Origin of the sequence: Microbacterium sp. MMO-56 (assembly GCF_037146215.1) — a bacterium.
GTDB lineage: Bacteria > Actinomycetota > Actinomycetes > Actinomycetales > Microbacteriaceae > Microbacterium.
Map to the genome: position 1 here is coordinate 1 of NZ_JBBCVW010000010.1, position 55,941 is coordinate 55,941.

55 protein-coding genes (1 of these 55 only partly in view) are annotated in these 55,941 nt (G+C 71.9%); 20 read left to right on the forward strand and 35 right to left on the reverse strand.

Going from position 1 to position 55,941, the window contains the following annotated elements; translation table 11 throughout:
- Positions 1-246: 246 nt before the first annotated feature.
- Positions 247-675 (reverse strand): hypothetical protein, encoded by a 429-nt coding sequence (locus tag WFI00_RS10265; RefSeq protein ID WP_336632211.1) that lies wholly within the window; start codon positions 673-675, stop codon positions 247-249.
- Here WFI00_RS10265 and WFI00_RS10270 point away from each other — a divergent pair.
- Positions 662-1,345: a hypothetical protein gene (locus tag WFI00_RS10270; RefSeq protein ID WP_336632212.1), complete on the forward strand. Its 684-nt coding sequence runs from the start codon at positions 662-664 to the stop codon at positions 1,343-1,345. The two genes, WFI00_RS10265 and WFI00_RS10270, sit on opposite strands and share 14 nt — an antisense overlap.
- Before the next feature lie 251 nt (positions 1,346-1,596).
- Here WFI00_RS10270 and WFI00_RS10275 read toward each other — a convergent pair whose 3' ends face one another.
- Positions 1,597-2,652 carry a S66 family peptidase gene (locus tag WFI00_RS10275; RefSeq protein WP_336632213.1) on the reverse strand — a complete coding sequence of 352 codons (1,056 nt, stop codon included), beginning with the start codon at positions 2,650-2,652 and terminating at the stop codon, positions 1,597-1,599.
- Between the two features lie 381 nt (positions 2,653-3,033).
- On the opposite strand from WFI00_RS10275, the gene WFI00_RS10280 reads away from it, so the two are divergent.
- Entirely contained in the window at positions 3,034-3,600 is a 567-nt protein-coding gene (locus tag WFI00_RS10280) for an NADPH-dependent FMN reductase (RefSeq protein ID WP_336632214.1), read from the forward strand.
- An 83-nt stretch (positions 3,601-3,683) separates the two neighbouring features.
- Here WFI00_RS10280 and WFI00_RS10285 read toward each other — a convergent pair whose 3' ends face one another.
- The 7 genes from WFI00_RS10285 to WFI00_RS10315 are packed head-to-tail and all read right to left on the reverse strand — an operon-like array spanning position 3,684 to position 11,085.
- Positions 3,684-5,462, reverse strand: coding sequence for an ABC transporter ATP-binding protein (locus WFI00_RS10285; RefSeq protein WP_336632215.1), 1,779 nt, complete (start codon positions 5,460-5,462; stop codon positions 3,684-3,686).
- On the reverse strand, positions 5,459-5,617 hold the full coding sequence (locus WFI00_RS10290; RefSeq protein ID WP_336632216.1) for a hypothetical protein: 159 nt from the start codon (positions 5,615-5,617) through the stop codon (positions 5,459-5,461). The genes WFI00_RS10285 and WFI00_RS10290 overlap by 4 nt, the downstream gene beginning before the upstream one ends.
- Positions 5,618-5,630: 13 nt before the next feature.
- Entirely contained in the window at positions 5,631-7,094 is a 1,464-nt protein-coding gene (locus WFI00_RS10295) for an ABC transporter ATP-binding protein (protein WP_336632217.1), read from the reverse strand.
- Complete coding sequence (locus tag WFI00_RS10300) at positions 7,091-7,897, reverse strand: ABC transporter ATP-binding protein (RefSeq protein ID WP_336632218.1); 807 nt, start codon at positions 7,895-7,897, stop codon at positions 7,091-7,093. The genes WFI00_RS10295 and WFI00_RS10300 overlap by 4 nt, the downstream gene beginning before the upstream one ends.
- A complete protein-coding gene (locus tag WFI00_RS10305; protein ID WP_336632219.1) occupies positions 7,894-8,964 on the reverse strand; it encodes a FecCD family ABC transporter permease in 1,071 nt (356 codons plus the stop codon). Before WFI00_RS10305 ends, WFI00_RS10300 begins: the two co-directional genes overlap by 4 nt.
- A complete protein-coding gene (locus tag WFI00_RS10310; protein ID WP_336632220.1) occupies positions 8,961-10,007 on the reverse strand; it encodes a FecCD family ABC transporter permease in 1,047 nt (348 codons plus the stop codon). The genes WFI00_RS10305 and WFI00_RS10310 overlap by 4 nt, the downstream gene beginning before the upstream one ends.
- 7 nt (positions 10,008-10,014) lie before the next feature.
- Positions 10,015-11,085: an iron-siderophore ABC transporter substrate-binding protein gene (locus tag WFI00_RS10315; RefSeq protein WP_336632221.1), complete on the reverse strand. Its 1,071-nt coding sequence runs from the start codon at positions 11,083-11,085 to the stop codon at positions 10,015-10,017.
- Between the two features lie 86 nt (positions 11,086-11,171).
- On the opposite strand from WFI00_RS10315, the gene WFI00_RS10320 reads away from it, so the two are divergent.
- Positions 11,172-11,996, forward strand: coding sequence for a helix-turn-helix domain-containing protein (locus WFI00_RS10320; protein WP_336632222.1), 825 nt, complete (start codon positions 11,172-11,174; stop codon positions 11,994-11,996).
- A gap of 42 nt (positions 11,997-12,038) precedes the next feature.
- On the opposite strand, the gene WFI00_RS10325 is transcribed toward WFI00_RS10320, so the two are convergent.
- On the reverse strand, positions 12,039-13,640 hold the full coding sequence (locus WFI00_RS10325) for an AMP-binding protein (RefSeq protein WP_336632223.1): 1,602 nt from the start codon (positions 13,638-13,640) through the stop codon (positions 12,039-12,041).
- A gap of 110 nt (positions 13,641-13,750) precedes the next feature.
- Positions 13,751-14,824: a Glu/Leu/Phe/Val dehydrogenase family protein gene (locus WFI00_RS10330; protein ID WP_336632224.1), complete on the reverse strand. Its 1,074-nt coding sequence runs from the start codon at positions 14,822-14,824 to the stop codon at positions 13,751-13,753.
- 901 nt (positions 14,825-15,725) lie between these two features.
- On the opposite strand from WFI00_RS10330, the gene WFI00_RS10335 reads away from it, so the two are divergent.
- Both WFI00_RS10335 and WFI00_RS10340 read left to right on the forward strand, forming a co-directional pair.
- Positions 15,726-16,244: an endonuclease domain-containing protein gene (locus tag WFI00_RS10335; RefSeq protein ID WP_336632225.1), complete on the forward strand. Its 519-nt coding sequence runs from the start codon at positions 15,726-15,728 to the stop codon at positions 16,242-16,244.
- Between the two features lie 461 nt (positions 16,245-16,705).
- The gene (locus tag WFI00_RS10340) at positions 16,706-17,182 is read left to right on the forward strand and encodes a YbaK/EbsC family protein (RefSeq protein ID WP_336632226.1); all 477 of its coding nucleotides are present in this window, start codon (positions 16,706-16,708) and stop codon (positions 17,180-17,182) included.
- On the opposite strand, the gene WFI00_RS10345 is transcribed toward WFI00_RS10340, so the two are convergent.
- The 4 genes from WFI00_RS10345 to WFI00_RS10360 are packed head-to-tail and all read right to left on the reverse strand — an operon-like array spanning position 17,131 to position 22,391.
- Positions 17,131-19,089 carry a glycogen debranching N-terminal domain-containing protein gene (locus tag WFI00_RS10345; RefSeq protein WP_336632227.1) on the reverse strand — a complete coding sequence of 653 codons (1,959 nt, stop codon included), beginning with the start codon at positions 19,087-19,089 and terminating at the stop codon, positions 17,131-17,133. The two genes, WFI00_RS10340 and WFI00_RS10345, sit on opposite strands and share 52 nt — an antisense overlap.
- Entirely contained in the window at positions 19,086-19,994 is a 909-nt protein-coding gene (locus tag WFI00_RS10350; RefSeq protein WP_442928320.1) for a carbohydrate ABC transporter permease, read from the reverse strand. Before WFI00_RS10350 ends, WFI00_RS10345 begins: the two co-directional genes overlap by 4 nt.
- Positions 19,991-21,133: a carbohydrate ABC transporter permease gene (locus WFI00_RS10355; protein WP_336632228.1), complete on the reverse strand. Its 1,143-nt coding sequence runs from the start codon at positions 21,131-21,133 to the stop codon at positions 19,991-19,993. The genes WFI00_RS10350 and WFI00_RS10355 overlap by 4 nt, the downstream gene beginning before the upstream one ends.
- Positions 21,134-21,137: 4 nt before the next feature.
- Complete coding sequence (locus tag WFI00_RS10360; protein ID WP_336632229.1) at positions 21,138-22,391, reverse strand: sugar ABC transporter substrate-binding protein; 1,254 nt, start codon at positions 22,389-22,391, stop codon at positions 21,138-21,140.
- A 178-nt stretch (positions 22,392-22,569) separates the two neighbouring features.
- Here WFI00_RS10360 and WFI00_RS10365 point away from each other — a divergent pair, with 178 nt between their 5' ends.
- On the forward strand, positions 22,570-23,571 hold the full coding sequence (locus WFI00_RS10365; RefSeq protein ID WP_336632230.1) for a LacI family DNA-binding transcriptional regulator: 1,002 nt from the start codon (positions 22,570-22,572) through the stop codon (positions 23,569-23,571).
- Positions 23,572-23,650: 79 nt separating this feature from the next.
- Here the strand turns inward: WFI00_RS10365 and WFI00_RS10370 are convergent, their stop codons facing one another.
- The gene (locus WFI00_RS10370) at positions 23,651-24,433 is read right to left on the reverse strand and encodes an IclR family transcriptional regulator (protein ID WP_336632231.1); all 783 of its coding nucleotides are present in this window, start codon (positions 24,431-24,433) and stop codon (positions 23,651-23,653) included.
- A gap of 52 nt (positions 24,434-24,485) precedes the next feature.
- Between WFI00_RS10370 and hutH the strand changes: the two genes are divergently transcribed.
- From hutH to hutI, 3 genes are all read left to right on the forward strand, one after another.
- A complete protein-coding gene (hutH, locus tag WFI00_RS10375) occupies positions 24,486-26,045 on the forward strand; it encodes a histidine ammonia-lyase (protein WP_336632232.1) in 1,560 nt (519 codons plus the stop codon).
- 91 nt (positions 26,046-26,136) lie between these two features.
- A complete protein-coding gene (locus tag WFI00_RS10380; RefSeq protein ID WP_336632233.1) occupies positions 26,137-27,885 on the forward strand; it encodes a urocanate hydratase in 1,749 nt (582 codons plus the stop codon).
- Positions 27,882-29,171 carry an imidazolonepropionase gene (hutI, locus tag WFI00_RS10385; RefSeq protein ID WP_336632234.1) on the forward strand — a complete coding sequence of 430 codons (1,290 nt, stop codon included), beginning with the start codon at positions 27,882-27,884 and terminating at the stop codon, positions 29,169-29,171. Before WFI00_RS10380 ends, hutI begins: the two co-directional genes overlap by 4 nt.
- Positions 29,172-29,250: 79 nt before the next feature.
- On the opposite strand, the gene WFI00_RS10390 is transcribed toward hutI, so the two are convergent.
- From WFI00_RS10390 to WFI00_RS10405, 4 genes are read right to left on the reverse strand one after another with little or no spacing between them, the layout of a single operon-like run.
- A complete protein-coding gene (locus WFI00_RS10390; RefSeq protein WP_336632235.1) occupies positions 29,251-29,721 on the reverse strand; it encodes a SixA phosphatase family protein in 471 nt (156 codons plus the stop codon).
- Positions 29,718-30,665: an arginase family protein gene (locus tag WFI00_RS10395; RefSeq protein WP_336632236.1), complete on the reverse strand. Its 948-nt coding sequence runs from the start codon at positions 30,663-30,665 to the stop codon at positions 29,718-29,720. The genes WFI00_RS10390 and WFI00_RS10395 overlap by 4 nt, the downstream gene beginning before the upstream one ends.
- The gene (locus WFI00_RS10400; RefSeq protein ID WP_336632237.1) at positions 30,662-31,009 is read right to left on the reverse strand and encodes a gamma-glutamylcyclotransferase family protein; all 348 of its coding nucleotides are present in this window, start codon (positions 31,007-31,009) and stop codon (positions 30,662-30,664) included. The genes WFI00_RS10395 and WFI00_RS10400 overlap by 4 nt, the downstream gene beginning before the upstream one ends.
- A gap of 48 nt (positions 31,010-31,057) precedes the next feature.
- Complete coding sequence (locus tag WFI00_RS10405; RefSeq protein ID WP_336632238.1) at positions 31,058-32,329, reverse strand: DUF445 domain-containing protein; 1,272 nt, start codon at positions 32,327-32,329, stop codon at positions 31,058-31,060.
- A gap of 47 nt (positions 32,330-32,376) precedes the next feature.
- Between WFI00_RS10405 and WFI00_RS10410 the strand changes: the two genes are divergently transcribed.
- Entirely contained in the window at positions 32,377-32,649 is a 273-nt protein-coding gene (locus WFI00_RS10410; protein ID WP_336632239.1) for a metal-sensitive transcriptional regulator, read from the forward strand.
- 84 nt (positions 32,650-32,733) lie between these two features.
- On the opposite strand, the gene WFI00_RS10415 is transcribed toward WFI00_RS10410, so the two are convergent.
- Genes WFI00_RS10415 through WFI00_RS10430 form a run of 4 tightly spaced genes read right to left on the reverse strand, consistent with a single transcriptional unit; the run spans position 32,734 to position 35,710 of the window.
- Positions 32,734-32,865, reverse strand: a complete 132-nt coding sequence (locus WFI00_RS10415) for a hypothetical protein (protein WP_336632240.1) — start codon at positions 32,863-32,865, stop codon at positions 32,734-32,736.
- Positions 32,859-33,938 (reverse strand): CU044_5270 family protein, encoded by a 1,080-nt coding sequence (locus WFI00_RS10420; protein WP_336632241.1) that lies wholly within the window; start codon positions 33,936-33,938, stop codon positions 32,859-32,861. The genes WFI00_RS10415 and WFI00_RS10420 overlap by 7 nt, the downstream gene beginning before the upstream one ends.
- Positions 33,904-34,497: an RNA polymerase sigma factor gene (locus WFI00_RS10425; RefSeq protein WP_336632242.1), complete on the reverse strand. Its 594-nt coding sequence runs from the start codon at positions 34,495-34,497 to the stop codon at positions 33,904-33,906. The genes WFI00_RS10420 and WFI00_RS10425 overlap by 35 nt, the downstream gene beginning before the upstream one ends.
- A 52-nt stretch (positions 34,498-34,549) precedes the next feature.
- Positions 34,550-35,710, reverse strand: a complete 1,161-nt coding sequence (locus tag WFI00_RS10430) for an acyl-CoA dehydrogenase family protein (RefSeq protein ID WP_336632243.1) — start codon at positions 35,708-35,710, stop codon at positions 34,550-34,552.
- A 78-nt stretch (positions 35,711-35,788) separates the two neighbouring features.
- On the opposite strand from WFI00_RS10430, the gene WFI00_RS10435 reads away from it, so the two are divergent.
- Positions 35,789-36,193 (forward strand): pilus assembly protein CpaE, encoded by a 405-nt coding sequence (locus WFI00_RS10435; RefSeq protein ID WP_336632244.1) that lies wholly within the window; start codon positions 35,789-35,791, stop codon positions 36,191-36,193.
- 9 nt (positions 36,194-36,202) lie between these two features.
- Here WFI00_RS10435 and WFI00_RS10440 read toward each other — a convergent pair whose 3' ends face one another.
- Together WFI00_RS10440 and WFI00_RS10445 are read right to left on the reverse strand one after the other, a co-directional pair.
- Positions 36,203-36,958: an alpha/beta fold hydrolase gene (locus WFI00_RS10440; protein ID WP_336632245.1), complete on the reverse strand. Its 756-nt coding sequence runs from the start codon at positions 36,956-36,958 to the stop codon at positions 36,203-36,205.
- A 69-nt stretch (positions 36,959-37,027) separates the two neighbouring features.
- Positions 37,028-38,251, reverse strand: a complete 1,224-nt coding sequence (locus tag WFI00_RS10445) for an MFS transporter (protein WP_336632246.1) — start codon at positions 38,249-38,251, stop codon at positions 37,028-37,030.
- 384 nt (positions 38,252-38,635) lie between these two features.
- On the opposite strand from WFI00_RS10445, the gene nrdH reads away from it, so the two are divergent.
- From nrdH to nrdF, 4 genes are read left to right on the forward strand one after another with little or no spacing between them, the layout of a single operon-like run.
- Positions 38,636-38,869 (forward strand): glutaredoxin-like protein NrdH, encoded by a 234-nt coding sequence (gene nrdH, locus WFI00_RS10450; RefSeq protein ID WP_005052310.1) that lies wholly within the window; start codon positions 38,636-38,638, stop codon positions 38,867-38,869.
- A gap of 4 nt (positions 38,870-38,873) precedes the next feature.
- A complete protein-coding gene (nrdI, locus tag WFI00_RS10455; protein WP_336632247.1) occupies positions 38,874-39,311 on the forward strand; it encodes a class Ib ribonucleoside-diphosphate reductase assembly flavoprotein NrdI in 438 nt (145 codons plus the stop codon).
- Positions 39,293-41,449, forward strand: coding sequence for a class 1b ribonucleoside-diphosphate reductase subunit alpha (gene nrdE / locus WFI00_RS10460; RefSeq protein WP_336632248.1), 2,157 nt, complete (start codon positions 39,293-39,295; stop codon positions 41,447-41,449). The genes nrdI and nrdE overlap by 19 nt, the downstream gene beginning before the upstream one ends.
- 30 nt (positions 41,450-41,479) lie before the next feature.
- On the forward strand, positions 41,480-42,460 hold the full coding sequence (gene nrdF / locus WFI00_RS10465) for a class 1b ribonucleoside-diphosphate reductase subunit beta (protein WP_336632249.1): 981 nt from the start codon (positions 41,480-41,482) through the stop codon (positions 42,458-42,460).
- A 10-nt stretch (positions 42,461-42,470) separates the two neighbouring features.
- Here nrdF and WFI00_RS10470 read toward each other — a convergent pair whose 3' ends face one another.
- Both WFI00_RS10470 and WFI00_RS10475 read right to left on the reverse strand, forming a co-directional pair.
- Positions 42,471-42,968 carry an ImmA/IrrE family metallo-endopeptidase gene (locus WFI00_RS10470; RefSeq protein ID WP_336642359.1) on the reverse strand — a complete coding sequence of 166 codons (498 nt, stop codon included), beginning with the start codon at positions 42,966-42,968 and terminating at the stop codon, positions 42,471-42,473.
- Positions 42,965-43,330 carry a hypothetical protein gene (locus WFI00_RS10475; RefSeq protein WP_336632251.1) on the reverse strand — a complete coding sequence of 122 codons (366 nt, stop codon included), beginning with the start codon at positions 43,328-43,330 and terminating at the stop codon, positions 42,965-42,967. Before WFI00_RS10475 ends, WFI00_RS10470 begins: the two co-directional genes overlap by 4 nt.
- 121 nt (positions 43,331-43,451) lie before the next feature.
- Here WFI00_RS10475 and WFI00_RS10480 point away from each other — a divergent pair, with 121 nt between their 5' ends.
- The 3 genes from WFI00_RS10480 (at position 43,452) to WFI00_RS10490 (ending at position 44,951) form a co-directional block, all read left to right on the forward strand.
- The gene (locus WFI00_RS10480) at positions 43,452-43,760 is read left to right on the forward strand and encodes a helix-turn-helix domain-containing protein (RefSeq protein WP_336632252.1); all 309 of its coding nucleotides are present in this window, start codon (positions 43,452-43,454) and stop codon (positions 43,758-43,760) included.
- Between the two features lie 190 nt (positions 43,761-43,950).
- Positions 43,951-44,424: a DUF3817 domain-containing protein gene (locus WFI00_RS10485; RefSeq protein ID WP_336632253.1), complete on the forward strand. Its 474-nt coding sequence runs from the start codon at positions 43,951-43,953 to the stop codon at positions 44,422-44,424.
- 116 nt (positions 44,425-44,540) lie between these two features.
- On the forward strand, positions 44,541-44,951 hold the full coding sequence (locus WFI00_RS10490) for a MarR family winged helix-turn-helix transcriptional regulator (protein ID WP_336632254.1): 411 nt from the start codon (positions 44,541-44,543) through the stop codon (positions 44,949-44,951).
- Between the two features lie 45 nt (positions 44,952-44,996).
- On the opposite strand, the gene WFI00_RS10495 is transcribed toward WFI00_RS10490, so the two are convergent.
- The 4 genes from WFI00_RS10495 to WFI00_RS10510 form a co-directional block, all read right to left on the reverse strand.
- Positions 44,997-46,160 (reverse strand): class I SAM-dependent methyltransferase, encoded by a 1,164-nt coding sequence (locus WFI00_RS10495; RefSeq protein ID WP_336632255.1) that lies wholly within the window; start codon positions 46,158-46,160, stop codon positions 44,997-44,999.
- On the reverse strand, positions 46,157-47,470 hold the full coding sequence (locus tag WFI00_RS10500) for a DUF4921 family protein (protein WP_336632256.1): 1,314 nt from the start codon (positions 47,468-47,470) through the stop codon (positions 46,157-46,159). The genes WFI00_RS10495 and WFI00_RS10500 overlap by 4 nt, the downstream gene beginning before the upstream one ends.
- Before the next feature lie 67 nt (positions 47,471-47,537).
- Complete coding sequence (locus tag WFI00_RS10505; RefSeq protein WP_336632257.1) at positions 47,538-48,188, reverse strand: response regulator; 651 nt, start codon at positions 48,186-48,188, stop codon at positions 47,538-47,540.
- On the reverse strand, positions 48,185-49,885 hold the full coding sequence (locus tag WFI00_RS10510) for a sensor histidine kinase (RefSeq protein WP_336632258.1): 1,701 nt from the start codon (positions 49,883-49,885) through the stop codon (positions 48,185-48,187). The genes WFI00_RS10505 and WFI00_RS10510 overlap by 4 nt, the downstream gene beginning before the upstream one ends.
- A 177-nt stretch (positions 49,886-50,062) precedes the next feature.
- On the opposite strand from WFI00_RS10510, the gene WFI00_RS10515 reads away from it, so the two are divergent.
- On the forward strand, positions 50,063-51,595 hold the full coding sequence (locus WFI00_RS10515; RefSeq protein ID WP_336632259.1) for a CitMHS family transporter: 1,533 nt from the start codon (positions 50,063-50,065) through the stop codon (positions 51,593-51,595).
- 78 nt (positions 51,596-51,673) lie between these two features.
- Here the strand turns inward: WFI00_RS10515 and WFI00_RS10520 are convergent, their stop codons facing one another.
- Positions 51,674-52,558, reverse strand: coding sequence for an NYN domain-containing protein (locus tag WFI00_RS10520; protein WP_336632260.1), 885 nt, complete (start codon positions 52,556-52,558; stop codon positions 51,674-51,676).
- Between the two features lies 1 nt (position 52,559).
- Positions 52,560-53,558 (reverse strand): Gfo/Idh/MocA family protein, encoded by a 999-nt coding sequence (locus WFI00_RS10525; protein WP_336632261.1) that lies wholly within the window; start codon positions 53,556-53,558, stop codon positions 52,560-52,562.
- An 84-nt stretch (positions 53,559-53,642) separates the two neighbouring features.
- Here WFI00_RS10525 and WFI00_RS10530 point away from each other — a divergent pair, with 84 nt between their 5' ends.
- Positions 53,643-54,983 carry a M20/M25/M40 family metallo-hydrolase gene (locus WFI00_RS10530; protein ID WP_336632262.1) on the forward strand — a complete coding sequence of 447 codons (1,341 nt, stop codon included), beginning with the start codon at positions 53,643-53,645 and terminating at the stop codon, positions 54,981-54,983.
- A 38-nt stretch (positions 54,984-55,021) separates the two neighbouring features.
- Here the strand turns inward: WFI00_RS10530 and WFI00_RS10535 are convergent, their stop codons facing one another.
- Positions 55,022-55,941 carry the 3' portion of a quinone oxidoreductase family protein gene (locus WFI00_RS10535; protein WP_336632263.1) on the reverse strand. It continues 22 nt past the right edge of the window, so 920 of the gene's 942 nt are visible here — the last part of the coding sequence; the start codon falls outside the window, past its right edge — the gene reads right to left on this strand; its stop codon occupies positions 55,022-55,024.

Sequence of the window (55,941 nt, forward strand, 5' to 3'; positions counted from 1 at the left end):
GCCCGCCGGATCGCCCGCGGCTTCACCAACTACGACAACTACCGGCTCCGCATGCTCCTGATCGCCGGCGGACTTGACCCCCTCACCCCCACCTAGAATGCGCAGAGCCGCATTCTCCGGTGTCGTCTTCTGGCACTACATGAGGAGTGCTCGGATCGGCCGACGTCTTTTCTTGCTGGTGATCTTTGCTCTTGCGGGGGCGTCCTGGTGGTTGCCTGTTTTCATGCTTAGGGACGGACTGGCGTCCTACGGAGCATCGAGTTGTGCGGTCTCGGACAGCGGCTTGTTCGGCTGGTTCCAGGGCGCGATGTGGTCGGTCGTCATCGTGTCGTGGCTCGGCCTCCTCGGATACGTGGTCTTTGGGCCGTTGCCACCCGTTGAAACCCGGTCGGACGAATGATCGACGTTCGCGAGGCTTCTGGCGACATCGGGTGCTCCGCGAACGCGGTGGCATCGGAGCAGCAGGCGCTCGTAGCTGCCACGTGGGCGTAGCTGAAACCCGTCCGTGATGAGTCGCTGTCGGGCATTGTCGTCACCGGTGTCGAGGCGGCTTGTAGTGGCGGTGATGGCGCGGCCCTGCTCGTACAGCTTTAGTGCGATTTCCTCCTGATCGACGGTGCGTTGGCGGGGGTGCGGCGGGCGATCTGCGAGACTCAGGGGAATGAGGGAACGCATGGGGTCGAGAAAGCGGCCGTCGAGAATGTCGATCGCCCTTGCGGCTGGCGGGGTCGTCCTGTTCGTCGCCGTCTCCCTGCGGCTCGTCGTACTACTCTCGTCGGCCGACGATCTGAGCGACTCGCTGGGGCCCGAAGCCACCCTGTGGGTGGTGCTCGTGACGGTGGTCTTCGGCCTTGCGGTGTCGCTGCTCTTGGTGGCGATGGCGATGGCGAGGCTGAGGCGCAGCCTTCGCGTCCTACGCACACGGTTCCCCGCGGCTCTGGTGCAGACGGTGACGGTACGAGTCGAGCACCTCGACGCTGTGCGGGCATGGGGCGTCCGTCACGGAGCACGGATTCCGACCGCAAACGGTCTCGTCGCACAGCTCGTCGTGACGGTCGGCGCCGCCGCGCTCTACTCCGGTCGGCGCCCCCGGCTCGTGGTGCAACTGGCGGGCGACGGGCTCTCCTTCTCGATCGGCTCCACCACGACCATTGCCGGCACGTTCGAGCACCTCGAGATCGCCGACAAGGGCGGGCCGCTTCCGCCGGTCGTGATGTTCCCGGTAGACCCACACGTCGTAGTCTGGCCACGACGGCTGCGTGGGGCGGAGCTAGCAGACTTCTGCGCGCGCGCGACAGACGCTCTCTCGGGGTCCCCGCACCACCGACCGATTCCCCTGGACTAGACGGGCGCTCAGCTGTTTCCGGGAGCGCTTGCGTCGTCGGAGCAAACGCCGAACAGCTCATGGAGATCGGATCCGATCCGGTTCGAGGATCCACCCCTCGCCGGGCTGCCCGCCAGCGAGACGACCAAGGCCGACGCCGTCACGAAAGCGACCTCGTCCCGGTGTCGATGATCGAGCGCGCCGCCGGATTCGCCGCCGACGAACTGCGGGCAGACGACTACCTGCGCGGTATGTTGCAGGAAGCGGATTGCTCAGTGTTCATAGTCTGCTGTCACGATGCGGTGTGCTCCGTCGAGCGCGATGGTGCCGCCATGCGGGACGATCCACTGCGGGCGAGTGTGTCCGAACGGCACCCCGACACAGATCACAGCATTGGGGTTGTACGCGGTGACCTGCTCGATGATCGCGTCCCGTTGTGCCGTGCGCAGGCGTGCTCGTTCTCGCGCGGGCGGCACGGGTGAGTGCAGGTTGCTGACCGGTGGCCGGGCGACGAGCACACCGGCAACGGCGCTGAGGGTGCCGCGTTCACCCAGCGCGCGCACCCAACGCTTGACCTCGTCCGCGGACGGCGTCTCCTCACTGGTTTCCAGCATGAGGATCGCACCCTCGAGGTCGGCGTTGTCGGGCATTCGTCCAGCGATGGCGATCTGGTCGATGACCTCGATGCAACCGCCCCAGGTGGGGCCTGACACAGGCTTGTCCGGCCCGCCCCAGGTCCACGGCTCAGTGGTCTCGCGGTTGCCGAACTCCGTCAAGGATCGCGGATCGTCCCACGGCCATCCGAAGTCCTCAGACTCACCGGGTTCGGTGAGTCTGAGGGTGCCGCCGTCGAGCAGGGCCGCCCGCAGCGATCGCACATGGATGTCATCGAGGTGCGCGCCGGGCCCGAGGTGTACCTGGGTCGAACCGCCGTAGAAGCTTGGTACGCCGAGGTTCCACAGCAGGTTGTGCAGGTTCGTGTTGTCGCTGTAGCCGAGGAATGGCTTCGGGTTCGTTGCGAGCACGGCGGTATCGATGTGCGGGATGACGGTCAGTTGGTCGTCGCCGCCGATCGTGGCAAGCACGGCGCGGATGCTCGAGTCCGCGAATGCCGCGGTGACGTCGGCGGCACGTGCTTCCGCGCTTGCGCCGAGCTGCCGCGTGGTCGGGTACTCAACCGGGATCAGGCCCGTGGCTTCGGTCAACCGCCGCATCGCTTGCTCGTGCAGCGTGCGCGAGACCGCCGGCGCGGCAAACGCTGGAGAGATCACTGCAACCCGATCACCTGGACGAGCTTTCGGAGTTGCCTCAAACGACTTCGGGGCCATACACCGACTAGAACAGAAGCCCGCAGCGCACAAATCGATCGGTCAGCCTGCCGGCGCGGCCCGCCGCTTCCCGGCTTTCTCAGGGGCGCTTGAGCGAACGCGCAAGCGTGCGGATCTGCGAGAACGCCGAGTCGACATCCAACACTGTGCCCGGCGAGCAGGCCGCCGTCCCGCTGTCCCCCAAGGCCCCCGACCTCGAGCGCAGACCGTTCTCGCGGCGGATAGCGTGCGTGCCCTTCGCGCGGACTTCAGCCCCACTGGCCGCGCCCGCGGGAATTCACCGGCGGGTCACCGTGGTTTCACTCCACGGCACTGCCTCAGTGCGTCGCCGTGCGGTATTGTGTATGCATCTGAATTGATTTCTCGAAAGGCTCGTCCTCCATGACCACGTACAACGTCGGCCTCATCATCGGCTCCATCGCGACCGAGTCGATCAACCGTCGCCTCGCGAACGCCCTCGTCCGCCTCGCTCCGCAGGCCGACCTGAACCTCACCGAGATCCCCATCAAGAACCTGCCGTTCTACTCGTACGACAGCGACGGCGCCATCCCCGCCGAGGCCGCCGAGTTCAAGTCCGCGATCGAGGGCTCCGACGCCGTCGTCATCGTGACCCCCGAGTACAACCGCTCGGTCCCCGGCGTCCTGAAGAACGCGCTCGACACCGCGAGCCGCCCGTGGGGCCAGAACAGCTTCGCCGGCAAGCCCTCCGCCGTCATCGGCGCCTCGATCGGCGCGATCGGCACGGCCGTCGCCCAGCAGCACCTGCGCTCGATCCTCTCCTTCCTCGCCTCGCCCGAGCTGTCGCAGCCCGAGGCGTACATCCACCTCCGCGACGGCCTCATCGCCGACGACGGCGAGGTCACCGACGAGTCGGCGGCCGAGTTCCTGCTGTCGTGGCTGAAGGCCGTCCACACGCACGTCGCGAAGAGCCTCAGCCCCGTCGAGTGATCGACTGACGCACAGACGACACAGGCCCCGCCTCCTCTCGGAGACGGGGCCTGTGTCGTGCTCGGGATGCCTCGCGGTGCGGCTCACGCGCCCGCGTCGCCCGGTGCGGCCCGCCACGCCTCCCACAGCCGCGCGTAGCGCCCGCCCCGTGCGACGAGCTCGGCGTGGGAGCCCGCCTCGACCACGCGCCCGGCATCCATCAGCACGACGCGGTCCGCCCGAGCGGCCTGGCTCAGCCGATGCGCGATCACGAGCGCCGTCCGCCCGCGGACGGCGGCATCCGCGGCGGCGTCCAGCACTCCGGCATCCGCCGACCCCGCCTCGGCGGTGGCCTCATCGAGCACGACCGCGCCCGGGTCCTTCAGCAGCACACGGGCGAGCGCGACCTGCTGCGCCTCGGCGGCGAGGAGCACGGTGCCCGACGCGCCGACCGGCTCGGCGAGGCCTTCCGGCAGGCGTGCGAGGATTCCGTCGCCCCCCACAGCCTCCAGCGCGGCCCGCAGCGCGACATCGTCGGCGTCGGGTGCTGCGAGCGTCAGGTTCTCGCGCAGCGAGCCGTCGAACACATGCACCTCCTGCGTGACGAGCGCGACGGCGGGGGGACGGGCGACGTCGCCGCGGGAGGGGTGATGGATGCCCGCGGCGATCGCCGCGAGCGTCGACTTGCCGGCTCCGGAGGCGCCGACGAGAGCGACCGTCTCGCCCGGCGCGACCTCGAGCGTGACGTCCCGCACGACCTCGGGGCCGTCCGCGTACGCGTACGACACTCCGGTCATCCGCCAGCCGTCCGTATCGACGGTGCCGTCTCCCGCCGGCGCGGCCGTGCCACCCTCCGACGGCGCCGCCGACACCGTCGGCTCCGGAGCGTCGGCGGCGGCGTCGATGACCCCGATCATCCGACCGAGCGACGCCAGCGCCGACTGCAGGTCGTCGACCACGAAGAGGAGCTGGTTGATCGGGCCGAACAGCCGGATGAACAGCAGGATCGCCGCCGTCGCCCCGCCGAGCGTGCCGAGCCCCGTCGAGACGAGCACGAAGCCCGTGACGAGGAGGGCGGCCATGCCCGCGTACTCCGCGCCGTTCAGGCGCGCGAAGAACACGTTCTGGATGCCCCGTGCCCGCATCGTCCAGCGCACGACCTGCCACGAGGCCTTCGCGACGCGTGCGCCGAGGGGTCCCTGAAGGCCGTAGGCGCGAACCGTGCCGATGCCGCGCAGCGCCTCGAGGAGGTGCTGCGCACGCTCCGACATCGCGGCGCGCTCGGCGGCGTAGACCTGAGGGGCGGTGCGCAGGTAGCGACGGACGGCGAACACGTGGAGGGGCACGATGACGAGGGTCGCCAGGCCGTACCAGGGGTCGATCGCGGTCATCCCCACGACGGTGACGACGATCGTGAACAGGGCGCCCACGAGGGCGGGCACGACGCGCGGAACGGCGTCGGAGACCTCCGCCACGTCGTCACCGGCGCGCGCGACGAGGTCGCCCGTGCCGGCGGCCTCGACGCGCTCCTGCGGGAGGGCGAAAGCCGCCTCGACCATCCGCTCGCGGATGACGGCCAGGGTCCGCTCGCACAGCGCCGACGAGGCGACCACGCCGACCGCGCCGAGCACGGCGCCGACGACGACGGCCGCCGCCATCACGGCGCCGAGGATCCAGACGAGACGCGCGTCCGCGGCGACGTCGCTCGCGCGGGCGCGATCGACGACCGCGCCGATCGCGAGCGGCCCCACGACGCCGGCTGCCGCGGCGGCGAGCAGGACGGCGATGAGCGCGGGCACCCGCCACCATTCCAGATCTGCGGAGCGACGGAGGGTGCGCAGGACGACGCGCAGCGGCGCGACCGGGAGCGGGCCGGGCATCATGCGTCCCCCTCCCGCACGACGCGGTCCGCCACGGCGACGAACGCGGGAGAGCGCGACACGACGATCGTGCGTCGACCGGCGCGGGCGCGGCGGAGCCGGCTCGCGATCAGAGCCTCGGTGACGGCGTCCACGGCGGTCGTCGGCTCGTGGAGCACCAGGAGGTCGGGGTCACGGGCCAGTGCCCGGGCGAGGGCGACGCTCTCGCTGACCGCCGGAGAGGGCCGATCCGCCCTCGCCCACCGGGCTGTCGAAGCCCCGGGGGAGTGCCGCCTCGACGTCGTCGCACGCCGCCCACACGGCCGCAGCGGCGATGCGCGTGCGGTCGAGGCCGCCGCCTAGGGCGATGTTCTCGTGCACCGACCCCGAGAACAGGTGCGCTCCGTGCGGCACGTGGAGCGCGTCCGGATGCCGCTCCGGGAGGCGGGCGAGGACCGCCTCGGCGGCCGGGCCGCCGACCTCGGCGACGACGAGGGCGCCGGGCGGCACGTCGGAGAGAGCGCTCAGCAGGCGGGAGACGCCGGGGTCGGGGTCCGTGTCGACGCTCGCGTCGAGGCTCCCGCCCGCCCCTTCGGATTCGCGCGCAGCCGACGCCCGCTCGCTGTCGCGCAGCAGGTCGAGCACGCGAGACGCGGATGCCGTCGCCGAGGCCCACCACGACCCCGTGGACAGGGCCAGGCTCGCGAGCGGATCGATGAGGAACTGGGTGAGGCCGACCACGGCGACGAACGCGCCGAGGCCGATCGCTCCGTGCGCCGCGAGAAGGCCGGCCCAGACCGCGATCGCCGTCAGATAGAGACCCGTGACGGCGCTCATCGTGCCGCCGAAGGCGCCCTCGGCGCGGCGTGCGCGCAGCGTGTCGTGCAGGGCCGCCCGGCTGGCGCGCCGGTAGCGGCGGGTCGCCTCGTCCTCGGCGCCGATCCCGCGGACGACCCGGTAGCCCGCCAGGAGGTCCGCCGCCCGGCCCGCCGCGGTCGCGGCGGCCTCCTGCTCCACGCCGCTGCGGTCGCGGAGTGTCCGCCCCGCGCGCTCGGTGACCCACAGCAGCACGGGCACGCCGACGAGCACCGCGACCCCGAGCGGCCACGCGACCGACAGCAGGACGGCGCCTCCGAAGAGGACCGCGGCGAGCTGGCCGAGCGGATAGACGGCGATCTCGACGGCCTCGGAGAGCCGATTGACGTCCGAGGTGCCGATCGACACCGCGACGCCCGGCTGTTCGGACGGGCGCCCGGCCCGGGGTGCGCGACGCAGCAGGTGCCCGACGACCCGCTCCCTCAGCGCGTGCTGCACCGTGAGCATCCCGAGTTCCGCGAGGCGGGAGCCGAAGCGCCACGAGAACGACAGCATCAGGACGTCCGCCGCCAGCACCGCCAGCCAGAGGAGAAGCTGCCCGAGGTCGCCGGTGGAGACGGCCCGCTCGATCGTGACCCCGACCAGCACGGGCACGAGGGCCTCGCCGATCTGATGCGTGACCGAGAGCGCCGCCGCGGGCACGGTGAACCGCGGCGCCCCGGCCATCACGCGCAGCGTCAATCGCGTCGGGGTGGTCGCCGCGTCGATCCGGATCTCGCGCGCCCGCAGCGGCTCGGGAGGCGCCTGCAGCAGCATCGGCAGGGGACGGGGTGCTCTCACGGCGCGCTCCGCTCGCGGTGCCGGCCGAGCGGGGAGACCGCGGGCGTCCCCGTCACGGGGTCGGGGGCCACGACGCAGGGCAGCCCGAAGACGTGCTCCACCATCTCGGCGGTCACCACCTCCGCCGGCGCGCCCTCCGCGACGATCTCCCCGTCCTTCACCGCGATCAGGTGCGTGCCGTAGCGGGCCGCCTGGTTGAGGTCGTGCAGGACGGCGACGAGCGTCGTGCCGCCGCGGTTCAGGTCGGTGAGCAGCTCCATCAGCTCGATCTGGTGCGCGATGTCGAGGAACGTCGTCGGCTCGTCGAGGAGGAGGATCTCGGTCTGCTGCGCGAGCGCCATGGCGATCCACACCCGCTGCCGCTGCCCGCCGGAGAGCTCGGCGACGGGACGCTCGGCGAGATCGTCGGTGCCCGTCACTCCCAGGGCGGTGCCGACGGCATCCTCGTCGGTGGGCGTCCACTGCTGCAGGAACGTCTGGTGCGGATGCCGCCCGCGCGCCACGAGGTCGCGCACGCGGATGCCGTCCGGCGCGAGCGAGGTCTGGGGGAGGAGCCCGACGGTCCGCGCGAACTCCTTCGACCGGTACGTGCGCAGCTCGCGTCCGTCCAGGTGGACCGCTCCCGCCGTGGGCGTGAGCAGGCGCGACAGGGCGCGCAGCAGGGTCGACTTGCCGCTGGCGTTGGCTCCGACGATCACCGTGAAGGAGCCGTCCGGGATGTCGACGGACAGGTCGCGGGAGATGACGCGGCGGTCGTAGCCGATCGTGACGTCGTGGGCGGAGAGGCGGGCGGGAGGGGTCATGGACGTCTCCGGTTTTCGTGGACGAGCAGCCAGATCAGGTACGCGCCGCCCACCACGACCGTCACGATGCCGACGGGGAGTCGGGCGGGGAGCGCGTGCTGGGCGACGAGGTCGGAGGCCAGCAGCACGAGGGCTCCGGCCAGGGCGGAGGGAACCAGCGCGGTGCCGGGCGACCGGGTGATGCGCCGGGCGATCTGCGGGGCTGCGAGGGCCACGAAGGCGATCGGCCCCGCGCACGCCGTGACGACCGCGGTGAGCGCGACTCCGCACACCACGAGGGCGAGCCGCGCGCGTTCGACCCGCGATCCGAGGGCCTTCGCTGCGTCGTCGCCCAGTTCGAGCTGACGCAGCGACGATCCGATCCCGATGAGGACGGCGAACACGACGGCGATCGTGATCGCCCCCGTCGTGAACTGGCCCCATCCCACGGAGGAGAGCGAACCTGCGCCCCACACCGACGCGATCATGGCGACCTCGAGCTTCGCGCGCAGCAGCAGGTAGGTGCTGGTCGCCTGGAGCATTGCGGCGACGCCGATCCCGATGATGATCAGCCGGAAGCCCTGGATGCCGCGCCGGTACGACAGTGCGTAGACGACCGCCGCGGTGGCGAGACCCCCGACGACCGCGCCCGCGGAGACGGGCAGCGAGCCCGCGGCCGCTCCGAACACGATGATGACGATCAGACCGCCCGCGTACGACCCCGCCGAGAGGCCGATGATGTCGGGGCTTGCGAGCGGGTTGCGCGTGAGCGACTGGAAGATCGCCCCCGATGCGCCGAGCGCGGCGCCGAAGACCACCGCGGCGAGGACGTGCGGCAGGCGCCACTCGAGGACGACCGTGGCGGCGATGCCGTTCCCGTTCCCGGTGAGCGCGGCGAGGACGTCGCCGGGAGCGAGCGGCAGGTCGCCCAGGCAGAGGGCGGCCAACGCAAGGGCTGCGAGCAGGAGGGCGGCGACGACGCAGAGGACGAGGGTGCGTCGGTGCACGCGCGCCGAGACGAAGCGGGTGCGCACGACGAGCGCGGCGTCTCGCGGCGGCGCCGGACGGACGGCGGGTGCGGCGCTCACAGGGTGCTCGCGTTCGCGCGGCGGACGAGGTGGATCAGCACGGGCGCCCCGACGAACGCCGTCACGATCCCGACGGGGACCTCGCTCGGCCACAGCACGACGCGCCCGATCGTGTCGGCGGCGAGGAGCACGATGGGGGCGATCACCATCGACAGCGGCAGGATGCGGCGCTGGTCGGGCCCGACGATCCAGCGTGCGACGTGCGGGGCCATGAGGCCGACGAACGCGATCGGGCCCGCGATGGCCGTCGCCGACCCGGCGAGGAGGGTGACGGCGATCACGGTGAGCACGCGGGTGCGCACGATCCGGGCGCCGAGCGCGCTGGCGAGGTCGTCGCCGAGGCCCAGCGCGTTGAGGGCCGGGCCGCAGGCGAGGGCGAGCACGAGCCCCGCGAGGACGAACGGCACGGCAGGCAGGAGGACGTCGTAGCCCCGGTCGACGAAGGAGCCCGCGTTCCACGCGCGCAGCCGAGCGAAGGTGACCGGATCCAGGAGCATCATGGCCGAGGTCATCCCGACGAGGACCGCGCTCAGGGCGACACCCGCGAGAGTGAGCCCGACGGGATCGGCGCGGCGGCCCACCGCGCCGATCGCGGTGACCGCGGCGGTCGCGACGAGCGCGCCGCCGAACGCCCACGGCAGGTACTGCGCCGGAGCGGAGGCGCCGACGGCGACGCCGATCGCGACGAAGAACGCCGCCCCCGCGTCCACCCCGAGGATCCCGGGGTCGCCGAGCGGGTTGCGGGTGAGCGCCTGGATCAGCGCGCCCGAGAGCCCCAGGCACACTCCCGCCACGAGCGCGGCGAGCGTCCGCGGGATGCGCAGATCCAGGACAGTGCGGTCGGCCGTCGTGCCGTCGGGGCTCGTCAGCGCATGCCAGATCTCCGCGAGGCTCAGGGAGCTCGAGCCCACGCAGATGCTGATCGCGATCGCGAGGGCGAGCGCGAGGGCGACGGCTGCCCCACCGACGAGGCGGCGCGACCGCGGAGACGGCGCGTGGTCGCCCCGCGGTGCGCGGGCCCCGACCGCGATCGGTGCGGCCACCGGAGCCTCAGCCTTCGACGGTCTGCGGAGACGTGCCCGCGACGGCCTTCTCGAGGCGCGGCAGGAGCTTCTCCAGGACGTACTTCTGGCTGAGCGGCGTCAGGAAGTAGATCGCACCGGCGAGTTCGCCGTCCGTGTAGACGGTGTGGCCGCCCGAGACCGCGCGCAGCGACGAGGTCGTGCCGAACTGGAGGAGCGTGGCCACATCCTCGGACTTCTCGGTGGCGAACACGAGGACATCCGCGTCGATGAGCGACATGTTCTCGCCCGAGATGAGGGCCTGCTGGCCCGGCTGAGCTGCGTACTTCTCGAGGCCCGGCGTGATGACGAAGCCGAGGTCGGTGAGGAAGTCGGTGTTCAGGCCATCCGGGTAGACGTAGATGTTGCCGTCGTACGGTCCGCCCTGCGAGAAGTTCGCGGTGAGTCCGGCGAACTCCGGGTGCGCCTCGCGCGCCGCCGTGTACGCCTTCTCGACGCCGTCGATGAGCTCCTCGCCCGCGGCGCTGCGGCCGACCGCCTGGGCGACCAGGCGCGTCTGGTCCTGCCACGACGTGAAGTAGGGGCGCGACGGGTCGTCGTTCGTGATGGTGGGGGCGATCGCCGAGAGCTTGGTGTAGTCCTCCTGGCTCATCCCGGCATTGGTGCCGACGATCAGGTCGGGGGACAGCGACGCGATCTTCTCGAACTCGAAGCCGTCGCCCGTCTGCAGCACGGTCGGCTCCGCGCCGTGGAGCAGGTCCGTCGCCCACGGCCAGACCGCGTAGGGCTGCTCGCCGTACCACTCGGTGGTCGCGATCGGGGGGACGCCGAGCTCGAGCAGGATGTCCTGCTCGGTGATGCCGACCACGACGACACGCTGCGGTTCGCTCGGGATGACGGTCTCGCCGAACTGGTGGGTGACCGTCACGGGGAAGGTGTCGGTGGCCGTCGTCGTGTACGTCGCGTTGCGCTCGGCGGCGGGAGCGGCGGCCGCGCCGCATCCGGTCAGCAGTGCCGCGACGGCGGCGAGGGCGGCGCCGACGGCGGCGATGCGGAGGGAGCCGCGGGAGCGGCGTGCAGGGGCGTGCGGGACGGTCATGGAGGCCTCGTTCTTCGGGAAGGGAATCGGCGCTAGGTTAGCCTTGCCTAATCAGTCGCGCCATCACGCCGAGGAGTCAGCCATTGTTGTCATCGGACACCGCTCTGTCCGCCGATCGATATCGGCTTCCCCGTGATCGGGAGCGCGAGATCCCGAGCGTCGATCAGCGGACATCCGGGCGCCTCGTCGTCGAGTCGTATGTCGTCGCACCCGAGGAGGGGTTCGAGCTCCACCACCACGACCAGGATCAGCTCGCGTGGATGCGGCGGGGCGCGATGGAGCTCAGCGTCGGTGGTCAGCGGTGGCACCTGCGCGGCGAGCACGCGGCGTGGATCCCGGCGGGAGCTCCGCACGCGATGCTGTTCCGCGAGCACGGCGATCTGATCAGCGTCTATACCGATCCGGGTATGCTCCGCGACGACCCCGCCGAGGGGGCGCGCCTGCTCGACATCGATCGCCTCGCCGCGGGCGTGCTCGATCACCTGGCGACGGGGGATCGGCGCTCGCGTCGGTGGCGGCTGTGCGCTGCGCTCCTCGACGACGTCGTGCGCGATGCGCGCTCGTCGCGTCAGGTGATCGCGCTGCCGGTCGATCCGCGGGCGCGCGCCGTGGCGGATGCGCTCCTCGCCGACCCGGCCGACCCCCGCGACCTGGCGGAGTGGGCGTCGTCGCTCGGCGTCAGCACCAAGACGATCGCGCGCGCCTTCGTCGCCGACACCGGGTGCACGTTCCGGGAGTGGCGCGTGCGTGCGCGACTGCAGGTCGCGGTCGGGCTGCTCCTCACCGGCGAATCCGTGCAGGGGACCGCGCTCGCGGTCGGCTACGACGCGGCGAGCAGCTTCATCGCCGCCTTCCGGGAGCGGTTCGGACTCACGCCCGCCGCCTACGCGGCGCACACCCGCGGCGGCTGAACCGCGGCGACCGAGCGGCGATCGGGTGGCGATCGCCGGCGATCAGGCGGCGCCCTCCCGTGCGCGCAGATCCTTGCGCAGGATCTTGCCCGAGGCCGATTTCGGGATGGCGTCGACGAACTCGACGCGCCGCACCTTCTTGTACGGCGCCACCTGCCCGGCGACGAAGGCCATGACCTCGTCCGCGGTGAGGCCGGAGTCGGCGGCGGCCACGACGAACGCCTTCGGGATCTCCTCCCGCTCCTCGTCGAGGATGCCGATGACCGCGGCATCCATCACCTGCGGATGGCTGAGCAGGAGGGCCTCCAGCTCGGCTGGGGCGATCTGGTAGCCGTGGTACTTGATGAGCTCCTTCACCCGGTCGACGATCGAGAAGTAACCGCCCTCGTGATAGACGGCGACGTCTCCGGTGTGCAGGAACCCGTCGGCATCCAGCGTCTCCGCGGTCGCATCGGGGCGCCCGAGGTAGCCCAGCATGACGTTCGGCCCCCGCACCCACAGCTCTCCCGGGCGGGTCACGCCGTCCTCGCCGACCTCCGTGATCTCCTCGCCGGTCTCGGTGTCGACGAGCCTGTTCTGCGTGTTCGGGACCATGACGCCGACCGAGCTCACCGGGATGTCGTCCCGGCCGTACGGCATCGCGTGCGAGACGGGGCTCAGCTCGCTCATCCCGTACCCCTGCATCATCCGGGCGCCGAGGCGGCGGCCCGCGAGCTCCGCCGTCTCGCCGTCGAGCGGAGCCGCGCCGGAGAACACGGTGTGGACCGTCGAGGTGTCGTACCGGTCGACGAGGGGATGCTTCGCGAGGGCGACGGCGATGGGCGGGGCGATGTAGAGGTACGTGCAGCGGAAGCTCTGGATGTTCTCGAGAAACTGCGCGAGGTCGAAGCGCGGCATCGTCACGAGGGCGGCGCGCTGCTTCAGAGCCAGGTTCAGCAGCACCGTCATCCCGTAGATGTGGAAGAACGGCAGGACGGCGAGCACCCGATCCGTCGGGGACAGGTCGATCGCCGCGCGGCACTGCGCGACGTTCGCGACGAGGTTCCGATGGCTGAGCATGACGCCCTTGGGCACCCCGGTCGTGCCCGACGAGTAGGGGAGCACCGCGACGTGCGTCGCCGGGTCGAGGTGCACCTCCGGCGCGGGTGCGCCCTCCGAGAGGAGCTCGCGCAGGGTGGGGCTGCCGGGTGCGGTGTCGGGGGAGCCGTCCAGGACGATGAGGTGGGCCGCGTCGATGCCGACGGCATCCGCGGCCGCCCGCGCCTGCTCGAGCAGCGGCGTCACCGTGACGAGCCACGTGGCGCCGGCATCCGACAGCTGCTTCTGGATCTCGCCCGCCGTGTAGAGGGAGTTGATGGTCGTGACGGTGGCGCCCGCGCGGAGGATCCCGTGGAAGACCGTCGCGAACGCCGGGACGTTCGGGCAGAGGAGCCCGAGGACCGTCCCGCTCCCGACGCCGCGCGCGGCCAGCGCTCCCGCGAACGCGTCGATCTGGGCCTTCAGGGCGCCGTACGTGGTCTCCGCGCCCGTCGCCGGGTCGATCAGGGCGACGCGCCCGGCGTCCTCGGCGGTCAGGTCGCCGAAGAGGTCGTCGTAGATACTCGCCTCGGGGATCTCGACATCGGGCAACGGGCTCTCGAACACGGGCGGTCTCCTTCGACGGCGCGGGGCCGGCAGCGTCGCCGGTTCCCGCCATTGTGGCATCCCTCCGTACTCGGTACCAGCATTCGTGAGACCGAGTACGGAGGGTGCGCTTAGACGGCGACGACGGGGGAGGCCGCCGCGCGCAGCCTGGCAGCGGCTCGGTGCTCGGCGGCCTCGAGGGGCGTGACGCCGCGGGCATCGGCGTCGGCGAACAGGGCGCGCAGCGACCCGCCGATGCCGGCGACGCGGTCCATGATCTCGCCGCGCGACCCGATCCCCTTCGCCTCCAGGTCGAGGTACACCACGCCTCCGGCATTGACCACGAAGTCGGGCGCGTACAGGATGCCGCGGGCGGCGAGGCGATCGGCTCCGGAGCGGTGCGCGAGCGGGTTGTTCGCCGGACCGCACACGGCGCGGGCGGCCAGGGCGTCGATGACGGCGTCGTCGAGCAGTCCGCCGATGCCGGCCGGGACGAACACGTCCGCCTCGACGAGGTGCTCTGTTCCGGGGTCGACCCACGCCGCATCCAGATCGTTCGCGAGCGAGCTCTTGCGCGGGTCGACATCGGTCACGGTGAGCACCGCGCCCTCGGCGGCGAGACGCACGGCGAGGCGCCCGCCGACCTGACCGAGGCCCGAGATCGTGATGCGGCGGCCCGCGACGTCGGGCGACCCGGTGACCCGTTCCAGGGTGGCGCGCAGCGACTCGTAGACGCCGAGGCTCGTGGGCCCCGCCGGCTCGCCCGATCCGCCGACGGCGTCGGGGAGGCCCACGACGTGCGCGGTGCGCTCGCTCACGGTCAGCATGTCCTCGGTGGTCGAGCCGACGTCCTCGGCGGTGCGGTACAGGCCGTCGAACCGCTCGACGGCGTCGCCCAGGTCGAGGAAGGCGGCCCGGCGGCGCTCGGCGTCGAGCACGGCCCCGGGCGGCAGGCAGATGACGGACTTGCCGCCCCCGGCGTCGAGCCCCGCCGCGGCGTTCTTGAGCGTCATCGCCGCGGAGAGGCGCAGGGCGTCGCCGACGGCGTCGCTCCAGTGCGGGTAGGCCCACAGGCGGGCGCCGCCCAAGGCGGATCCGAGCGCCGAGGAGTGGAGGGCGACGGTGATCATCAGGCCGCTGCGCGGGCCCGTGGTCACCTCCACGCGTTCGTGGGTGAAGTCGGGCAGGGGCAGGGTGTGCGTCATCGCATCTTCTTTCGGCCGGCCTTGTGGGCTGTGCTCTGCGGGCGCTGCGGCTGTGCGGCGTCCCCGTCCATTGTGCCCCGTCCCCCGGCGGTTCGGGGGTGAGGTGTCGGGTGGGGTGTCTGTGGGTGAGCCGGGGGCCGGGTGAGGCCTCTGGTGGGGTGGAGTCGGTCGACGCCTCGGGGTTTCGTGCCGAAAGCAGGCTGGATCGGCGCTGGCGCGGGTGGCGGGGCTCGACACGCCGGGTCCGGCCTGCCGGCCGAACGGGGTCGCCGATTCCCGGCGGCGGTTCGGCGCCGGCGCGGATGGCGGGGCCTCGGGCGGGCTGAAGTCGAGGTGGGGTGCCGGGGTTTCGTGCCGAAAGCAGGCTCGATCGTTGCTGGCGCGGGTGGCCGGGCTCGACACGCCGGGTCGGGCCTGCCGGTCGAACGGGGGCGCCGATCGGAGGTCGTGGGACGGAGGGGCTGGGCGGGAGTCGGCAAGTGCGGCGGTCCCCTCCCCAGTCGGGCATCGGGGTGATTCGTCCACATCTGGGACGGAAGGGCGACAAGGTCCACGGCGGACGGCGCAGGGTATCGGCATGTCTGTTCCCACCGCCGTCCCTCGCCTGTGGCGCACGCGAGCGCTCCGACGCGCGGGGCTCACGGCGCGGCAGATCGCAGACGGGGTCCGAGACGGACGACTTCTGCGCCCTCGACGGGGCGCATACTGCGGGGCGGACACGGATCCGGATTGTGTCCGGGCGGCGCAGCTGCGCGGCCGGCTCACGTGCGTGTCGGAGTTGCGTCGTCGCGGCGTGTTCGTGCTGGTTCGAGGCGACCTGCACGTCCACATCGACCGCACGGCCGCGCGGTTGGACACGAATCCGCCCGGAGTCCTGGTGCATCGCCGGAGGCTCCGTCGTGTGCCCGCGCACGACGGGCTGTGCGTCGAGCCCGTGGACGCCGTCATCGACGCGGTCCGGTGTCAGGATCCGCGCTCCGCCATCGCCACACTCGACTCGGCCCTGCACCTCGGCGTGCTCCACGACGACGATCTCGACGAGGTGTTCGATGCGCTGCCGCGGCGGTTCCGCAGGTTGAGGCCGCTTCTCGACGCCCGCGCCGAGTCGGGTCCGGAATCGCTGATGCGGCTGCTGCTGCGAGCGATCGGCCGACCCTTCGAGGTGCAGGTCCGCATCGACGGTGTGGGGCGCGTCGACTTCCTGGTCGATGGATGGCTCATCGTCGAGTGCGACAGTCGGGAGTTCCATTCCTCGTGGGAGGCCCAGCGTGCGGACCTCCGTCGCGACCTCGCGGCGGCGGAGCGGGGGTACCTCACGATGCGCTTCATCGCCGAGGACATCCTGTGGCATCCAGACCGGGTGTCGGCCGCGCTCCGCGGAATCCTCGTCCGCCGACGGATGGTGTCGTCGGCAGGCTGAAACGTCGCCCGATGGTTGCCGCCCGGGTCGGAGCGGTGGTCTGGCCTGCTTTCGACACGGCACACCCTGCGAACGCGGGCTGGCCGGGCCGCCCACCGCCCACATGGGGGTGGTGGGTCGGAGCGGTGCTGAGTGGTGGGTGCGGGTGGTGGTGGGGATCCTGCCCGGGTGGTGGTGGGGATCCTGCTCGGGTGGTGGTCGGGATCCTGCTCGGGTGGTGGTGGGGATCCTGCCCGGGTGGCGGTCGGGATAGGGCGCCGGGTGACGTCGGCAGGCTGAAGGGGCGGCGGACGGTGGTCGCCACGGGCGGAGGGGCGGTCTAGCCTGCTTTCGACACAGGAGACGCGGGATCCGCCGCCCCAGCCGACGGCCGGGCGGGACGCCGCCGGTGGGGTCGGGCCGCCGGCGCCGACGCCGGCGCGGCCGGGGCAGGGGGGGAGCCCAGGCCCTAGGCTGGCGACATGACGGACAACCTCCCCGCGCGCAGTCGGCTCGTCCAGGATGCTCTGCGCGCGAACGGCATCGGCGGCGAGATCGTCGTGCTTCCGGATGCGGCGGCGACCGCCGCTGCGGCGGCCGAGGCGGTCGGCGTCGAGGTCGGCGCGATCGCCAACAGCCTCGTATTCTGGTCGGATGACGAGCCGCTACTCGTCATGACCAGCGGCGCGCACCGGGTCGACACCGTGGCCCTCGCCGACCGGCTCGGGCGGACGTCGATCCGGCGGGCGACGCCCGAACAGGTCCGCACCGCGACGGGGCAGGTCATCGGCGGCGTCGCGCCGACGGGCCACCCGGCGCCCCTTCCCACGGTGATCGACGAGGCGCTCGCCGCGTTCCCGCAGATCTGGGCGGCGGGCGGTACTCCGCACACCGTCTTCCCCCTGAGCTACGACGAGCTCGTCCGGCTCACCGGGGGAGCGGTCGCGAAGGTCGACTGACCCGAGCCGCCGAGCACTGCCCACGCCGTCACGGCGGCGGCGGCCGACCACGCCTGCGGTCGGCATGCCGCGGGATACGGAGCGGGACGCGGGACCGATCGCGCATCGTCTCCCGCGTGCAGCTCGGGGACGCGCTGCTCGAACGCCTCGGCGGCGGCGAGCATGCCGTCGACGACCTCGCGAGCCTGCGCGGCGAGCCCGGCCTGGGCCATCCCGCGCGCGACGATCGCGGTGTCGTGCGTCCAGACACTGCCCCCGTGATAGCTGAGCGGCCAGTATCCGGCGGCACCCGTCGAGAGGGTGCGCAGCCCGAAGCCGGATGACACGCTCTCACCCACCAGCAGGTCGGCGACGGCACGCTCCTCCGCGGGATCGAGGATGCCCGTGCCGAGCAGGTGCCCGGCGTTGGTCGTCAGGGTGTCGACGGGGCGGCTGTGCCGGTCGAGGGCGATCGCGGGGTAGCGGCCCTCGGGGGTGGTCACCCAGAACCGGTCGGCGAACCGCTCCTTCAGGCCAGCGGCCCAGGCGCGGAGCTCGCCGCCGCCGGGGCGGCCGAAGCGGTCGAGCAGATCCGCCCCGCCGATCGCCGCCTCGTGCGCGTAGCCCTGCACCTCGCACAGCGCGATCGGGCCGGCCGCGAGCGTTCCGTCGCGCCACTGGATCGAGTCGCCGGAGTCCTTCCAGCCCTGATTCGACAGGCCGTGGCCGGTCTCGTCGAGGTACTCGAGGAAGCCGTCCTCGCCGGCGTTCGAGCGGATCCAGTCGAGCGCGGCCTCGAGGTGCGGCAGCAGCGGACGCACCTGATCCTCGGGCATCCCGGCGGCCACGGCGTCGACGAGGAGACACACCCACAGCGGCGTCGCATCCACGGTGCCGTAGTAGAGAGGGGGCAGGACGATGCCCTCGCCGGGCATCGCCAGGGTGCCGGCGCGCAGCTCGTGCATGATCTTGCCGGGCTGCTCGGCCGTCGCGGGATCTGCCCTTGCGCCCTGGAGGCGCGCCAGCACCCGGAGCGTCGACTCCGCCATACGCCGATCGAGGGGAAGGATCAGCCGGGCCGCCCACAGCGAATCGCGGCCGAAGAGGGTGAAGAACCACGGGGCTCCCGCGGCGAAGAACTCGTCCTCCGGGTGCTCGGGCAGTGACAGCCGGAGGGCATCGAGATCGGACAGCGCGCGATCGAGCCAGCGGCCCAGCCGCGGGTCCTGCCCCGGTGCGTCGCCCGGCGCCGTCCAGGGTGCGGAGCTCGTCGCGCCGCGGACGACGAGCGCCGGATCGTGCATCCGGGCCGACCACTCGACCCCGGCGATCCCGCGCACGGGGACGGCGAGCTCCCACTCCGCGTGCACCTCGCTCGACGCGTCGTCCCGGGTCAGCCGCGCTGCGGGGGCGTCGAGGTGCAGCGCGACGGACCCCGACCGGGCCACGAGCGCGAAGTCGTCCGCGACGATCTCGACCGGATGCGGCGTGGGGTCGCCGGCCTTGACCTCCTGCAGCGGGGCGATCTCGACTCCGATGCGCACCCGCAGCCGCACGGTCAGTGGCGTGTCGAGGTGGGAGTGCACGGTCAGCGTCTCGGTCACGCGGCCGTCGCCGACGGTCCGCTCCCGCGAGAGTCGAACGCGGGGATCGGGCCCCTCGTCATCGACGGCACGCAGCAGGGCGTCGATCCGCACCCGGCGCGCGTCGAGGATGACGGCCCCGATCGTCTCCGGCCGCACGAAGGACGCCCCGGCCCCGACCCCCGCGTACTCGACCGCGACGCCCCGGATGACGCGGGTGTCGCCGTGGTAGACGCCGTCGATCGGCGCGGACCCGAGGTCGCCGTCCTGCCCCGACCACACCTGGGTGGGGGCCGACAGTGCCACGAGACGGTCGGAGAGGAATGGCTGCAGGCCGGGGGTCATCCCTTCACGGCTCCTTCGCTGGTGTTCATGATGCGCTTCTGGAAGATGAAGAAGAGGACCGCGACGGGGACGGTCATGATCGCCGCCGCCGCGAGCTTCAACGGATACTGGGTGCCCTGGCTGAGCTGGCCGGAGGCCAGCGACGCGACCCCCTTGGTGAGGGTCGTGAGCTCGGGCGATTGCGTCGACACGATGAAGTGGCTCAGCTCGTTCCAGGATCCCTGGAACGACAGGATCACGATCGTGATGAGGGCGGGCCGGGCCATCGGGAGCACGATCGACCAGAACACGCGGAAGGATCCGGCCCCGTCGATCCGGGCCTGCTCCTCGACGGACGTCGGGATCGACTCGAAGAAGTTCTTCATGATGAACACGCCCGCCGCATCGACCAGGAGCGGGAGGATCATGCCCGCGTAGGAGTTGTAGAGCCCGAGCTGGTTCAGCACGAGGAACTTCGGGATCAGCAGCACCACGGTCGGGACGGCCATGACGCCCACGACCAGCGCGAACACGACGCCGCGGCCGCGGAACTGGAGCCTCGCGAGCGCGTACCCCGCCAGCGAGACGAAGAACACGCGCCCGAGGGTGACGCAGATCGTGACGATCGCGGAGTTCGCGAACCACAGCGGGAAGTCGCTGTGCAGGAACAGCCGCTCGTAGGCCGCCGTGGTGAACGTCTGCGGAAGGAGCGAGATGGGGTCGGATGCCGCCTCCTGCTCGCTCTTGAACGAGGTCGCCACCTGCACGAGGAACGGGTAGATGTAGGTCAGCGCCATCACCACGAGCATCGCGTAGAGCAGGATCTGGCCCCCGACGCGCGACGGGGTGAGCCGTCGACGGTGCGGGGTCGGACGCGGGGCCGGAGCCGTCTGGACGGCGACCTCGGTCAGGGCGGTGGTGGTCATCGAGAGCCCCCTTCGGTGCCGGGTGCCCGGGACGGGACCTGATAGGCGCGGATGCGGCGCCGCGATACGGGGCGCTCGCGCAGCACCCAGCGCTGGAACACGGTGAACACGATGATGATGACGAAGAGGATGAAGGCGATCGCGGCGCCGATGCCCCAGTTCTGGTTCTGGAAGGCCGCCGTATACGACAGGTAGGCCGGGGTCAGCGTCGTCTTGGCCGGTCCGCCCTGGGTGCCGGTGTAGATCTGGTCGAACACCTGCCAGCATCCGATGAGTCCGAGCGTGACGACCGTGAACAGCGTCGGGCGCAGCTGCGGCAGCGTGATGTGGCGGAAACGCTGCCATCCGTTCGCGCCGTCCATCATTCCCGCCTCGGTGAGCTCGTAGCCGATGTTCTGCAGGGCGGCGATGAACAGCAGCATGAAGGTTCCGCTCGTCGTGAAGACGGCCATCAGCACGAGGGCGGACATCGCGACCGAGGGTCCCGCGATCCAGTCCCACCACGACAGCCCGAGGAAGCCGCCGCCGGTGAGCGCGGCGGGACCGTCCTGCACGCCGAGGCCCGCGAGGGCCACGTGCACGATGCCGCGCGGGTCGCTGAACCAGTTCGGACCGGTCGCCCCGAGGCTCGCGATGATCTGGTTCACCGGGCCCGCGAACGAGAACAGGAACAGCCACAGGACGGTGATGGCGACCGAGCTCGTCACCGAGGGGAAGTAGAACGCCGTGCGGAAGAAGCCGCGACCCCGCAGCATCCGCCGGCTCACGAGCACCGCGAGGAAGAGGGCGAGCACCGTCTGCAGCGGGACGACGAGCAGGACGTACCAGGCGTTGTTGCGTAGCGCGGTGCCGAAGTCGCGCTCCTGCAGACCGCCGCCCGTGGTGATCGCCGCGTAGTTGTCGAGACCGACGAAGCCGACGGACGGCGAGAGCGGGCTGCCCCGCCCGGACCAGTCGGAGAAGCTGACCCAGAGGGCCATCAGGACGGGGATGAGAAGGAACGTCCCGAGGATGAGGATGACCGGCGAGACGAACAGCCACCCAGCGGCGGCCTCCCCCCGGTGCACCCCGCCGGAGCGGGGACGCGGGGGAGAGGCCGGCGCGGACGGCGTCGCGGCCGGGGCGACGGAGGATGCCATGGCGTCAGCCGACGACGGCCTCGAGGTTGGTCTGCACGGAATCGAGGATGGCCTTCGGATCGCCGGTCTTCAAGGATTCCAGCTGGGCGTTGAAGTCGGTGATGACATCCGCCGCGCCCTTGTTGGTCGGAACGCCCTGCGCGTAGTCGGCTCCCGTCAGGAACGGGACGAGCGTGGGATTGTCGCTCTTCCACGTCGCCGCCGCGGACTGCACGGAGGGCATCGGGCCGAACGCCTTCGAGAAGGCCAGCTGCTGGTCGGCGGAGGTCAGGTACTGGACGAGGTCGAGGGCCGCTTTCTGGTTCGGGCTGTCGGCGGCCATGCCCCAGCAGTTGGTGAACTGGAGCGTCCCCTTGCCGGCGGGGCCGGCGGGGAGCTCCGCGACCTTGACGCGCACATCGGGGTAGTCGCCGAGGGCGCCCGTGATCCAGTTGCCCTCGATCGTCATGGCGCCCAGCTGCTTGCCGAACGCCTCCCCGCCCCATCCGGCCCCGACATCCTTCGCGTAGGCGAACGTGCCGTCCTGCAGGTGCGTCTGGACGTAGGTGAGCGCGTCGACGTTCGCGGCGCTGTTCGCCTCGGCGGTCGTGCCGTCCTCCGAGACGAGGCGTCCGCCGGCCTGCGCCATGAAGGCGCCGAGACGGGCGTACTCCCCGCCGAACACGAGGCCCTTCGTCGTGCCCGTCGTGAGCTTCGCGGCGACGGCGGCCAGCTGGTCCCAGGTGGTCGGGATGTCGGCGTCGGTCAGCCCCGCCTGCGTCCACAGCCCCTCGTTGATCACGAGCTGGAGCGTCGAGAAGTCCTTCGGCGCGCAGTAGAACGTGCCGTCGTAGGTGAAGTTCGACACGAGCGACGGGTAGAAGTCGTCCTTGTTCGTCAGCATGTCGCCGTACGCCTTGAGCGAGCCGTTGCTCGCATACCCGGCCAGCTGGTCGGTCGACAGGTAGAAGAGGTCGGGCGGCGAACCGGCGGCGAAGCCCTGGGAGAGCTGCTGCGACAGGTCGGTGGCCGCGACGACCTTCGCCTCGGTGCCGGACTCCTTCGACCAGGCGGCCACGGCGTCGGTGACCGCCGTCGTCTCGGCATCGCCGCTCGATCCGATCATGATCGTGAGGGGCTTGTCCGACGAGGTCAGGTCGCCCGACGCGGTCGCGTCGCCCCCTCCGCTGAACCCCTGTCCGCAGCCGGTCAGCGCGAGGGACGTGGCGACCGCCAGCCCTCCCGCCGCGAGCAGCGTCCGTGCTGTGTGTCGCTTCATCGCATCTCCTTCGATCGCTTCGAGCCCCTGCGGACTCGTCTGGTGCACCGTTGCACGGGGCCGAAAGGCCCGGGCTTCGATCGATCGCATTCCGCCTATCGGGCGTATTTGAACGATCAAATTGTGGAATGCTTGTCAAGATAGACGCCCACGACCGCACTCGTCAAGGCCAGGCCCCATGAACAGATCCGCGACCATCGAAGACGTCGCCCGCGCCGCGGGAGTGTCGCGCCAGACGGTGAGCAACGTGCTGAACACCCCCGCGATCGTCCGCGAGTCCACGCGCGATCGCGTGCAGGACGCCATCCGCCGCCTCGGCTACGCCCCGCACGCCTCGGCGCGTCGCCTGCGCACGCGTCGCAGCTCCACCATCGGCGTGCACCTCGACCCCTACGCCGGCGGCATCTCGGGCGTCGTCCTCGACCGGTTCGTCCACGCGCTGACCGAGCACGCCGGTGACCGGGGCCTTCGGGTGATGCTCTACGCGGCGCGCACACCGGAGGAGGAGATCCGCCGGATGGCCGACCTCCGCGACGGCGGAGACATCGACGCCGTCGTGGTCACGGGGACCTTCTCGGGCGATCCGCGGACCGCGTGGCTGCGCGAGAACGCCGTGCCGTTCGTCTCGTTCGGGCGGCCCTGGGGCGAGGACGACTTCTCCCGCCCCGATCACCTGTGGGTGGACGTCGACGGTGCCGCGGGCACGGCGCAGGCGACCTGGCACGCGCAGCAGAGCGCAGGTGCGCGCGTCGCGTTCCTCGGCTGGCCTGCGGGCTCGGGGACGGGCGACGACCGCGAGCGGGGGTGGCTGGCGGGCATGCCCGACGATGGACCTCGTGTGCGCCTCACCGCGCCGGAGAGCGTCGCGCGGGCGCGCGAGGAGGTCGCGGCGGCGCTGGCGGTGCACGACATCGATGCGATCGTCTGCGCCAGCGACTCGCTCGCCGTCGGCGCACACCTGGCCGCCGTGACGGGAGGGCGTCCCGATCTCACGATCATCGGCTTCGACAACACTCCGGCCGCGGAGGCACTGGGGCTTCCCAGCGTCGAGCAGTTGCCCGAGGACGTCGCCGCGGGAGTCCTCGAGCTGCTGATGGGCGACTCGGCGGTGATCACGCCGCGGGTCGTCGAGGCCGGTGCGGCCCACGTGCTCGTCGAGCCGCGGCTCATCGTCCGCTGAGGGTCCCGGCGCGTGGGCGCGAGTCAGCGCCCGGGCGGCGACCCGTTCGCTGAGGGTCCCGTCGCGCGGCGGTGTCGGATCAGCGCAGGCGCCGCCCCAGCTCGTCGGCGGCCTCGCCCAGGATGCCTGCGAGCGCCGCGGGGTCGACCTGGGCATCCGGCTCGTCCCGCCACGTGAGCGCGAAGGCGGCGACAGGCCATCCGGCGTGGTCGCGCACGGCGACGCCGACGGAACGGAACCCCGGCGTCACCTCGCCGTCCTCGCTCGCCCACCCGGCGGCGCGGGTGGCGCGCAGGACCTCGCGCAGCTCGCGGGGCGTCGTCGGACCGGCGCCGGTGCGATCGGCGAACGACGCCGCGTCGGGATACAGTGCCCGGACCTGTTCGCGCGGGAGCGCGGCGAGCATCGCCCGACCCGTCGCGGTCAGGTGGGCGGGGAGCCGCACCCCGACATCCGTGACGAGGGCGGGGCGGCGCGGCGCCCGTTCCTCGACGAGGTAGAGCACGTCGCGCCCGGTCATGACGGCGAGGTGAGCGCTCTCGCCGGAGCGGTCGGCGAGAGCCGCGACCAGCGGCCGCCCCAACCGGGCGAGCGGCTGCTGCCGCGCGTAGCCGCCGGCGAGCTCGAACGCCGCGGTGCCGAGCCCCCACCGGCGCTCGGAGGCGACGTGCACGACGAACCCGTGCGCGGCCATCGCGGTGAGCAGGTGGTACACGCTCGAGCGGGGGATGCCGAGCTGCTGCGACACCGTCCGGGCGGCGACGGGCCCGCGCTGCCGCGCGAGGTACGACAGGATCCGCAGGGTCTGGTCGGCGGCGGGCACCTGCGGGGTCGGGTCGCCTGTGTCTGGGATCACAGACACAGGATGTCACGACGTCGTGGTGCGCGCCCCCGCGGCGCGATGGAATCGGAGCATGATCGACCCCACTCCCGCATCCGTCACCGTCGGCGAGCGTCCGCTCCTTCCCGCCGAGGTCGTCGCCGTCGCGCGCCACGGCGCACGCGTCGAGGTCGCCCCCGCCGCCCGCGAACGCGTCGCCGAGACGCGCGCCCTCATCGAGCGCCTCGCCGACGACCCGGAGCCCCACTACGGCATCTCGACCGGGTTCGGCGCCCTCGCGACGACCTTCATCGCCCCCGAACGGCGGCGTCAGCTGCAGGCGAGCCTGATCCGCTCGCACTCCGCGGGGACCGGCGCCGAGGTCGAGGACGAGGTCGTCCGGGCGCTCATGCTCCTGCGGCTGCAGACCCTCGCGACGGGTCGGACGGGAGTGCGCCCGGTCGTCGTCGACACCTACGCCGCCCTGCTGAACGCCGCGATCACACCCGTCGTGCGCGAGTACGGCTCGCTCGGATGCTCGGGCGACCTCGCCCCCCTCTCGCACGTCGCGCTCGCCGCCCTCGGAGAGGGGGACGTGCGGAACGCCGACGGAGCGCTCGTCGCGGCATCCGACGCGCTCGCCGCCGCCGGCATCGCCCCGCTCGTCCTCGAGGAGAAGGAGGGGCTCGCACTCATCAACGGCACCGACGGGATGCTCGGGATGCTGCTGCTCGCCCTGCACGATCTGGGTGTGCTGCTCGACACCGCCGACGTCGCAGCGGCGCTCTCGATCGAGAGCCAGCTCGGCACGGACGCCGTGTTCGCCGCCGACCTCATGGCCCTTCGCCCCCAGGTGGGGCAGGGCGACTCGGCGGCGCGGCTGCGGACGCTGCTGGCGGGCTCGGGGATCGTCGCGAGCCACCGCGACCCGGCCGTGTGCACCCGGGTGCAGGACGCCTACTCGCTGCGCTGCTCGCCGCAGGTGCACGGCGCCGCGCGCGACACGCTCGCCCATGCCGCCCTCATCGCCTCGCGGGAGCTGGCCTCCGCTGTCGACAACCCGGTCGTCACGCCCGACGGGCGGGTGGAGTCCAACGGCAACTTCCACGGCGCGCCCGTCGCGTACGTGCTGGACTTCCTCGCGATCGCCCTCGCCGACGTCGCCTCGATCTCGGAGCGTCGGACGGATCGCGCCCTCGACCGCACCCGCAGCAACGGGCTGCCGCCCTTCCTCGCGGACGAGGTCGGCGTCGACTCGGGCCTCATGATCGCGCAGTACGCCGCGGCGGGCATCGTCTCCGAGCTGAAGCGCCTCGCCGTCCCCGCCTCGGTCGACTCGATCCCGTCCTCGGCGATGCAGGAGGACCACGTCTCGATGGGGTGGGCCGCGGCGCGCAAGCTCCGCCGGGCCGTCGACGGGCTCGCCCGGGTGCTGGCGATCGAGGTCATGACGGGCTGTCGTGCCCTCGACCTGCGCGCGCCGCTCGCTCCGGCCGCGGCGACCGGCGCTGTCCGCGACCTCGTGCGCGGCGCGGGCGTCGCCGGCCCCGGCCCGGACCGCGCGGTGAGCCCCGACATCGAGCGGACCACGCTGCTCGTGCTCTCCGGGGCGGTCGCCCGCGCCGCCGCAGCAGCCGCGCCCCTCACCTCCTGACCCGCCCCGCCCCGGCCCGCCCCGCCCCGGCCCGTTCCGCCCCGGCCCGTTCACAACTCCGGATATCCTTCCTCGAAAGGTCGCACAGCCCATGGATACGTCACCCCAACCCGCAATCTCCGGAGTTGTGAACGGAGAGGCTCCGTCCCCGCGCCGTGACCCCGTCCGAGCCGCGCGCGGGCCGGAGCGCACCGCCCGGAGCTGGGGCGCCGAAGCGGCCAAGCGCATGCTGATGAACAACCTCGACCCCGAGGTCGCCGAGCACCCCGAGGACCTCGTCGTCTACGGCGGCACGGGTCGGGCGGCCCGCTCCTGGGCGGCGTACGACGCGATCGTGCGGACCCTCGACGAGCTGGAACCCGACGAGACGCTCCTCGTGCAGTCGGGCAAGCCGGTCGGCGTCTTCCGCACGCACGAGTGGGCTCCCCGGGTGCTGATCGCGAACTCGAACCTCGTCGGCGACTGGGCGACCTGGCCCGAGTTCCGCCGCCTCGAGGAGCTCGGACTCACGATGTACGGGCAGATGACGGCGGGCTCGTGGATCTACATCGGCACGCAGGGCATCCTCCAGGGGACGTACGAGACGTTCGCCGCGGTCGCCCGTTCGATCGCCGATCGGCCGGAGCGCGACGGGCGGGACGACCTGGCCGGCACCCTCACGCTGACCGCCGGAGCGGGCGGCATGGGCGGAGCCCAGCCCCTCGCCGTCACGATGAACGGGGGTGCGGTCCTGATCGTCGACGTCGATCAGTCGAGACTCGCCCGGCGGGTCGCCCACGGCTACCTCGACGAGTACACCGACGACCTCGACACCGCTCTCGCCCGCGCGGCCGCCGCGCGCGCCGCGGGCGAGGCCCGCAGCATCGGCGTCGTCGGCAACGCCGCCGAGGTCTTCCCCGAGGTGCTCCGCCGCCACCGGGCGGGCGAGATCGCGATCGACATCGTGACCGACCAGACGAGCGCCCACGATCCGCTCGCGTACCTCCCGGCGGGGATGTCCGTCGAGGAGTGGAAGCAGGCGGCGGCCGCCGACCCGGCCGGGTTCACCGACCGGGCGCGGGCGTCGATGGCCCGCCACGTCGAGGCGATGGTCGGATTCCAGGACGCGGGGGCGGCCGTCTTCGACTACGGCAACTCGATCCGGCGCGAGGCCGAGCTCGGCGGGTACGACCGGGCCTTCGCCTTCCCGGGGTTCGTGCCGGCCTACATCCGCCCGCTGTTCGCCGAGGGGCGCGGGCCCTTCCGGTGGGTCGCGCTCTCGGGCGACCCCGCCGACATCGCGGCGACCGACCGCGCCGTCGCGGAGCTCTTCCCCGAGGATGCCGCGCTGCGGCGCTGGCTCGATGCGGCGGGGGAGAAGGTCCGCTTCGAGGGGCTGCCCGCGCGGATCTGCTGGCTCGGCTACAAGGAGCGCCACCTCGCCGGACTGAAGTTCAACGAGATGGTCGCCTCGGGCGAACTGAAAGGGCCGATCGTCATCGGCCGCGATCACCTGGATGCGGGCTCGGTCGCCTCTCCGTACCGCGAGACCGAGGCGATGGCCGACGGATCGGACGCGATCGCCGACTGGCCGCTGCTGAACGCGCTCCTCAACACCGCGTCGGGGGCATCCTGGGTGTCGATCCACCACGGCGGCGGCGTCGGCATCGGCCGCTCCATCCACGCGGGCCAGGTGACCGTCGCCGACGGCACGGCCCTCGCCGCCGAGAAGCTCGAGCGCGTCCTCACGAACGATCCCGGCACCGGCGTCATGCGGCACGTGGATGCCGGATACGAGCGCGCCCGCGAGGTCGCCCGTGAGCGGGGCCTCACGATCCCGATGGGGGATGCCACGTCGTGAGCGAGCTGCTGATCTCGAACATCGGCGAGCTGACCACCAACGCGCCGGGTCTCGGCGACGACCCCGGCGACCCGACGGGCCTGATCTGCGACGCCGCCCTCCTCATCCGCGGCGGCCGCGTCGCCTGGGCCGGCCCCGCCGCATCCGCCCCGCCCGCCCCGCCCGCCCCGGAAGCGCCGAGACCCGGCGTGGGCGTCGAGACCGCGGTCGACGGCGGCGGTCTCGACGCGGGAGCGCGGTCTCGCGGAACGACGGGCGGCGCGGCGGGCGGGCGGACGTTCGTCGACGCGGGCGGGCGGGCGGTGCTGCCGGGGTTCGTCGACAGCCACACGCACGTCGTGTTCGGCGGGGATCGTGCCGACGAGTTCGAGGCGCGCATGGCGGGGCAGGCGTATGCCGCGGGCGGCATCCGTCGGACGGTCGCCGCCACCCGTGCGGCATCCGAGGACGAGCTCCGCGCCCGGCTGACGGGCTTCGTCCGGGAGTTCCACCGCCAGGGCACGACGACCTTCGAGATCAAGACCGGCTACGACCTCACCCGGGACGGCGAGGCACGGCTGGCGCGGCTCGCCCGTGAGGTGACCGACGAGGTCACCTACCTCGGCGCGCACGTGGTGCCCGCCGAGTACGCGGACGACCGCGACGCCTACGTCGACCTCGTGTGCGGCGAGATGCTCGACGCCGTCCGTCCGCACGCGCGGTGGATCGACGTCTTCTGCGAGACCGGGGCCTTCACCCCCGACGAGACACGGCGGATCCTCCTGGCCGGGATCGAGGCGGGCCTGCTGCCGCGGCTCCACGGCAATCAGCTCGGATACGGCGACGCGGTGCGGATCGCCACGGACCTGGACATCTGGTCGCTCGACCACTGCACCTACCTCACAGACGAGGACGTCGCCGCCCTCGCGGACAGCGACGTCGTCGCGACCCTCCTGCCCGGCGTGGAGTTCTCGACGCGGCATCCGTACCCGAGTGGGCGTCGCCTCCTCGATGCGGGCGTGACCGTGGCCCTCGCGAGCGACTGCAATCCGGGCACGAGCTTCACCTCGTCGATGCCGCTCATGATCGCCCTCGCCGTGCGCGAGATGGGGATGACCGTCGCCGAAGCCGTCTGGGCGGCGACCGCCGGGGGAGCGCGTGCGCTTGCGCGCGACGACGTGGGCACCCTCGCCCCCGGGGCTCGCGCCGACATCGTGGTCCTCGACGCCCCGACCCGTACGCACCTCGCGTACCGTCCGGGCGTGCCGCTCGTGCACCGCGTCTACCGGAGCGGCCGCGAGGTCTGATCCGCCGGGAACGCCACGCGCCGATGCGGACGCCGCCCAGCGCGCCGGCGCGGACGCCCGCCGCGTCGGGTCGGGCTCGTCAGCGCGGCGTGTCGACGTCCCACTCGTCGGGGTCGGTGGCCGTCGCGACCGTCCAGTCGGGCGTCTCCCAGCGGAACGTCGCCACGGCGCAGGTCGGCATGTGGCCGATCCCGCCGCCGGAGAGGCGCTCGGCCAGGGCGGTCATGCCCGGGTCGTGTGCCACGACCATGACCGCGTCGACGCCGCGATCCACGGCGGACGACAGCAGCAGCGAGGCGGGAGCCCCGTAGAGCTCCGGGTCGAGCTCCGGCTCGAGGCCGAGCGCCGCGCCGAAGAACGCCGCCGTCGTGCGTGCGCGCAGCGCCGTCGACGACAGGATCGCGTCGAGCCGGACGCCGGTGTCGGCCAGGCGGCGGGCGAGCACGGGAGCATCCGCCATCCCGCGTCCGTTCAGGGGCCGATCGTGATCGTCGAGTCCCGGATCGCCCCAGTCGCTCTTCGCGTGGCGGACGAGGACGAGCGTGGTCATAGAGTCTCCTTGTCGGCGGATCGGGCGTGCAGGCCCGCGAGCAGGTCGAGGACGCAGAGCGCGGCGAGCCGCACGGTGCGGCCGTCCGGGGCGTCGGCGGTCGCGTCGACCTCGACGACGTCGGCACTGCGCACGCGGGGATCTCCCGCGATCCCGCGCACGAGGGCGCGGAGCTCCCACGCCTGCAGGCCGCCGGGCACCGAGGCCGGGCAGCCCGGCGCGACCGCGCGGTCGCAGACGTCCACGTCGATGTCGAGGTGGACGGCGGGCTCGGCATCTCCGCGCGCGGCGCCCGGCCGCGCACCCCCCGCGATCTCCGTGGCTTCGGCGATCACGTCGGCCGATCCGCGCCGGCGCAGCTCGTCGAGCGTGACGACACGGATGCCGAGGTCGGCCGCGCGCCGCGCGTACGCCGCCGAGTTGGCGAAGTCGGCGATCCCGATCTGGACGATGCGGCTGGGGTCGAGGCCGTCCTCGACGAGCCGGCGCACCGGCGAGCCGTTCGACACCCCGTCGCGCAGGTCGAAGTGGGCATCCAGCGTGATGAGGCCGCCCACGTCCGCACCCTGCGCCACCGCGTACGTCACCGAGTTGTCGCCGCCGAGGGCGACGACGAGCTCCGCGGATGCCGCGAGGGTGCGCACGCGCGCGCGCAGCTCGGCTTCGCCCCGCGGTCCGTCCGGATCGGCGACGTCTCCGGCGTCGGCGATGGCGAGCACCTCGGCGAGGTCGACGGGCGGCGGCCCCATCAGCGTGGGGCTGAACCTCCGCAGCGCCGCGCGGACCGCCGCGGGCGTTTCGTGCGCTCCCGTCGGGGAGAGGGAGGTCGAGGACGCGGGTGCACCGAGCAGCGCCGCATCCCACCGCTGTGCGGCGGCGTCCTCGGGGGAGGGCCAGCCGCCCGCGCGGGGCCACAGCGGATCGTGGCTGAGGGCGACGCTCACGAGACGTAGACCCAGGCGTCGTGTCCGCTGCTCAGGCGCGCCCGTACTCGGCGGTGGAGCGAGAGCTCGTATTCGTCCGCGGCGTCGAGCTCGTCCGCCGTGAGGAAGACGGCGGCACCGACGACCTTGTCGAGGACGTTCCCCGTGGCGCGCAGGACCGGATGGACCGACGGCCCCGTGACGTCCCCGACGCGGGGGTCGTCGATCTCGACGTAGTCGATCGTGTAGCCGGGGAGCGTATCGGCCGTCGCGGCGAGCAGGCGTCCGAACGTGTCGAGCTGCACCTCGGCATCCTGCAACGTGCCGTAGGTGAACAGCAGCTGATCCGCAGGGGGCGCGCTCACCCCTTCACGGTACTCCGCGGGGTGCGGCCGGGCGAGGAGTCGCACGGCTCAGCCGAGGAACGCGTGGGCGATCGCGAAGATCGTCACCCCGGCGAGGGCGCCGACGATCGTGCCGTTCAAGCGGATGTACTGCAGGTCGCGCCCCACCATGAGCTCGATCTTCTCCGTCGTCTCGGCGGGGTCCCACTTCTCGACCGTGTCGGTGATGATCGACGCGATGTCGTGCCGGTAGCGGTCGACGAAGAACACCGCCGCGTCCGCGATGCGGTGGTCGACCCGTTCCTGCAGGGCGCGGTCGCCCGCGAGGCGCTCGCCGATCTCGGAGAGCGCGGCCCCCATCCGTCGACGCAGCGAGCTGTCCGGATCGGCGAGCGAGGCGAGCAGGCCCGCCTTCGCGGTGTTCCACGCCTCGGCGGCGAGCTCGCGCACGCGCGGGCTGTCGAACACGGCGCTCTTGGCGTCCTCGAGGCGCCCGATCGTCGCGGGGTCGTGCTGCAGGTTCTCCGACAGCCGGGTGAGGTAGCGGTCGATCGCGTGCCGGGCGGGATGCTCCGGATCGGCCTGCACGGCGGCCGCGAACTTGACCGCCTCGTTGTAGACGGTGTCGTCGACGAGGCGCATCGCCACGGACGGCACCCACGACGGCAGGCGCCGGGAGACGAGGCCGGTGAAGGAGTCGCGGTTGGCGTTCAGCCACGTCGCGACGCTGTCGATGCCGAGGTCGACGGCGCCGTGGTGCGCGCCCGCGGCGACCACGCGCTCGAGCCACCCGCCGAGGGTCGGCGCCCATTCCGGGCTCAGCAGATGCTCGCGGGCCAGGTCGCCGATGAGGTCCTGCACCTCGTCGTCGCTCAGGGCGCGCAGGATGCCGCTGGCCATCGTCGCCGCCTCGCGCGAGACGAGCTCGGCGTGCGCGGGGTCGCGCAGCCACACCCCCGCCGTGCGGGCGATGGGCGTCGATTCGAGCTTGGTGCGCACGACCTCGCCGGCGAGGAAGTTCGTCTCGATGAACTCGCCGAGGCTGCGTCCGATCTCGTCCTTGCGCTTCGGGATGATCGCGGTGTGCGGGATCGGGATGCCCAGCGGATGGCGGAACAGCGCCGTCACGGCGAACCAGTCGGCGAGGGCGCCGACCATGCCTCCCTCGGCGGCGGCCCGCACGTACGCCATCGCGGGATAGCGCTCCTGCGTGATGAAGGCGATCACGAACAGCACGGCCATGAACACGAGGGCGCCCAGGGCGACGCCCTTCATCACCCGCAGGGACCGACGGCGCTCCTGGTCGGCGGGGCTCAGAAGCTCGGTCGGTGTGCGCGGCATCCCGCCAGTGTGGCACGATGCCCGCGGCGGCGGCGTATCCTGACCGCGTGATCGACGACATCAAGAAGCGCGCCCTGCACCGCACCAGCATCCTCGAGGGACAGGTCCGGGGGCTCGCGAAGATGATCGAGAACGAGGACTACTGCATGGATGTCATCGCCCAGTCCCGGGCCATCCAGAAGGCGCTCGCGTCGCTCGACAAGCTGCTCATCGAGAACCACCTGCGCACGCACGTCACGCACATGTTCGCCGAGGGTGGTGAGCAGCGCGACCGCGCCGTCGTGGAGCTTCTGAAGGCCTACGACCTCGAGACGCGCTGACGCGGGCCGGGACGAGGTCGAGACGAGGCTAATGAGGCGGCGAGGGCACCCGGCGCCGACGTGCGCACCGGATGCCCTCGGGGCTCATCGTCCGTCCGGTTCCGCGAGGACCACGATCGGCTCGGTCGGCGGGAGGACGAGATCGGCGGGTCCGTATCCGACCCCGGGTCCGTCGCCGGCGGACCTGATCGTGCCGCTGCGCGCCACGGTCAGCATTCTCCGCTCGTGGACTCCGCCGCCATCCGGCCGCAGGGCGTCCCGCCGTCCGGTGCGGTGTCGACGACCGCGGTCGTGACCGCGGTCCAGCTGACGATCGTGCCGGCCGGGATCCCGTCCTGGTCGCGCAGGAGCGTCTCCCGCTCGCCGAGGAACGCGCCCGTCGCCGGATCGACGATGATCTCGATGCGGCTACCCCAGGCCGGCTCGTCGCGGCCGATCGCCACGCCGCGGTGGCCGTCGAGGGTCGCCTGGTCGTCGACGAGGGCGACGCCGGGGATCATCGCCGCCGCGCGGTACATCGCCGAACGCAGGTCGGCGGGGACATCGCCGATCCGCAGGCGATCGGCGAGGAAGACCAGCGCCTCGGTGTCGGGCGACGGCCCGGAGCCGAGCGTCACGCGGTAGATGTGGTTGAGGAGACGATACGGATCGCGCGGGAGTGCGCCGAGGTCGTCGAAGCCCGCGTCGGGGCTGCCTCCGTAGAACGCGCCCGCCGGTGCGCGGAGCAGGTCCCCGCCGGAGACCGCGTCCGCGGGCGCCTCCGCCTGCCAGGCGTCGGCGACGGCCTGCGAGTCGGGCCCGAACGTGGCGGCGACCGACTGGGGCCCGCGATGCCACACCCAGTCGTCGGTGCGGTCGGCGGGGACGAAGAGCGTGTCGTCGGCGAGGTACTGGAACGTCGCGGTGATGTCGCCGCGTTGGCCGGTCATCCGGTGCACGGCGCGCGTGTGCACCGACAGGTACTGGCCCGGCCCGACCGCCGGGTCGACGGCGTCGATCGCCGCGACGCTCGCGTCCTCGAGGACGGCGGCCGCCGCGGCATCCGCTCCGCCGCGCCAGCCGGCGAGTCCGACGACGTCGGTGATGACGAGCCCGGCGACCAGCGCGGTCGCGCCCAGGGCGCTCAGGCCGCCGATCGCGAACCGGCGCGCGCGGCGTGGATGCGGTGCCGGGGCCGGCCGGCCGGCATCCGCTGCTCGGTCGAGGAGCGCGGCCCGCCCCCGGTCCAGGGCGGCCTGCGGCGGTTCGGCGTCGCTACGCGTGCTGCGCAGCAGGGTCAGTTCGTCCATGCTCTGTCTCCTGTTCGATGGCGGGCGCATCCGCGGCGTGCCGCAGCAGCCGTCGGGCCCGGTTCAGTCGTGAGCGCACCGTGCCGATCGGCACGTCGAGGGCGCGTGCGACACCCGCGTAGTCGAGGTCGCCCCAGGCGTACAGCAGCAGGGTGTCGCGGTCGGATGCCGACAGCTTCCGCAGCGCCGAAGCGAGCCGCCGCGTCAGCCGCGCGGCATCCATCCGCGCTCCCGCCCGCTCGATCATGTCGGGTGCGAGCTGCGCCGCCACATCGGCGACCATGCCCTTCCACGCCCGCGCGTCCAGCCGCGAATGCTTGCGCATCAGGCGGGTGGCGATCCCCAGCAGCCAGGGGCGAGCATCGACGATCGCAGGATCGTACGACGCCCGCTTCTCGAAGGCGACGAGGAACGTCTCAGACAGGATGTCTTCGGCCCGGTCGTCTCCCGACCGCTGCGCGGCGTAGCGATAGACGGCGCGCGCATGCCGGTCGTAGAGAGTCGCGAACGCGCCGGGCTCGCCGACGGATCGTTCGATCACCTCGTTGTCAGTGCTCACATCCGTATTGCTCATCCCGGCGGATCGGGTTCACGGATGCCGCACGACGAGCTCAGCCCGAGACGGGACCGAGCCACGCGGCGGCGACGGTCGCGTGGGCGGACTCGGGGTCGGAGGGGTGGAACATCCCGGCGAGCACGTCCCGGTACAGTCGCCCCAGCTCGCTGCGCGAGAAGTAGGACGAGCCGCCGCCGACGAGCATCGCCTCGTCGACGATCTGCTTCGCCGCGACGACGGCCCGGTGCTTGAGGCCCGACAGCGCGGGGAACCAGAAGGCCCCGCGGTCGGCGCGCTCGTCGACGTCGCGGGCGACCGCGGCGATCTGCGGCGGGAGGGCGTCGTAGGCGAGCGCCATCTCGGCGATGCGCCACCGGATGTCCGGGTCGTCGCTGTAGGCACGCCCCGTCTTCTTCGACGTCCGTGCCTTGGCGGTCTCGACGGCGAGGTCGAGCGCGCGGCGGGCGACGCCGGTGTAGACCGAGGCCAGCAGCACCTCGAAGACGCTGAAGATGCCGAAGACGATCGGGTCGGGGTTCGGACCCGGAGCGACGCGGCGGACGACGCGGCCGGCGGAAGCCGTCGCCCCGTGGAGCTCCGTCGTGCGCGACTGGGTGCCGCGCATGCCGACCGTGTCCCAGTCGTCGCGGGTGACGACCGCGTCGCTGCGCGGCACGAACGCGTAGACCATCTGCGGAGCGTCGGGGCTCGTCGTGTCCAGGCCGTGCAGCCCGAGCTGCGTCCACACCGGGCCCAGGGACGTGAAGATCTTCGTGCCGGTGAAGGAGTACGAGCCGTCGGGATGCGGCTCGGCGACGGTGTCGCTCCCGAACAGCACGAGGTCGTTGCCCGCCTCGCTGATCCCGAAGGCGTAGACCTCTCCGGCCACGGCGCCCTCCTGGACGAACCGGAGCGTGTCGATGCCGCGATCGGCGAGCACCTTCGCCACGCCGGTCCAGACGAGGTGCATGTTGATCGCGAGCGCGGTCGCCGGGGCCGCGCCCGCGAGGCGCTGCTGCAGCACGGCGACCTCGGCCAGGCCCAGCCCCGCGCCGCCGAGCTCCGTCGGCACGAGGGCCGCGAGGTAGCCCGCGTCCTTCAGTTCGGCGAGGTCCGCGTCGGGGAACGCGTTCTCGCGGTCGACGCCGGCGGCGCGGGACCGGATGCGCTCCAGCAGGTCGTCGGGAAGCAGCACGGAAGGGTCGAAGGACGTCACCCCTCCATCCTGCCCCCGATGCGGGCTCCGTCGGGTCGGGAGGGGCCCCTCGGTGCTGCGGCGCGGCAGGATGGACGCATGATCTCGACCGACCTGGCCCTCGCGCTGCGTGACGCCGGACTCGTCTGGCATCCCGCCTCCGGCGATCGGTTCCAGCTCGATGAGCCCGAGTTCGAGGCGGACGTGTTCACGGTGAGCGAGATGACGATCGAGCCGCGCCGGTACCCGACGGGCACGATCCTCGCCTTCAACGGCACGACGGAGTGGGCGCTGGACTCCGTCGCCCTCGACGACGCGCTCTGGCTTCCCCGCGAGGATCAGCTGCGTGAGCTGCTGCGCGGCGCGTTCCGAAGTCTCGTCCGCGCCCCCGACACGTACCGGGTCGACATCGACTTCGTGGGGGAGCGGGCGTCGTTCGAGCATCCGCAGCCCGCGGACGCCTATGCGCTGGCGCTCCTGCACGTGCTGCGCCGCATCGCGTGAGCGTCGCGCTCAGGCCAGGACGGCGGCCAGGTGGCGGAGCGTGTCCTCCGGCAGGTCGCGATGCGGGGAGTGCCCCGCTCCGATCACGACCGACATCGTCACCGCGGGGTTGCCGAGCACCTCGTCCGCCAGCGCACCGGTGAAGATCGAGTGGACCGCGGGATCGCTCGCGATGACATGGGTGGGCACGGCGAGGCGGGCGGCGTCCGCGCGGACGTCCCACGGGGTGTTCTGCGCGCTCGTCTGCTCGATGGCCCACCGACTCGCCTGCTGAGTCGACAGCGCCTTGAGCTCGACGTCGAGGGGATGCCAGGTCGGATGCTCCGCGCGCACGGCCGCCTCGGAGGCGTCGGCGAAGGAGCGTTCCTGGCCGGAGCGCACGATCGCCCGATCGTCGTCGCCGAGCCGGATCGCGGGGTCGACCAGCACGAGCCGGCGCGTCCAGGCGGGGGAGTGCGCGGCGGCGACCGTCGCAGCGGCGCCGCCGAGGGAGTGCCCGATCACGAGGTCCCACGGTGCGCCGCTCTGCGCGTCGACGCCGAGGAGGTCGGCCGCATAGGCCGAGATCGAATAGTCGAGAGCGCGCGGCGCCGTGCCGTGGCCGCGCAGGTCGACGGCGGTGGCGTGCCAGCCGGCGTCGGCGAGCCACGTGCCGTAGCGCCACATCAGCGCGCCGGTCGAGCCGAGCCCGTGGACGAGGAGCGCTCGGCGCGCGGAGGTCGGGGCGCCCCACGAGATAAGGGGCAGGGTGACGGGGGTCGGCATGTCCTCAGCCTAGAGAGACGGGAGCGAGGAGGCGGCGGGGTGTGACGCCGCGTGTCCGGCGCGGTCGCGTCAGGTGACGACGGGCACCGGCTCGGTGTCGGGGATCGGGCTGGCGTCACGGCCGCGCAGGTCGGGGAAGCCGCGGACGAAGACGACGGCGACGAGGGTGCCGATCACGGCGAGTCCGGCGGCCGCGCCGTATGCGCCGGCGGGGCCGATGCCGTCGATGAGGAACCCGGCGACGGCCGAGCCGAGGGCCGCGCCGATGAGCTGGCCGGTGCCGATCCAGCCGTATGCCTCTGCGGTCTCGCTGAACTTCACCGAGGCGGAGGTCATCGCGAACATCACGGCCAGGGCGGGAGCGACGCCGACGCCGGCGACGACGAGGCACGCGCCCACCCACCACGGCGTGGCGGGTCCGAGGTCGCCGACGACGAAGACCGCCGCGGCGAGCCCGACGGCGACGACGGTGAGTCGACGCGCCATCGCCCACGACCCCATCGGGATGTGGCCGAAGGCGAGGCCGCCCGCGAGGCTGCCGACGGAGAAGACGGCCAGGACGAGACCGGCCTCGAGCCCGCCGTGCCCGAAGGTGGCGACGACGGCGGCCTCGACGGCCGAGCACGCGCCGATCAGCAGGAAGCCGATCACGGTCGCGAGCAGCACCACGGGCTTTCCCAGCACGCGGCCGAACCCGCGACGGCTGCGGGGGATGCGCACGCGGCCGACCTCGGGGGAGAGGATGAACCAGGCGCCGCCGGCGACGAGGAACAGGGTGATCAGCAGGAGCCCCGGCACCGTGCCGACCTGGGTGGCCACGATGGTGATCACCACGGGGGCGAGGATCCAGATGATCTCCTGCAGGCTCGCATCCAGCGAGAAGAGCGGGGTCAGCTGCCGCGCGTTGACGATCTTGGGGTAGATGGTGCGCACCGCCGACTGCACGGGAGGGGTGGACAGGCCCGCGACCAGCCCGAACAGCATGTATCCGACGACGCCCATCGGTACGAGCGCGAGGGCGAGCACCGCGGTGACGCAGACGGCGGTCGTGAGCGTCAGCACCCGGCGCATGCCCCAGATGCCCATCCAGCGGCTCGTCACCGGCCCTGCCGTCGCCTGGCCGATCGACGCGGCGGCCAGCACGAGCCCCGCCGATCCGTAGGAACCCGTCTGCTGCTCGACGTGCAGCAGGATCGCGAGACTCGTCATCCCGTTCGGGAAACGCGCGGTGAGCTGTGCGGCGATGATGCGCGCGACCCCCGGGGTGCGCAGCAGATCACGATACGCCGACACCCCTCTACGCTACCGCCCGCAGGCGACGCCTCGACGTCCCGGGGAGGGGACGTACCGCGACACGCCGCGACACGCCCGGACGGCACTTTCCACAGCGCACCGGATGTCGGAGGCGCCTCGTACCGTCGCACCTGTGGACGGATCCCGGGGAACTCGGAGAATTGCCCGTGATCCAGGCGTTTTCCACGTGGCCGAATCGTCGCGATGTTGTGGATGAAACGGTGGACAAGTTGTGTTGTACCTGGGGAGAGCGGTGAAAAACTACACGGATGTAACTACTATCCCTTGTGGTGCTGGATGGTGTCGGTACCCATATGTAGTATTGGACTCCCGGCAGGGCACTGCTGGACATCAGGTGTGAGATTGAGGGGAGAACGGATCGACATGGCGATCACGGTTTACACGAAGCCGTCGTGCGTGCAGTGCAACGCGACGTACCGGGCACTGGACTCGAAGGGCATCGATTACGAGGTCCTCGACCTGTCCGAAGACCCCGCGGCGCTCGAGCACGTGAAGTCGCTCGGCTACCTGCAGGCTCCGGTCGTCGTCACCGACGAGGACCACTGGTCGGGCTTCCGTCCCGACAAGATCGACGAGCTCGCGAGCCGTCTGGCGTGATCCGATGAGCACGGCGACCGCGACCGAGGCGCCGCTGCTCGTCTACTTCTCGAGCGTCTCGGGCAACACCGCGCGATTCATCGAGAAGCTCGGGATGCCCGCACTCCGCATCCCCCTCCTGTCGTCCGACCCCGGGATCGAGGTGGACGAGCCGTTCGTGCTCGTCACCCCGACCTACGGGGGAGGCCAGGGGCGGGGCGAGGAGAAGGGCGCGGTCCCCAAGCAGGTGATCCGCTTCCTCAACGTCGAGAAGCATCGTCGCCTTCTGCGCGGAGTCATCTCCGCAGGCAACACGAACTTCGGCGAGCACTTCTGTCTCGCCGGCGACATCATCAGCCGCAAGTGCACCGTGCCGCACTTGTATCGGCTGGAACTGTTCGGCACGCCCGACGACGTCGCCCGTGTGAGCGATGGATTGGAACGATGGTGGAAGCTGCAGTGAACGAGGCGACCTTCAAGACCGAGGCGCGCTTCGAGGGGATGGACTACCACGCCCTCAACGCGATGCTCAACCTGTACGGCGAGGACGGGAAGATCCAGTTCGACGCCGACAAGCGTGCGGCGCGGGAGTACTTCCTGCAGCACGTGAACCAGAACACGGTGTTCTTCCACTCCCTCAAGGAGCGCCTGGACTACCTCGTCGAGAAGGAGTACTACGAGGGCGCGGTGCTCGAGAAGTACCCCTTCGAGTTCATCCAGCGCCTCAACGACCGCGCGTACGCCGCGAAGTTCCGCTTCGAGACGTTCCTCGGCGCGTTCAAGTACTACACGAGCTACACGCTCAAGACCTTCGACGGCAAGCGCTACCTGGAGCGCTTCGAGGACCGCGTCGTCATGACGGCTCTCGGTCTCGCCGACGGCGACCAGCGGCTCGCCGAGCGCATCGTCGACGAGGTCATCGCCGGGCGCTTCCAGCCGGCGACGCCCACCTTCCTCAACACGGGCAAGGCGCAGCGCGGCGAGCTCGTCAGCTGCTTCCTGCTGCGCATCGAGGACAACATGGAGTCGATCGCGCGCGGCATCAACTCCGCCCTGCAGCTGTCCAAGCGCGGCGGCGGCGTCGCCCTCCTGCTCTCCAACATCCGCGAGGCGGGCGCGCCGATCAAGCAGATCGAGAACCAGTCCAGCGGCATCATCCCCGTCATGAAGCTCCTCGAAGACAGCTTCAGCTACGCCAACCAGCTCGGCGCGCGGCAGGGCGCGGGCGCCGTCTACCTGTCGGCGCACCACCCCGACATCCTGCGCTTCCTCGACACGAAGCGCGAGAACGCCGACGAGAAGATCCGCATCAAGACCCTCTCGCTCGGTGTCGTGATCCCCGACATCACCTTCGAGCTCGCGCGTAACGGCGAGGACATGTACCTCTTCTCGCCGTACGACGTCGAGAAGGTCTACGGCGTGCCCTTCGGCGACATCTCGGTCACCGAGAAGTACCGCGAGATGGTCGACGACGCGCGCATCAAGAAGACGAAGATCAACGCGCGCGAGTTCTTCCAGACCCTCGCCGAGATCCAGTTCGAGTCGGGCTACCCGTACATCATGTTCGAGGACACGGTGAACAAGGCCAACCCGATCAAGGGTCGGATCAACATGTCGAACCTGTGCAGCGAGATCCTGCAGGTGAACACCCCCACGACCTACGACGAGGACCTCTCCTACGCCCAGGTCGGCAAGGACATCTCCTGCAACCTGGGGTCGATGAACATCGCCCTCGCGATGGACGGCAAGGACCTCGCCGGCACCGTCGAGACGTCGATCCGTGCCCTGACCGCGGTCAGCGACCAGAGCCACATCCGCTCGGTGCGCTCGATCGAGGACGGCAACGACCGCTCGCACGCGATCGGCCTCGGGCAGATGAACCTGCACGGATACCTCGCACGCGAGCACGTCCACTACGGGTCCGACGAGGGCATCGACTTCACGAACATCTACTTCTACACGGTGCTCTTCCACGCGCTGCGCGCCTCGAACCGGATCGCGATCGAGCGGGGCACCACGTTCGACGGGTTCGCCGACTCGACGTACGCGTCGGGCGAGTTCTTCGACAAGTACACCGAGCAGGAGTGGGTCCCCCAGACGGCCCGGGTGGAGGAGCTGTTCGCCGGCATCCACATCCCCACGCAGGACGACTGGCGCGAGTTGAAGGCGTCCATCCAGGAGCACGGCATCTACAACCAGAACCTGCAGGCCGTGCCGCCGACCGGATCGATCTCCTACATCAACAACTCGACCTCGTCGATCCACCCGATCGCCTCGAAGATCGAGATCCGCAAGGAGGGCAAGATCGGCCGCGTCTACTACCCGGCGCCGTTCATGACGAACGACAACCTGGAGTACTACGAAGACGCGTACGAGATCGGCTATGAGAAGGTCATCGACACCTACGCCGCGGCGACGCAGCACGTCGACCAGGGCCTCTCGCTGACGCTGTTCTTCAAGGACACAGCCACGACGCGTGACATCAACAAGGCGCAGATCTACGCCTGGCGCAAGGGCATCAAGACGATCTACTACATCCGCCTGCGGCAGATGGCACTCGAGGGCACCAACCTCAGCGAGTGCGTCTCCTGCATGCTGTGACCCGCTGATCTGGGATTTTAGGAAGAGAACATGACTCCGTCCGAGCCGCTCAAGCTCATCGACCACGTCCAGGCGATCAACTGGAACCGCATCCAGGACGACAAGGACCTCGAGGTGTGGAACCGCCTCGTGAACAACTTCTGGCTGCCCGAGAAGGTGCCGCTGTCCAACGACATCCAGTCGTGGGCGACGCTCACCCCCGAGGAGCAGACCACCACGATGCGGGTGTTCACCGGGCTCACGCTCCTCGACACGATCCAGGGCACCGTGGGTGCGGTCTCGCTCATCCCCGACGCGATCACCCCGCACGAGGAGGCCGTGTACACGAACATCGCCTTCATGGAGTCGGTGCACGCGAAGAGCTATTCATCGATCTTCTCGACGCTCTGCTCGACGCCGGAGATCGACGACGCGTTCCGCTGGTCGGTGGAGAACCCGAACCTGCAGAAGAAGGCCCACATCGTCATGGACTACTACCGTGGCGACGAGCCTCTGAAGCGCAAGGTCGCCTCGACGCTGCTCGAGTCGTTCCTGTTCTACTCGGGCTTCTACCTGCCGCTGTACTGGTCGAGCAAGGCGAAGCTCACGAACACGGCCGACATCATCCGCCTCATCATCCGCGACGAGGCCGTGCACGGCTACTACATCGGCTACAAGTTCCAGAAGGGGCTCGAGAAGCTCACGCAGCCCGAGCGCGACGAGTTGAAGGACTACACCTTCTCGCTGCTGTACGAGCTCTACGACAACGAGGTGCAGTACACGCAGGACCTCTACGACGGCATCGGCCTGACCGAGGACGTGAAGAAGTTCCTGCACTACAACGCCAACAAGGCGCTCATGAACCTCGGCTACGAGGCGATGTTCCCCTCGCAGGTGACGAACGTGAACCCGGCGATCCTGTCGGCGCTCTCGCCGAACGCGGACGAGAACCACGACTTCTTCTCGGGGTCGGGCTCGTCGTACGTCATCGGCAAGGCCGTCGCGACCGAGGACGACGACTGGGACTTCTAGAAATCTCAGGTCAGAGCGAGTTGCGCTGACACCCGACGGCCCCCGGTCGAACGCTCACCGCGAGCGGTCCACCGGGGGCCGTCGTCGTGTCCGCGGTCTCGCGGAACGCGGTGAGCGCGACGCCGCGGGCGAGGACGCGGGCGTACGCGTCCAGGATGCTGCGGAGGACGCCGAGCTCGAGGGCCATTCCGCCGGGATGGCCGCTGTGGAGGCGCTCCACGAGCCGGTACTGCTCGGGATCGATGAGCCGTAGCGCGGCCCACTCGTCCGCCCGCCGTTCCTGTTTGGCCGTGACGTGGGGGGATGAGGAGGGGACGTCTCCGTACGCGCAGTGCGCGAGCTCGTGCGCCAGCACGGAACGGTGCCGACGCGCGGTCATCCCCGGCCGCAGTCGGATGAGCCGCCGGGCGTGCTGATAGTCGCCGTCGCGTCCGGGCAGGAACACCTCCTCGATCGTCACGCCCGCCTGAGCCGCCAGCTCGGCGAGGCGACGATCGATCGGGGTCATGGCTGGTCTTCTTCAGGCTCCGGGTCGGTGGGGCGAGCGACGGTGTCGAGTCCATCCTGCGCCGGGGGTGTGACATGGCGTCGGGGATCGAGGCGGACGATCTCGGCGTCGGTGACGAGGTCACGTTCGATGCGTGCGACGAACTGCTCGGGGGAGTAGCCGATGAAGTCGGCGAACTTCTCGACGTCGTTGAGTGTGAAGGAGTGCGCGTCCGCGAGTCGTTCGCGGACGTACTTCTCCGACTTCTCGATCGCCGCGGCGATCTTGCGTCCGGACAATCGCCGGTCGCCGGCCTCGCGACGGAACTCCCGGGACACGGCTCGTGCGAACTCTCCGGGAGCCGGCTCTGCTTGTCTACCCACGACACGTAACGTATCCGCTTCGCCGCATCACGTCAAACATGGACGCGTGTGAGTTTATTATGACTGTGAAGCGTCTGTATAGCCGTTGACAGGAATCTCTATTTAGACGCATAATGGCGGTATGAGCCAGGAGCCGACGATCCCGCGATCGACGTCCACGTTGGCTGAACACGTTGCCGCGAACATCCGAGCCGAACTCGCGGTGCGACGTCTCACGAGCAAGGACCTCGCTCGTGTCCTTCATATCGGCCCGAGGGCGGCGTCGCGCCGGCTGTCCGGCGATCTGGACTTCTCCCTCAACGAGACGGACGCGGTCGCGCGGTGGCTCGGCGTCTCGCGTGCCGAGCTCATGCGGGAGCGGGCGGTGGATCTCCGCCGCGAGGTCGACCCGGTCGACGAGAGCTCCGAGACGATCGGGGTCCGATGGTGAGCGACAGGGCCACTCTCGGCCCCCTCTAGACACCCGTCGGGGGCGGCTGACCCCAGCAGCGAGACGACCCCCAACGTCGAGCCCCCGACGGGTCCCTTCCGCCCACCCCTCCGCGCGCATCGGGTCGCGCTGGGGGCGGTGGGTGGGATCGGAGTCATCCGCGCCGCCCTCCTTCAGTTATGTTGAAGGAGTGCTCAGACATCCCCTCACCCTTTTCCGCTCCCTCGCGTTCGCCGAAGCCGTATCGTGGACGCTGCTCATCGCCGCTCTCATCGCCCGCGCGGCGACGGGCTGGGCGCCCGCCGTGACGATCGCCGGCGGGATCCACGGCTTCGTCTTCCTCTCCTACGGCGCGACCGTCGTGCTGGTCGCGCTCAACAACCGCTGGCGCGCCCTCCCGACCGTCCTGGCCCTCGTCTCGGCGATCGTGCCGTACGCGACCGTCCCGGCGGAGATCTGGCTCCACCGCCGCGGGCTGCTCGACGGGACGTGGCGCACCGAGCCTGCGGCGCCCGGGGCGGCGACCGGCGACGCGCGCTGGTACGACCGCCCGCTCGCGTGGTTCCTGCGTCGCCCGTGGGTGCTCGTCCTCGCGATCCTCGTCGCCGTGGCGGGCTTGTTCGTCGTGCTGCTGCTCAGCGGCCCTCCCGGCGGGTCGCACTGATCGAGGACCGGCCCGCCCGCGACCCGGACGACCCGGACGCCCGGGCTCGGGCTGCGTCGGCGCAATCACGGGGTGCCGGACCGCGCAGTGCCGTGCCGCCTCGCTAACATTGGCGCATGAGTCAGGACGCCCCTCGTTTCAGCCCCGTCATCGCGTTGCTCGCGGTGTCGGCGATGTGGGAGGGGCAGCTGTCGGCCATCCTGAAGGACCTCGGGATCACGACGCGCAAGTTCGGTCTGCTCGGTCACATCTACGCGGAGCCGGGGATCTCGTTCTCCGAGCTGGCGCGCCGCTCCCACATCACGGTCCAGTCGGCGCACACCGCCGTCCGCGCGCTCGTCGACGAGGGCCTCGTCGAGGACGCGACGGCGCACGCCGGGGCGGCGAGCGACCTGAACGTCACGGCGAAGGGCAGCCGCGTGCTACAGGATGCGCGCGAGCGGCTCTTCGAACTCGACAGCGCCCTGTCACAGCGTCTTCCCCACGTCGCCGCCTCGCTGGACGGCATCCGCGCCGGCATCGTCTGATCCGTCGTCACCGCGGCGGACGGCCCCGCTCGGGGCGTAGGAGGGTCAGCGGCGGATGGAGACGGTCACCGTGAAGCGCGGATCGCGCGCCACCTGCCGGGTCGGTCCCACCAGGCGCTCGAGGACCGGGCGGTAGGCGAGCGGCGAGTTCCACACGCACCAGAGCTCGCCGCCGGGGCGCAGCACGCGCCCGGCGTCGGCGAACAGGTGCGGCGCGATCCGGTCCGTCACGGCGGCGCCCGAGTGGAACGGCGGGTTCAGCGTGATGAACGAGGCGGCGGCGCCGGGGCGAGCCGACAGGGCGTCGTCCCGGACGATCCGCATCCGGTCGGCCACGCCGTTCGCGGCGGCGGTCGCCTGCGCGGAGGCGACCGCGACCGCGGACTGGTCGGAGGACCAGACGTGGGCCGACGGATGGCGCCGGGCGAGCCACGCGCCGATGAGTCCCGTGCCGCACGCGAGGTCGAGCAGCGGGTCGTCCGCCGTACCCGCCGTCGAGGACGCCGGCGGGGGGAGGTGTTCCAGGAGCAGGCGCGTCCCCGGGTCGAGTCGCGCCCCGCCGAACGCGCCGCCGAAGGCCCGCACCTCCAGCTCGATCGGTCCGGCGGCGTGCACGGTGGCCGCGTCGGGCCGGGGATCGCGTCCGTCCCGAGCGCCGCGGGCGACGAGCACGCGCGACTTCTGCCGCGCGTGCGTGACGTCGACCCGCGCGAAGGACGCGCCGAGGACGTCGTTCATCGCGACGCTCATGTGCTTGAGGCGACCGCCCGCGTAGAAGACGACCGAGGGGTCGGCGTGCGCCGCGATGAGGCCCGCGATGTCGCGCAGCGCGTCGAGCGAGCGCGGCAGCCGCAGCAGCACGATCCGCGCTCCGCGCACGAGGTCGGCGTCGAGGGTCGGCCGGGTCTCGACGCGCCGCGACAGCCCGGGAGCCTCGCGGTCGAGCCGCGTCGCGTTCTGCGCGAGCGCGCGTTCGCCGGTGAGGGCGTCCTGGTGGACGCGGATCGCTCCGCCGCCGGTCGCCTCCCACGCCGCCCCGAGCGCGAGCGCGCCGTACGCGTCACCGATGACGACGAGGTCCTCGGGGCGAGCGGCGAGTCGCGCGTCCCGCGACTCGTCGAGGATGAGCCGGTCGGCGGCGTCGACGGCCACGAGCCCCGGCCCATCGACGTCGGGGGCCCGACGGAGGGTCTCGAACGGGAAGCTCACCTGCGGCCCGGAACGTCGAGCGGCGCCTCGGCGTAGCGCAGATGCGCATCCGCGGCGACGCACTCGTCGCCGATCCGGATGCCGGGCGCCAGCCGTCCGTCGGCCCGGAGGCTGCGGAGGGAGTCCACCGCGCGACGGCGCAGCTCCCACGGGTCGATCGTGTTGACGTAGATCTTCGTCCCGCCTTCGAAGCCTGCCGGTGTGGAGATCCGCCACTTCAGCACCACCCGCCAGGGCATCGGCCACGGTGCGCCGGGCGGGCGGTAGTGCCATTCCTCGTTGGTCGGCACGAGCGGACCCGTGGCGGCGTGCAGGGCGTGGACGAGGTCGGACACGGCACGCACCCCGGCCGCATCGTGCTCCTGCGGCAGGTTGGCCTCGGAGGTGGAGTAGACCTCGAACGCCGGCCAGCGGTGCCCGATCCCCGCGAAGGCGACGGCGCCGTCGGTCGCCGCGACGAGGAGACGCTCGGAGACGGCGAGGTCGGCGATCTCGTGCTGGTACAGCCCGCGGTCGTGGGAGAGCAGGCGCAGCTCGTGGTCGACCTGGGGCCCGTGCTCGTCGACGGCGACGAGCTGCTTGTGCAGGTGCTCGAAGGATGCCCCGGCGGGGCGCAGCCAGTTCTGGAACACGGCGACGTACGCGGCATGGGGCTGTGCGGCCTGGATCTCGGCCAGGGCCTGGACCGTGAAAGCCGTGTACGCGGCGTGCTCGTCGGGCGTCAGTGTGCCCGACGATGCGAGCTCGTCGTCGGTGCGGGCCCCGTCGACGACGTGCCGGCGCGACACGATGACGTCGTGCGACCCGCCGAGCAGATCGAGGGCCGCCTCCTCGAGGGAGACCTCCGTCCCCGTCGCCGCGGCGCGGATCTCGGCGAGCGCGGAGATGTGGGTGCGCCCCTCGGAGGTGGAGAGGTACTCCTGGGCCCATTCGACGACGGACGAGGGCTGGCGGAATCCGTGGTTCTCGCGCCAGTACTCGGCCGACACGATCTCGAACAGGTTCCCGAACCGGCGAAACTCCGCGACGGAGTGCGACAGCTCGGCCGCAGGCACGTGGCGACGCTCGACGTAGTCGGGTCCGACCAGTCGCGCCTTCTCGGGGGTCGTCTCGAGATAGCGGTCGGAGCAGAACGCGCACAGCCGCGCGGACTCTCCGGGGTGCAGCGGACGCGGGTCCTCCCGCGGCGCCTCGAGAGGGCGGCCGGCCCGCCCCGGGACGGTCCAGACGCGGGTCCCGGTGAGCGGACCGATCTGCTTGACGGTGCCGTCGGGCATCCGTCGGATCGGGGATCTCGCACCATCGCTCACGGGTCCAGCCTATCCGGCGGGGCGCGGAACGGTCCGCGGGGGGATGCCCCGGGGATGGGGGCGACCCTCAGCGCGCGGCGAGCGCGTAGAGGTGCTCGGGACGGCCGGTCGTGCCGTACCGGAGCCGCACGCCGATCTGCCCGCGCGCGGCGAGGGCGGACAGGTGCCGCTGAGCCGTCGCGCGGGAGATGCCCGCGCGGTCGGCGACCTCGCTCGAGGACGCCTCGCCGTCGCCGAGCGCGGTGAGGATGAGCTGCTCGGTGGCGGACCGCGACACCGACGTCGTCGCGCCGCCGAGCACGGCGGCGGCGCGATCGAGGTCGTCCTGGCGCAGGTCGCGGTCGCCGCCGAGGAGATTGCGGTAGCGCACGTAGCGGTCCAGCCGCTCGGTGAGCTCGCGCTTCTCGAACGGCTTGATGAGATACCCGAGCGCCCCCGCCCGCAGCGCGCGGCGCACGGTGGCGGCATCGGTCGCCGCGGAGAGGACGAAGGCGTCGATGTCGAGACCGCGGACGAAGGCGATGCCGTCCCCGTCGGGGAGGTAGGCGTCGACGAGCATCAGGTCGGGCTCGTGGGCGCGCACGGCGGCGGCCGCCTCGCCGAGGGTCCGCGCGGGGTCGAGGGCGTGCAGCGACGGATGCTCGGCGACGATGTCGCGGTGCAGTCCGCTCACGCGGAAGTCGTCGTCGACGACGAGGACGCGCAGAGGTCGGGTCATCGGATCTCCTGATCGGGTTCGGGGTCGAGGTCGGAAGCGGGTCCGGCGGACGAGTCGACGGCGGGTGACTCGGGCTCGGCGCCGAGGACGCCCTCGAGCCGCGCACCGAACACCGCGCCCGAGCCCTGGCCGCCGCGGTCGATGACCCACAGGTCCCCGCCCCGGCGACGGGCGAGCTCCCGTGAGAGCCGCAGCCCGATGCCCCAGCCGTGCGGGCGGTCGGGGTCGTCCGCCGTGGCCGGCGCGGCGAACGGGTCGAGGACCTCGATGCCGCGCCCCGAGTCGGCGACCGTGAGGACGAGCGCCGCGTCGTCGCCGTAGCAGCCGACGACGACCTCGCGCGGCTCGGCGCCGCGCACGGCGGCGGAGACGGCGTTGTCGACGAGGTTGCCGAGCACGGCCGCGACGTCCTCGGTGTCGACGACGGGGCGCCACAGCATGCTGTCGGATGCCACGGCGAGCGCGACCCCGCGCTCGCCCGCCTCGATGCCCTTCGCGCCGACGATCGCCTGCAGGACGGCGTCGGTGATGAGGTCCAGGTGCGGCACCGGCGCATCCACCGGTCCGCGGGCCAGCTGGTCGGCGAGGAACGCGCGCACCTCGTCGGTGCGGCCGGCGTCGAGCAGGCCCGCGGCGACGTGCAGGCGGTTGCCGAACTCGTGCCGCTGGACGCGCAGGGCGCCCGTCATCGCACGGACCGACTCGAGCCGCTCCGTCAGGGCGACGAGCGCCGTGCGGTCCCGCACGATGAGCACGTCGCCGATCGGTCTGCCGTCGCGGCGCACCGGGCGCGAGTCCACGAAGACGACGCGGCCGTCGACGACGACCCCGTCGCGTGCGGTGCCGTTGCGGACGGCATCGACGACGAGGGGCGGGAGCCCGAGGCCGTCCAGCGGACGCCCGATCGGGTCGCCGATGCCGAGGAGCTCCGCGGCCGTGCCGTTGCACACCCGGACGACGCCGTCCGGGTCGACCGCCACCACGCCGTCGCCGACCCCGTCCAGCACGGCGGACTGGTTCTGCAGCAGCGCGACGAGCTCCTCCGGCTGCAGTCCGAGCGTGAGCCGTTCCCACCGGCGGCGCAGCAGGAACGAGGCGAGGGCGCCGATCGCGAGCGCCACGGCGGCGATGCCGATGATGGCGAGCACGAGCCGCGGCAGGTCGTCGAAGACGCTGGCCGGCTCGAATCCGACGCTCACCTCGCCCACGGCCGGGGCGTCGTCGCGATCCGCCGACGAGTGGCTCGGCGGGTAGATCGGGACCTTCGCACGCGCCGACACCCCGAGGGTGCCGCGCTCCCACGTGACGACCTCGTTGCCCGCGAGCACATCGCGGTAGTCGGTGCTCACCTGCAGACCGAGCAGGTCGTCGTCGGGGTGGGCGAGTCGGATGCCGCGATCGTCGGTGATCACGACGAACAGGGTCCCGGTACGCGCCCCGATCTGCTGCGCGTACGCCTGCAGGGGGCCGTCGCGCAGATCGGCGGGTCGGGGCGGGGCGGGGTCGGCGGACGAGGCGGCCACCTCCGCGCGCACCTCCGGGTCGGCTGCGATCGTCCGCGCGATGTTCAGCGCGGCGCCCTCCGCCTCCTCGCGCAGCTGCTGCACCCCGAGGAGCAGGAAGACCACCGAGCTGACGGCGACCACGGCGACCACCGTCGCGAGCTGGAGCAGGAGCACCCGGGTGGCGAACCGCATGGCATCCCTCCGTCGATGAGCACAATGAGCGCAACCAACCGTACGCGCAGAACGCGACGGAATGCGAGATACCGCGCGCGCCGGCGATGCGCGCTCTAGATTCGCCCGCAGCGCTCCTCACCGCGGAGGAGCCCCCGCCGGTACGAGCCGGAGGGGAACGGACGAAGGAGTCGACGGATGTCCCCCACGATCGCGCTGCTGGCAGCGGCCGCCGAAGACGGCTACGACGTCGCCTTCACCCCCTCGGACGGCGTGCTCGTCATCCTCGGGTTCACGATGGTGCTCACCTTCATGGCGCTGATCATGACGCGTCGGCTGACGCCCATGGTCGCCCTGATCCTCGTGCCGACGGTGTTCGGCCTGTTCGCCGGAGCCGGGTTCGGCCTCGGCGACATGATCATCGACGCGATCGGCAAGATGGCCCCCACCGCGGCGCTGCTGATGTTCGCGATCATGTACTTCGGCATCATGATCGACGTCGGCCTGTTCGATCCGCTCATCCGCGTCATCACCCGCGTGCTCGGCGACGACCCCGCGAAGGTGGTCCTCGGCACCGCGATCCTCGCGGGGGCGGTGTCCCTCGACGGCGACGGATCGACGACGTTCATCATCACGACCTCGGCCATGCTGCCCATCTACCTGCGCCTCGGCATGAGCCCCGTCGTCCTCACGTGCGTCGCGGGCCTCATGAACGGCACGCTGAACATCGTCCCGTGGGGCGGCCCGACGGTGCGCGCGGCGACCGCGCTCAGCCTCCAGCCGACGGACATCTTCGTGCCGATGCTGCCCTCCCTCGCCGCCGGGCTCGTCATCTCGCTGACCTTCGCGTGGTTCCTCGGCCTCGGCGAGCGCCGACGGCTGGCCGGCTCGATCGACACCTCACGGCTCACCGCGAGCGGGGAGGGCCCGCTCGCGGGACCGCGGCTGTTCCGCGGCGCCGAGACGAAGCCCGGAGCGGCCGCCTCGCTGCGCACCGGCAACCTCGTGACGGTGCGGGGCGGGCGCGACGCCGTCGCCGCCGCGCAGCTGGTCGACGCCGCAGACACCGCGATGGCCGACACGATGCTCGACCCCGGCCGGGCGACGCTGCGCCCCCGCCTGATCTGGGTGAACCTCGTGCTGACGGTCGCGGTCATGGTGCTGCTCGTGCTCGATCTGTTCCCTCTCGCGTACGTCTTCATGGTCGGTGCGGCGCTCGCCCTCGTGATCAACTTCCCCAAGCTGAAGTCGCAGGCCGACGAGATCGTCGCCCACGCGCCCTCCATCGTGGGGGTGGTCTCGATGGTGCTCGCCGCGGGAGTGCTGGTGGGCGTGCTGGGCGGCACCGGGATGGTGACGGCGATGGCGTCGTGGATCACGACGGTCATCCCCGACGCGATGGGCCCGTACCTCGCGGTGATCACCGGCATCCTGTCGATCCCGTTCACGTTCTTCATGTCGAACGACGCGTTCTACTTCGGCATCCTGCCCGTGCTCGCCGAGAGCGCCGCGCACTTCGGCATCGAGCCCGTCGAGATGGCGCGGGCATCGATCACCGGTCAGCCCGTCCACCTGCAGAGCCCGCTCGTCCCGGCGATCCTGCTGCTCGTCTCGCTCGCGAACGTCAACCTGGGGGACCACCACAAGAAGGTGCTCTGGCGCGCGACGATCGTCTCGCTCGCGATGCTCGCCGTGGGCGTGCTGATCGGAGTCGTGCCCTTCGCGGCCTGAGAGCGGGCGGAGCGTCGCGATCACGCGCGAGGGGGTGGATGCCCGGGCATCCACCCCCTCGTCGGTGTCGCGGAGCGCTCAGGCGGCGTCGCCCGCGTGCAGGCGCACGCGCACGATGTTCGTCGTCTCGTCGATGTCGGCGACGGTGGGGTGCGCCTTGACGAAGTCGGAGAAGGAGCGGTGCCCCAGGCCCTTCTCGCTGAAGGACGGATCCATCCGCTTCAGGAGGTTCTTCACCGCCGACAGGTGCACCCACTCCTCGTCGGTGCGCTCCTGCTCGAGGCGCAGCGCCCGGCTCAGCAGCTCCGCGGTCGGGTCCTCGACCTTCTTGCGCCGGCGCGACGAGGTGGTCGACGCCGCGCCCGGCTCCGCCTTCTTCTGCGACGCCGGAGCCGGCGGGATGACGCCCGGCAGCGAGTCGTAGGCGTCGAACTGGTCGCAGGCCGCCGCGAGCGACTTCGCGGTCGACCCGGCGACGCCGACCCCGACGACGAAGCGTCCCAGCCGCTTGCACCGCTGAGCCAACGGGACGTAGTCGCTGTCGCCCGCGACGATCACCACGTGGGTCAGGTCGGGCAGGCGGAACATGTCCTCCACCGTGTCGACGGCGAGGCGGATGTCCGCGCCGTTCTTCGCGTACGCCGCGGCGGGGAACAGCTGCACGAGGTCCACCGCGCGGGCCACGAGCTGGGAGCGGTAGAGCGCGTTGACCGGCGAGGACCAGTCCGCGTACGCGCGCGTGAGGACGAGCGTGCCGAAGGACGCCGCGTAGTCGATGATCGCGCCGACGTCGATCGTGGCCTCTTTGAGGCGACGCGCGATCTCGGGCTCGTCGGGGTCGGCGATGATCTTCTGCCGGTCGCCCGCGTACGCGTTGCGTCCGTGGACGCGGTCGTACCAGCTCATCACGATGTTGTCGAAGTCGAGGTAGACCGCCACCCGCGCGCTCTGCAGATCGGGCATGTCAGCGCTCCGCCGGGTAGATCACGCCGACCTGGGCGCGGATCTCGTCGAGGGCGCGCATGATCGCGACCGAGTCGGCGAAGGGCAGCAGCTCGCTGTCGGTGCGCCCGTCCCGGATCAGCTGCTCCGCGTACAGCGCCTGGTACTGCATCCCCCGACCCGTGATCTCGGAGACGTACTCCTCGCGGACCGTGCCGTCGGCGCCCGTGAGGCGGAAGGACGTGGGCGTGTACCAGACCGCGTCGATGTCGATCCGGCCCTCGGTGCCGACGATGTGGGCGATGTTGGGGCCGGAGGCGCGGGAGCTCGTCATGAGGGACGAGACGGCTCCGCCGCTGTGCGCGAGGGCGATCGCGACCTCGGTGTCGGCGCCCGTCGATCCCAGGCGCCCGACCGCCCGGACGGTGTCGATCGGGCCGAGGATGTCCACGGCGAACGAGACCGGGTAGATGCCCAGGTCCAGAAGCGCGCCGCCGCCGAGCGCGAGCGCGTTCAGCCGGTGGTCGGGATCGGTCGGCAGCGACTGATTGTGGTCGGCGACCACCGCGCGGACCTCGCCCAGCGCCCCCTCCGCGATCAGCTCGCGGATGCGGGCCATGTGCGGCAGGTACCGGGTCCACATGGCCTCCATGGCGAGCAGGCCGCGCGCGGCGGCGGCGTCGCGGATCGCCTCCGCCTCCTCCGCGTCGAGGGTGACGGCCTTCTCGATGAGGACGTGCCGCCCCGCCTCCAGCGCGAGCACCGCGTGGGCGCGGTGGTGGCTGTGCGGCGAGGCGATGTAGACGATGTCGACGTCGGGGTCGGCGACGAGCTCCTCGTACGATCCGTGCGCGTGCGGGATGTCGTACTCCGCGGCGAACTCCCGGGCGGACTCGAGGGTCCGCGAACCGACGGCGGCGATCTCGAGACCGGCGGTGCGCAGGTCGTGGGCGAAGGCGTGGGCGATGCCGCCCGTGGCGAGGATGCCCCAGCGAACCGGGGATGCGGAGGTCGCGGTCATGCCTCGAGCCTACGGCCGTCCCCGGCTTCTCCGGCGCGGTGTGCGGCCGCGTCGTGGTGCAGCCGACGCGCGTAGGCTGTCGAGGTGACCCCCGACGACGACGGTGCCCTCGACCGCCTGCGCGAGCTGCTCCGCATCCCCACGGTCTCGCACGTCGATGAGGCGCTCGTCGACGTGGCGGCGTTCGACGCGTTCCACGAGACGCTCGAGAGGCTATATCCGCGGACGCACGAGGCGCTGGAGCGCGAGACCGTCGCCGGCCATTCGCTCCTCTACCGCTGGGCGGGGGCGCAGAGCGCCGCGCCGCTCGTGCTGATGGCGCACATGGACGTCGTCCCCGTCGTCGCCGACGAGTGGGATCACCCGCCGTTCGAGGCGCGGATCGTCGGCGAGGGCGCCGACGCAGCCGTGCACGCCCGCGGCGCCATCGACGACAAGGGAGCCCTCGTGGCGATCATGGAGGCGGTCGAGCGCCTTCTGGGAGAGGGATTCACCCCGGCGCGGGACGTGTACCTCGCCTTCGGACACAACGAGGAGACGGCCGGCGGGGGCGCGCGCTCGATCGCCGAGCTCCTCGCCGCGCGCGGCGTCCGTCCCGCCCTGGTGCTGGACGAGGGCGGCGCCGTCGTCGAGGGGGCGGTGCCGGGGGTTGCCGCACCGACCGCGATGGTCGGTGTCGCCGAGCGCGGCGTGATGACGGTGCAGCTCATCGCCCGGGAGGGCGGCGGTCACGCCTCGACGCCTCCGCGCACTCCCGCGACCGTGCGTCTCGCCCGCGCCGTCGAACGTCTGCACCGGCGGCCTTTCCCCCCGCGCCTCACGCCCGCCGTACGCGCCCTGTTCGCGACGATGGCGCCCCACGCGCGCCGCCCCCTGCGCGACGTGTTCGCCCACCTCGCGGTGACCGGTCCGCTCCTGGCGGCGATGCTGCCCCGCTTCGGCGCCGAGACGAACGCGATGGTGCGCACGACCGCCGTCGTCACGGAGCTCACCGGCGCCCCCGGTGAGAACGTCCTGGCGACGACCGCGACCGCGGCGGTGAACATCCGCCTGCTGACCGGCGACACGGTCGACGGCGCCGTCGCGCACGTGCGCCGGGCGGTCGCCGACCCCGACATCGAGGTCGTGCTCCGGCAGGGATCCGAGCCGTCACCGGTCTCGCCGTGGCGCGGCGAGGCGTGGCGGCGGATCGCCGGGGCCGTGGGCGCGAGCCTGGGCGAGGACATCGTGACCGCACCGTACCTGCAGCTCGGAGCGAGCGACAGCCGGTGGTTCACGGACGTGAGCGCACACGTCTACCGGTTCGCGCCGTTCCGGCTGACCCGCGCCGAGCGCGACGCCCTGCACTCGCACAACGAGCGCATCCGGGTCTCGGTGTGGCTGCGGGGGATCGGGTTCTACGCCGCGCTCGTGCGCGCGAGCTGAGCTCTTACGCGCCGGCTGAGGTCAAGGAGCAGCTGAGGTCAGGGGACGAGGACGACTTTGCCGTCGGCCCCGGCCTCGACCGCGCGGTGGGCCTCGGCGGCCTCGGCGAGGGGGTAGGTCGCGCCGAGCTCGACCGAGAAGGCGCCGGTGGCGAGGAGGGCGAGGGCGACCGGGATCGCCTCGGCGCGCCAGGTCAGTTCCTGGGCCGTGAGGGGATGGGGGCTGCCGCCGCTGAAGGCGCGGATGCCGAGCCCCGCCGCATCCGCCCCGCGCACGAGGGTCGCGATGCGACTGCGGTCGGGCAGCAGATCGATCGACTGCTGCAGCGCCTCGTCGGTTCCGGCGAGATCGATCACGACGCTCACCCCGTCCGGGGCGAGCTCGTGTACGCGATCGACGACGCCGGGGCCGTACGGCAGCGGCTCGCCGCCGAGGGCCCGCACGCGCTCCGCCCGCCGCTCGCTCGTCGTCGCGAGCACCCGGGCGCCGGCCAGTACGGCGAACTGGATGACGGACTGGCCGACCGACCCCGACCCCGCGTGGACGAGGACGGTGTCGCGGGGGCCGACCGCGAGGGAACGGACGGTCTGGTACGCGGTGCCGACCGGGATGCCGAGGGCCGCGCCCTCCGCCGCGCTCACCCGCTGCGGCCTCGGGGAGAGGTGCTCGGGGGTGGTCACGATGTCGCTCGCGTACACGCCCGATGCGCCGAACACGACGACGGCGTCGCCGACGCGGAAGCCGTCCACCTCCGCGCCGACCGCGGTGACGATGCCAGCGCCGTCCGCGCCCAGACGGCGCGGCGACGTGATCGGGGGAGAGGGGCGCAGACCCGACCGGAGCTTGTGGTCGAGCGGATTGACGCCGGCGGCCTCGATCCGGATGGCGACCTCGCCCGGGCCGACGGCCGGGACGTCGATCTCGGTGACGGTCAGGACCTCGGGTCCGCCGAGCTCGG

Excerpts from the sequence above, each read along its gene's own strand:
- WFI00_RS10270 (WP_336632212.1), top strand. The coding sequence starts at position 662 with ATGAGGGAACGCATGGGGTCGAGAAAGCGGCCGTCGAGAATGTCGATC.
- WFI00_RS10265 (WP_336632211.1), bottom strand. The coding sequence starts at position 675 with ATGCGTTCCCTCATTCCCCTGAGTCTCGCAGATCGCCCGCCGCACCCC.
- WFI00_RS10275 (WP_336632213.1), bottom strand. The coding sequence starts at position 2,652 with ATGGCCCCGAAGTCGTTTGAGGCAACTCCGAAAGCTCGTCCAGGTGAT.
- WFI00_RS10280 (WP_336632214.1), top strand. The coding sequence starts at position 3,034 with ATGACCACGTACAACGTCGGCCTCATCATCGGCTCCATCGCGACCGAG.
- WFI00_RS10285 (WP_336632215.1), bottom strand. The coding sequence starts at position 5,462 with ATGATGCCCGGCCCGCTCCCGGTCGCGCCGCTGCGCGTCGTCCTGCGC.
- WFI00_RS10300 (WP_336632218.1), bottom strand. The coding sequence starts at position 7,897 with ATGACCCCTCCCGCCCGCCTCTCCGCCCACGACGTCACGATCGGCTAC.
- WFI00_RS10315 (WP_336632221.1), bottom strand. The coding sequence starts at position 11,085 with ATGACCGTCCCGCACGCCCCTGCACGCCGCTCCCGCGGCTCCCTCCGC.
- WFI00_RS10330 (WP_336632224.1), bottom strand. The coding sequence starts at position 14,824 with ATGACGCACACCCTGCCCCTGCCCGACTTCACCCACGAACGCGTGGAG.
- WFI00_RS10340 (WP_336632226.1), top strand. The coding sequence starts at position 16,706 with ATGACGGACAACCTCCCCGCGCGCAGTCGGCTCGTCCAGGATGCTCTG.
- WFI00_RS10345 (WP_336632227.1), bottom strand. The coding sequence starts at position 19,089 with ATGACCCCCGGCCTGCAGCCATTCCTCTCCGACCGTCTCGTGGCACTG.
- WFI00_RS10350 (WP_442928320.1), bottom strand. The coding sequence starts at position 19,994 with ATGACCACCACCGCCCTGACCGAGGTCGCCGTCCAGACGGCTCCGGCC.
- WFI00_RS10355 (WP_336632228.1), bottom strand. The coding sequence starts at position 21,133 with ATGGCATCCTCCGTCGCCCCGGCCGCGACGCCGTCCGCGCCGGCCTCT.
- WFI00_RS10360 (WP_336632229.1), bottom strand. The coding sequence starts at position 22,391 with ATGAAGCGACACACAGCACGGACGCTGCTCGCGGCGGGAGGGCTGGCG.
- WFI00_RS10365 (WP_336632230.1), top strand. The coding sequence starts at position 22,570 with ATGAACAGATCCGCGACCATCGAAGACGTCGCCCGCGCCGCGGGAGTG.
- hutH (WP_336632232.1), top strand. The coding sequence starts at position 24,486 with ATGATCGACCCCACTCCCGCATCCGTCACCGTCGGCGAGCGTCCGCTC.
- WFI00_RS10380 (WP_336632233.1), top strand. The coding sequence starts at position 26,137 with ATGGATACGTCACCCCAACCCGCAATCTCCGGAGTTGTGAACGGAGAG.
- WFI00_RS10390 (WP_336632235.1), bottom strand. The coding sequence starts at position 29,721 with ATGACCACGCTCGTCCTCGTCCGCCACGCGAAGAGCGACTGGGGCGAT.
- WFI00_RS10405 (WP_336632238.1), bottom strand. The coding sequence starts at position 32,329 with ATGCCGCGCACACCGACCGAGCTTCTGAGCCCCGCCGACCAGGAGCGC.
- WFI00_RS10415 (WP_336632240.1), bottom strand. The coding sequence starts at position 32,865 with ATGCTGACCGTGGCGCGCAGCGGCACGATCAGGTCCGCCGGCGACGGA.
- WFI00_RS10420 (WP_336632241.1), bottom strand. The coding sequence starts at position 33,938 with ATGGACGAACTGACCCTGCTGCGCAGCACGCGTAGCGACGCCGAACCG.
- WFI00_RS10435 (WP_336632244.1), top strand. The coding sequence starts at position 35,789 with ATGATCTCGACCGACCTGGCCCTCGCGCTGCGTGACGCCGGACTCGTC.
- WFI00_RS10440 (WP_336632245.1), bottom strand. The coding sequence starts at position 36,958 with ATGCCGACCCCCGTCACCCTGCCCCTTATCTCGTGGGGCGCCCCGACC.
- nrdH (WP_005052310.1), top strand. The coding sequence starts at position 38,636 with ATGGCGATCACGGTTTACACGAAGCCGTCGTGCGTGCAGTGCAACGCG.
- nrdI (WP_336632247.1), top strand. The coding sequence starts at position 38,874 with ATGAGCACGGCGACCGCGACCGAGGCGCCGCTGCTCGTCTACTTCTCG.
- nrdE (WP_336632248.1), top strand. The coding sequence starts at position 39,293 with ATGGTGGAAGCTGCAGTGAACGAGGCGACCTTCAAGACCGAGGCGCGC.
- nrdF (WP_336632249.1), top strand. The coding sequence starts at position 41,480 with ATGACTCCGTCCGAGCCGCTCAAGCTCATCGACCACGTCCAGGCGATC.
- WFI00_RS10470 (WP_336642359.1), bottom strand. The coding sequence starts at position 42,968 with ATGACCCCGATCGATCGTCGCCTCGCCGAGCTGGCGGCTCAGGCGGGC.
- WFI00_RS10480 (WP_336632252.1), top strand. The coding sequence starts at position 43,452 with ATGAGCCAGGAGCCGACGATCCCGCGATCGACGTCCACGTTGGCTGAA.
- WFI00_RS10490 (WP_336632254.1), top strand. The coding sequence starts at position 44,541 with ATGAGTCAGGACGCCCCTCGTTTCAGCCCCGTCATCGCGTTGCTCGCG.
- WFI00_RS10505 (WP_336632257.1), bottom strand. The coding sequence starts at position 48,188 with ATGACCCGACCTCTGCGCGTCCTCGTCGTCGACGACGACTTCCGCGTG.
- WFI00_RS10510 (WP_336632258.1), bottom strand. The coding sequence starts at position 49,885 with ATGCGGTTCGCCACCCGGGTGCTCCTGCTCCAGCTCGCGACGGTGGTC.
- WFI00_RS10515 (WP_336632259.1), top strand. The coding sequence starts at position 50,063 with ATGTCCCCCACGATCGCGCTGCTGGCAGCGGCCGCCGAAGACGGCTAC.
- WFI00_RS10520 (WP_336632260.1), bottom strand. The coding sequence starts at position 52,558 with ATGCCCGATCTGCAGAGCGCGCGGGTGGCGGTCTACCTCGACTTCGAC.
- WFI00_RS10525 (WP_336632261.1), bottom strand. The coding sequence starts at position 53,558 with ATGACCGCGACCTCCGCATCCCCGGTTCGCTGGGGCATCCTCGCCACG.